Origin of the sequence: Streptomyces sp. NPDC046909 (genome assembly GCF_040644695.1) — a bacterium.
Classification (GTDB): domain Bacteria; phylum Actinomycetota; class Actinomycetes; order Streptomycetales; family Streptomycetaceae; genus Streptomyces.
In genome coordinates, this window is sequence record NZ_JBEYXC010000026.1 from 1 (window position 1) to 57,671 (window position 57,671).

At 72.0% G+C, this 57,671-nt stretch carries 29 protein-coding genes and 1 pseudogene (1 of these 30 running past the window's edge); 6 read left to right on the forward strand and 24 right to left on the reverse strand.

What is annotated here, in order from left to right:
- Both ABZ928_RS48950 and ABZ928_RS48955 read right to left on the reverse strand, forming a co-directional pair.
- Nucleotides 1-677 (reverse strand): 2-oxoacid:ferredoxin oxidoreductase subunit beta (locus tag ABZ928_RS48950; protein WP_361535266.1); only part of this gene is annotated, 677 nt, incomplete at its 3' end.
- Nucleotides 667-2,565 (reverse strand): 2-oxoacid:acceptor oxidoreductase subunit alpha, encoded by a 1,899-nt coding sequence (locus ABZ928_RS48955; RefSeq protein WP_361535269.1) that lies wholly within the window; start codon nucleotides 2,563-2,565, stop codon nucleotides 667-669. The genes ABZ928_RS48955 and ABZ928_RS48950, both read right to left, overlap by 11 nt.
- Nucleotides 2,566-3,087: 522 nt before the next feature.
- Between ABZ928_RS48955 and ABZ928_RS48960 the strand changes: the two genes are divergently transcribed.
- The 3 genes from ABZ928_RS48960 to ABZ928_RS48970 all read left to right on the forward strand — a co-directional run bounded on the left by ABZ928_RS48960 (nucleotide 3,088) and on the right by ABZ928_RS48970 (nucleotide 6,159).
- Nucleotides 3,088-3,495 (forward strand): hypothetical protein, encoded by a 408-nt coding sequence (locus ABZ928_RS48960; protein ID WP_361535272.1) that lies wholly within the window; start codon nucleotides 3,088-3,090, stop codon nucleotides 3,493-3,495.
- Nucleotides 3,496-3,827: 332 nt separating this feature from the next.
- Nucleotides 3,828-5,336 (forward strand): FAD-dependent monooxygenase, encoded by a 1,509-nt coding sequence (locus ABZ928_RS48965; protein WP_361535275.1) that lies wholly within the window; start codon nucleotides 3,828-3,830, stop codon nucleotides 5,334-5,336.
- Nucleotides 5,337-5,397: 61 nt separating this feature from the next.
- Complete coding sequence (locus tag ABZ928_RS48970) at nucleotides 5,398-6,159, forward strand: alpha/beta fold hydrolase (RefSeq protein ID WP_361535278.1); 762 nt, start codon at nucleotides 5,398-5,400, stop codon at nucleotides 6,157-6,159.
- A 74-nt stretch (nucleotides 6,160-6,233) separates the two neighbouring features.
- Here the strand turns inward: ABZ928_RS48970 and ABZ928_RS48975 are convergent, their stop codons facing one another.
- The 11 genes from ABZ928_RS48975 to ABZ928_RS49025 all read right to left on the reverse strand — a co-directional run bounded on the left by ABZ928_RS48975 (nucleotide 6,234) and on the right by ABZ928_RS49025 (nucleotide 33,924).
- Nucleotides 6,234-7,118 carry a 3-hydroxybutyryl-CoA dehydrogenase gene (locus tag ABZ928_RS48975; protein ID WP_361535281.1) on the reverse strand — a complete coding sequence of 295 codons (885 nt, stop codon included), beginning with the start codon at nucleotides 7,116-7,118 and terminating at the stop codon, nucleotides 6,234-6,236.
- On the reverse strand, nucleotides 7,115-8,104 hold the full coding sequence (locus ABZ928_RS48980) for a ketoacyl-ACP synthase III (protein WP_361535284.1): 990 nt from the start codon (nucleotides 8,102-8,104) through the stop codon (nucleotides 7,115-7,117). Before ABZ928_RS48980 ends, ABZ928_RS48975 begins: the two co-directional genes overlap by 4 nt.
- Nucleotide 8,105: 1 nt before the next feature.
- Nucleotides 8,106-9,464, reverse strand: a complete 1,359-nt coding sequence (ccrA, locus tag ABZ928_RS48985) for a crotonyl-CoA carboxylase/reductase (RefSeq protein WP_361535287.1) — start codon at nucleotides 9,462-9,464, stop codon at nucleotides 8,106-8,108.
- A 75-nt stretch (nucleotides 9,465-9,539) separates the two neighbouring features.
- The gene (locus tag ABZ928_RS48990) at nucleotides 9,540-12,854 is read right to left on the reverse strand and encodes an amino acid adenylation domain-containing protein (RefSeq protein WP_361535290.1); all 3,315 of its coding nucleotides are present in this window, start codon (nucleotides 12,852-12,854) and stop codon (nucleotides 9,540-9,542) included.
- 164 nt (nucleotides 12,855-13,018) lie between these two features.
- Entirely contained in the window at nucleotides 13,019-16,150 is a 3,132-nt protein-coding gene (locus tag ABZ928_RS48995) for an acyltransferase domain-containing protein (protein ID WP_361535293.1), read from the reverse strand.
- Between the two features lie 5 nt (nucleotides 16,151-16,155).
- Nucleotides 16,156-22,785 (reverse strand): type I polyketide synthase, encoded by a 6,630-nt coding sequence (locus ABZ928_RS49000; RefSeq protein ID WP_361535296.1) that lies wholly within the window; start codon nucleotides 22,783-22,785, stop codon nucleotides 16,156-16,158.
- A gap of 10 nt (nucleotides 22,786-22,795) precedes the next feature.
- Nucleotides 22,796-28,303 (reverse strand): SDR family NAD(P)-dependent oxidoreductase, encoded by a 5,508-nt coding sequence (locus ABZ928_RS49005; RefSeq protein ID WP_361535299.1) that lies wholly within the window; start codon nucleotides 28,301-28,303, stop codon nucleotides 22,796-22,798.
- 65 nt (nucleotides 28,304-28,368) lie between these two features.
- On the reverse strand, nucleotides 28,369-31,623 hold the full coding sequence (locus ABZ928_RS49010; protein ID WP_361535302.1) for a type I polyketide synthase: 3,255 nt from the start codon (nucleotides 31,621-31,623) through the stop codon (nucleotides 28,369-28,371).
- Between the two features lie 59 nt (nucleotides 31,624-31,682).
- Complete coding sequence (locus ABZ928_RS49015; RefSeq protein ID WP_361535305.1) at nucleotides 31,683-32,420, reverse strand: alpha/beta fold hydrolase; 738 nt, start codon at nucleotides 32,418-32,420, stop codon at nucleotides 31,683-31,685.
- A complete protein-coding gene (locus ABZ928_RS49020; RefSeq protein WP_361535308.1) occupies nucleotides 32,417-33,667 on the reverse strand; it encodes a cytochrome P450 in 1,251 nt (416 codons plus the stop codon). Before ABZ928_RS49020 ends, ABZ928_RS49015 begins: the two co-directional genes overlap by 4 nt.
- Nucleotides 33,664-33,924, reverse strand: coding sequence for a phosphopantetheine-binding protein (locus tag ABZ928_RS49025; RefSeq protein ID WP_361535311.1), 261 nt, complete (start codon nucleotides 33,922-33,924; stop codon nucleotides 33,664-33,666). The genes ABZ928_RS49020 and ABZ928_RS49025 overlap by 4 nt, the downstream gene beginning before the upstream one ends.
- A gap of 355 nt (nucleotides 33,925-34,279) precedes the next feature.
- Here ABZ928_RS49025 and ABZ928_RS49030 point away from each other — a divergent pair, with 355 nt between their 5' ends.
- Complete coding sequence (locus ABZ928_RS49030; protein ID WP_361535314.1) at nucleotides 34,280-35,116, forward strand: putative nonproteinogenic amino acid hydroxylase; 837 nt, start codon at nucleotides 34,280-34,282, stop codon at nucleotides 35,114-35,116.
- An 88-nt stretch (nucleotides 35,117-35,204) separates the two neighbouring features.
- On the opposite strand, the gene ABZ928_RS49035 is transcribed toward ABZ928_RS49030, so the two are convergent.
- The gene (locus ABZ928_RS49035) at nucleotides 35,205-36,128 is read right to left on the reverse strand and encodes a phytanoyl-CoA dioxygenase family protein (protein WP_361535317.1); all 924 of its coding nucleotides are present in this window, start codon (nucleotides 36,126-36,128) and stop codon (nucleotides 35,205-35,207) included.
- A 341-nt stretch (nucleotides 36,129-36,469) separates the two neighbouring features.
- Between ABZ928_RS49035 and ABZ928_RS49040 the strand changes: the two genes are divergently transcribed.
- On the forward strand, nucleotides 36,470-37,792 hold the full coding sequence (locus tag ABZ928_RS49040) for a PLP-dependent aminotransferase family protein (protein ID WP_361535320.1): 1,323 nt from the start codon (nucleotides 36,470-36,472) through the stop codon (nucleotides 37,790-37,792).
- A 60-nt stretch (nucleotides 37,793-37,852) separates the two neighbouring features.
- Here ABZ928_RS49040 and ABZ928_RS49045 read toward each other — a convergent pair whose 3' ends face one another.
- The 3 genes from ABZ928_RS49045 to ABZ928_RS49055 form a co-directional block, all read right to left on the reverse strand.
- The gene (locus ABZ928_RS49045) at nucleotides 37,853-39,085 is read right to left on the reverse strand and encodes a cytochrome P450 (protein WP_361535323.1); all 1,233 of its coding nucleotides are present in this window, start codon (nucleotides 39,083-39,085) and stop codon (nucleotides 37,853-37,855) included.
- 155 nt (nucleotides 39,086-39,240) lie between these two features.
- On the reverse strand, nucleotides 39,241-40,002 hold the full coding sequence (locus ABZ928_RS49050) for an ABC transporter permease (RefSeq protein ID WP_361535326.1): 762 nt from the start codon (nucleotides 40,000-40,002) through the stop codon (nucleotides 39,241-39,243).
- Nucleotides 39,999-40,973, reverse strand: coding sequence for an ATP-binding cassette domain-containing protein (locus tag ABZ928_RS49055; protein WP_361535329.1), 975 nt, complete (start codon nucleotides 40,971-40,973; stop codon nucleotides 39,999-40,001). The genes ABZ928_RS49050 and ABZ928_RS49055 overlap by 4 nt, the downstream gene beginning before the upstream one ends.
- 83 nt (nucleotides 40,974-41,056) lie before the next feature.
- Here ABZ928_RS49055 and cutA point away from each other — a divergent pair, with 83 nt between their 5' ends.
- Nucleotides 41,057-41,428: a divalent-cation tolerance protein CutA gene (gene cutA, locus ABZ928_RS49060; RefSeq protein WP_361535332.1), complete on the forward strand. Its 372-nt coding sequence runs from the start codon at nucleotides 41,057-41,059 to the stop codon at nucleotides 41,426-41,428.
- Between the two features lie 37 nt (nucleotides 41,429-41,465).
- Here the strand turns inward: cutA and ABZ928_RS49065 are convergent.
- The 7 genes and pseudogenes from ABZ928_RS49065 to ABZ928_RS49095 all read right to left on the reverse strand — a co-directional run.
- A pseudogene (locus ABZ928_RS49065) lies at nucleotides 41,466-41,889 on the reverse strand (hypothetical protein).
- 74 nt (nucleotides 41,890-41,963) lie between these two features.
- The gene (locus ABZ928_RS49070; protein ID WP_361535335.1) at nucleotides 41,964-42,104 is read right to left on the reverse strand and encodes a hypothetical protein; all 141 of its coding nucleotides are present in this window, start codon (nucleotides 42,102-42,104) and stop codon (nucleotides 41,964-41,966) included.
- Nucleotides 42,105-42,139: 35 nt separating this feature from the next.
- Complete coding sequence (locus ABZ928_RS49075) at nucleotides 42,140-43,378, reverse strand: FAD-dependent monooxygenase (protein WP_361535338.1); 1,239 nt, start codon at nucleotides 43,376-43,378, stop codon at nucleotides 42,140-42,142.
- Between the two features lie 175 nt (nucleotides 43,379-43,553).
- Nucleotides 43,554-44,282 (reverse strand): alpha/beta fold hydrolase, encoded by a 729-nt coding sequence (locus tag ABZ928_RS49080; RefSeq protein WP_361535341.1) that lies wholly within the window; start codon nucleotides 44,280-44,282, stop codon nucleotides 43,554-43,556.
- A 58-nt stretch (nucleotides 44,283-44,340) separates the two neighbouring features.
- A complete protein-coding gene (locus ABZ928_RS49085) occupies nucleotides 44,341-49,320 on the reverse strand; it encodes an amino acid adenylation domain-containing protein (protein WP_361535344.1) in 4,980 nt (1,659 codons plus the stop codon).
- Nucleotides 49,321-49,325: 5 nt separating this feature from the next.
- A complete protein-coding gene (locus tag ABZ928_RS49090; protein ID WP_361535347.1) occupies nucleotides 49,326-57,047 on the reverse strand; it encodes an amino acid adenylation domain-containing protein in 7,722 nt (2,573 codons plus the stop codon).
- 10 nt (nucleotides 57,048-57,057) lie between these two features.
- On the reverse strand, nucleotides 57,058-57,671 hold the 3' portion of the coding sequence (locus tag ABZ928_RS49095; protein WP_361535350.1) for an amino acid adenylation domain-containing protein. The gene runs 7,153 nt beyond the window's last position; only the last 614 of its 7,767 coding nucleotides appear in the window; its start codon lies off the right edge, out of view — the gene reads right to left on this strand; its stop codon occupies nucleotides 57,058-57,060.

Here is a 57,671-nt window from a genome sequence, read left to right on the forward strand (position 1 = left end):
ATCACCGCCTCCTCCGCCTGCTGCTTGTCCTTCAGGGCCTCGAAGGCGCCGTCGTTGAAGATGTTGCAGTTCTGGTAGATCTCCACCAGCGCCGTGCCCGGATGCGCGGCCGCCTGACGCAGCACCTCCGTCAGGTGCTTGCGGTCGGAGTCGACCGTGCGCGCTACGAAGGACGCCTCCGCGCCGATCGCCAGGGACACCGGGTTGAAGGGGGCGTCCAGGGAGCCCATCGGGGTCGACTTCGTGATCTTGCCGACCTCCGACGTGGGGCTGTACTGGCCCTTTGTCAGGCCGTAGATCCGGTTGTTGAAGAGGAGGATCTTCAGGTTGACGTTGCGGCGCAGGGCGTGGATCAGGTGGTTGCCGCCGATCGACAGCGCGTCGCCGTCGCCCGTCACCACCCACACGCTCAGGTCCCGGCGTGACGTGGCCAGGCCCGTCGCGATCGCCGGGGCGCGGCCGTGGATGGAGTGCATGCCGTACGTGTTCATGTAGTACGGGAAGCGGGAGGAGCAGCCGATGCCTGAGACGAAGACGATGTTCTCCCTCCTCACGCCCAGTTCCGGCATGAAGCCCTGCACCGCCGCCAGGATCGCGTAGTCACCGCAACCCGGGCACCAGCGGACCTCCTGGTCCGACTTGAAGTCCTTGACGGTGAGCTTGAGTTCAGTCGGCATGGAGTACTTCCTCCAGTACGTCGGCGAGCTGTTCGGCCTTGAACGGCATGCCGTTGACCTGGTTGTAGGAGTGGGCGTCCACCAGGTACTTCGCCCGGATCAGGGTGGCCAGCTGGCCTAGGTTCATCTCGGGGATCACCACGCGGTCGTAGCGGGACAGGACCTCGCCCAGGTTCTTCGGGAAGGGGTTGAGGTGGCGCAGGTGGGCCTGGGCTATTCGTTTTCCGGCCGACCGCAATCGCCGTACTGCCGCTGTGATCGGGCCGTATGTCGAGCCCCAGCCCAGTACCAGCGTGCCCGCGCCGTGCGGGTCGTCGACCTCCAGGTCGGGGACGTCGATGCCGTCGATCTTCGCCTGGCGGGTACGGACCATGAAGTCGTGGTTGGCGGGGTCGTAGGAGATGTTGCCCGTGCCGTCCTGCTTCTCGATGCCGCCGATACGGTGCTCCAGGCCCGGCGTGCCCGGGATCGCCCACGGGCGGGCCAGGGTCTGGGGGTCGCGCTTGTACGGCCAGAAGACCTCGCTGCCGTCCTCCAGGGTGTGGTTCGGGCCCTGGGCGAACTGCACGCGCAGATCCGGGAGTTCGGCCAGTTCCGGGATGCGCCAGGGCTCGCTGCCGTTGGCCAGGTAGCCGTCCGACAGCAAAAACACCGGGGTGCGGTACTTCAGGGCGATGCGGGCCGCCTCCAGCGCCGCGTCGAAGCAGTCCGCCGCCGTCTTCGGGGCCACCACCGGGACCGGGGCCTCGCCGTTGCGGCCGTACATCGCCTGGAGGAGGTCGGCCTGTTCGGTCTTGGTGGGCAGGCCTGTCGAGGGGCCGCCGCGCTGGATGTCCACGATCAGGAGGGGCAGTTCCATGGAGACCGCCAGGCCGATCGCCTCCGACTTCAGCGCCACGCCGGGGCCCGACGTCGTCGTCACCGCCAGGCTGCCGCCGAACGCCGCGCCCAGCGCCGCGCCGATGCCCGCGATCTCGTCCTCCGCCTGGAAGGTCCGCACACCGAAGTTCTTGTGCTTGCTCAGCTCGTGCAGGATGTCCGAGGCGGGGGTGATCGGGTACGAGCCCAGGTAGAGGGGCAGTTCCGCCTGGCGGGATGCGGCGATCAGGCCGTGGGACAGGGCCAGGTTGCCGGAGATGTTGCGGTAGGTGCCGGCCGGGAATGCCTGGGCGGCCGGCGCGACCTCGTACGAGACCGCGAAGTCCTCCGTCGTCTCGCCGAAGTTCCAACCCGCCCTGAAGGCGGCCAGGTTGGCCCTCATGATCTCGGGCTTCTTGGCGAACTTGGCCCTGAGGAACTTCTCCGTGCCCTCCGTCGGGCGGTGGTACATCCAGGAGAGCAGGCCGAGCGCGAACATGTTCTTGCTGCGCTCCGCCTCCTTGCGGCTGAGGTCGAAGTCCTTGAGGGCCTCGACGGTGAGGGTCGTCAGCGGGACCGGGTGCACGTGGTAGGCGTCGAGGGAGCCGTCCTCCAGGGGGCTGCCGTCGTAGCCGACTTTCTGCATGGCCCGTTTGGTGAACTCGTCGGTGTTGACGATGACTTCGGCGCCGCGCGGGACATCGGCGAGGTTCGCCTTCAGGGCCGCCGGGTTCATCGCCACCAGGACGTTCGGGGCGTCGCCGGGGGTCAGGATGTCGTGGTCGGCGAAGTGCAGCTGGAAGGAGGAGACGCCGGGGAGGGTGCCTGCGGGGGCGCGGATCTCGGCGGGGAAGTTGGGCAGCGTCGACAGGTCGTTGCCGAACGACGCCGTCTCGGAGGTGAAGCGGTCGCCCGTCAGCTGCATGCCGTCACCCGAGTCGCCGGCGAACCGGATGATCACCCGGTCCAGGCGGCGGACCTCTTTGTGACGCGCCCCTGTCACGGCAGGGGCAGTGGTTTCCACGGACATACGTGTGTCGGCTCCTGTCGATGCTGGTCCGCGCGTTCAGGCAGGGGTGCCGGCGGACGCGTGGTGCGGTGCGGTGCAGGGTCGTACATCGCTCAGGAGGCTATGTACGGCGAGTAGAGAAGTGCTTGTGCCGTCGCCCAGCGGCGGTCTTGCGCGGGGGTGGCTCCAGTGGCGCGCGAGCGGCTGTCGAGGCGGGCTGGGAAGGGTTGGGGGCGTGAGCTCCGATGCGGACAGCCATGAGCCTTCGCGGAGCGCCGCACTGCCCGCCGGGCGCCCCCAACATCCCCCGAGGGCACCGGCGGGCCTCATGTTTTCCCGCCGACGACAAGAAAATCTGGCCCGCTGGCGCCACCCCCACGCCATCTCTGACCTGCCAATATGTTGACTTACGTCCTCACGTGATGCCGCCTGGCACTCTTCTGGTGTCATTAGTGGCTCGACATGGCGCCATACGTGTGCCACAGTAGAGCCATCGAAACGGAGCGACGCCGGGTCAGGCGTACGAAACGAAGGAGCCCCCACATGTCCGTCACCCTCAGCGACCAGGACAAGAACACCCTCCGCACCGCCGCCTACGGCGCCATCTCGCTGCTGGCCGCCGCGGCCGGCAACGACTCGCCCGGCAAGATCGCCTCCCAGGGCAGCATCGCCCTGCACTCCGCGACCGGTCTGGTCGGTCACGTGCTGTCGGAGAAGTCCTCGGCCGGTGACCTGAGCGGCAAGACGACCGCCGAGCTCGCCGACCGTGTCCTGCCGGCCCTGACCGAGGCGGTCGAGGTGCTGAAGAAGCACGCCCCGGAGGAGGCGGCCAACTTCCGCGGCGCCGTCCTCGTCGCCGCCGAGACCGGTGCGCAGGCCCGCAAGGGCGGTGCCAGCCCGGCCGTGACCGAGATGATCCGGAAGATCACCGCGGCCCTCGACGCCGCGTGACCGAGCATTACGCAGGTTTGCCGCGCGGTGTCCGCGCCGGCCATCCTCGCTGACCTGCTTTTCTGCTGGGGGTCCGGGGGTTATCCCCCGGGAAGACGCAGTATCCCCAACCCCCGGACCCCGTCGGAGAGTTCTCCGGCGGGGTCACTGGTGTGCGGGCCCCGGCAACGGGGGTGGCCGCCGCTGTGCTGTCCCGCCGGCGGGACGGGCAAGCTCGGCCCGCCCGTGCCTCGTCCCGGCGCCGGGGTGTCTTGTACCGCTGATCCCCGTGCGTGACGGTGGAACGGATTGCTTGAACGATGTGACAGGCCGCGCCGACAGAGGGGAACGACGTGGGAGACACCGGCACGGACACGGATGTGGTGATCGCGGGCGCCGGGCCCACGGGCCTCATGCTCGCCTGCGAACTGCGGCTGGCGGGCGCCGAGGTGGTGGTCGTCGAGCGGCTCGCCGAGCGCTCGGGCGAGTCCCGGGCCGGCGGGATCCACTCCCGCACCCTGGAGGTGCTCGACCAGCGCGGCGTCCTGGAGCGCTTCCTCGACGAGGGCGAACTCCAGCCGGTGGGCCACTTCTCCGGCCTCTACCTCGACTTCGACGAGTCCGAGTCCCGCCACCCCTACCCGCTGATGATCCTTCAGTCCGCCATCGAGCGGATCCTGGAGGAGTGGGCCGGTGAACTCGGCGTGCGGATACGCCGGTCCGCGGAGGTCAGCGGGATCCGGCAGGACGACGGTGGAGTGACGGTCGAGCTGGGGGCCGGGCAGGAGGCGGTGCGCGGGCGTTACCTCGTGGGGTGTGACGGCGGGCGCAGTACCGTGCGCAAGCTCGCCGGGATCGACTTCCCCGGCACCGAGGCGACGATGACCGCGCTCATCGGGGACGTCGAACTGCCCGATCTGCCGGAGGACTATGTGTGGGTGCGGCGCACTCCGCACGGCGACTACTCCGCGATCGCCTTCGAACCGGGCTGGCATCGCGTCATCACCTCCGAGTTCGACCGGGTCGACGGGCGCGACGAACCCGTCACCTTCGAGCGGCTGAAGGAGTCGCTGATCAGGGTCGCGGGCACCGACTTCGGGATGCGCAACCCCCGCTGGGTGTCCCGCTTCAACGACGCCGCCCGGCAGGCCGCCCAGTACCGCAAGGGGCGGGTGCTGCTCGCCGGCGACGCCGCGCACATCCACTTCCCGGCCGGCGGGCAGGGGCTCAACATGGGCGTGCAGGACGCCGTCAACCTCGGCTGGAAGCTCGCCTCCGTGGTGCGCGGCCGGGCGCCGGAGAGCCTGCTGGACAGCTACCACGCCGAGCGCCACCCGGTCGCCGAACGCGTACTGCACAACACGCGCGCGCAGTCGGCCCTGGTGCGGCCCGGGCCGCAGACGGACGCGCTGCGCGAGGTGTTCAGCGCCCTCATGGTCTTCGACGACGTCAACCGCTACCTGCGGCATCTGCTGACCGCGCTGGACATCCGCTACCCCATCGACGGCGACCACCACCTGGTGGGCCGCCGGGTCCCGGACGCCGACCTGAAGTCGGACACCGGGGAGACGTACGTGTACGAGCTGCTGCACGGCGCCCGGCCCGTCCTGCTCGACCTGGGCGGCAGCGCCGAGGTGGCGGCGGTCGCCGAGGGCTGGTCGGACCGGGTCGACCTCGTCGTGGCGCGCAGCGAGGACGAGCGGTGGCCGGTGCCGGTCGTCGGGGAGATCGACGCTCCCGCCGCGCTGCTGATCCGGCCCGACGGGCATGTCGCCTGGGCGGCCGCCGGCGGATCCACACCTGACGCCGGCGAACTGCGCACCGCCCTCACCACCTGGTTCGGGCCCGCCGCGCGGAAGTGAAAGCCTCTACCGACCCGGCCTCCACCGACCCGGCCTCCGCCTACGAAGGGACAACACCACCGTGAACAGCACGTGGTTCCGACGCTTCACCACGGTCGTGGGGGGCGGGCCGCGGCTCGTGTGCTTCCCGCACGCGGGGGGCTCCGCGACGGCGTACAAGGAGCTGACGCAGGCGCTGCCGCCGCATTTCGACGTGTTGTGCGTGCAGTATCCGGGGCGCCAGGACCGGTTCCGGGAGGAGCCGTTCACCTCCATGGCCGCGCTCGTGGAGGCGGTGGCCGAGGAGCTGGCCCGGGACATCGCGGTGCCCGGCGGACGGCCGTACGCCCTGTTCGGGCACAGCATGGGCTCGCTCGTCGCGTTCGAGACGGCCCGGGTGCTCGCCCGGCGTCAACTGCCCGGCCCGCAGCGGCTGTTCCTGTCCGGGCGGGGCGGCCCGGAGACCGACAGCGCGCCCTACCACCTGTACGACGACGACGATGTGCTGGCCGATGTGCGCCGGCTGGGAGGCACCGAGCAGGGCATGCTCGACGACCCGGACATCCTGGAACTGGTGATGCCGGCGCTGCGCGGCGACTACTCGGCGCTCGGCACCTACAGCTGGAGCGGGGGCGCCCCGCTCGACGTGCCGGTGACCGCGCTGACCGGGGACAGCGACCCGATGATGACGGTCGGGGACGCGCACACCTGGGAGCCCTACACCACCGGGGAGTTCGCGGTGAAGGTGTTCTCCGGCGGGCACTTCTATCTCTTCGACCACCTCGACGGGGTGGCCGCGGCCGTCACCGAGGGGATGCTGCTCACCGAGGGCGCCGCTTCCTGAACGACGTAAGTAAAACGACGTGAGTAAGGGGCCCGGCGACCGTTCATGGTCGCCGGGCCCCTTCGCGCCGCGGCTCAGGCGTAGGTGTAGAAGCCGCGGCCGGTCTTCTTGCCGAGCAGGCCGCCCTCGACCATGCGAAGGAGCAGCGGCGGGGGCGCGTACAGGGGCTCCTTGAACTCCTCGTACATGGCCTCGGCGATGGAGACGGTGGTGTCCAGGCCGATGAGGTCGGCGAGCTTGAGCGGGCCCAGCGGGTGTGCGCAGCCCTGCGTCATGCCCTGGTCGATGACCTCGGCGGTGGCCAGGCCCGACTCGACCATGCGGACCGCGGAGAGCAGGTACGGGAAGAGCAGGGCGTTGACGATGAACCCGGCCCGGTCCGGGGAGGCGATGGGCTGCTTGCCGAGGACGTCGCGGACGAAGACCAGGGCGCGGGCGCTGACCGCCTCGTCGGTGAGGACGGAGGCGACGAGTTCGACGAGCGGCAGGGCCGGTACGGGGTTGAAGAAGTGCATGCCGAGCACCTGGCCGGGGCGGCGGGTGGCGGCGGCGAGCCGTACGACGGGGATCGAGGAGGTGTTGGTCGCGAGGATCGCGTCGGGGTCCTCGACGATCTTGTCGAGGGCGGCGAAGAGTTCCAGCTTGAGCTGCTCGTCCTCCTTGATCGCCTCGATGACCAGCCAGCGGTCGGCGAGTTCGCCGAGGTCGCGGGTGAAGGTCACCCGGGCGAGGGCCGCGTCGCGTTCCTCTGCCGTCAGCTTGCCCTTCGCCACGCCCCGGTCGAGGGAGGCGGCCAGCCGCTGGGGTGCCGTCGTCAGGGATGATTCGGAGAAGACGACGACCTTCACGTTCAGGCCGGCCTTGGCGCACAGTTCGGCGATGCCGGTGCCCATGATGCCGCTGCCGACGACACCCACCCGGTCGATGCTCGCTCCGGCCTGTTGCGCGGACGTGGTCATGCGCGGGACCCCCAGGTCAGTAGTGACGCTCCCATGGACATGCCGCCGCCGAACCCGGCGAGCAGCACCAGGTCGCCCGGTGCGAGGGCGCCGGTGCGGTGGGCCTCGTCGAGGGCGACCGGGACCGAGGCGCTGCCGACGTTGCCGTACCGGATGAGGGTGCGGTGGGTGCGGGCGGCGGTGAGGCCGGTGCGCTCGACGACGTCGCCGAGCATGACGCCGTTGGCCTGGTGCGGTACGAAGTGGTCGACGGCGCCGATGTCCACGCCGGCCTTGCGGGTGAGCGCGAGGAGCGCGGGCGGGACGTGTTCGGCGACGAAGTCGCGTACGCCGCGGCCGTCCATGCGGAAGAAGTGGTCGCCCGCGGCGAGGGTCGCCGCCGACGCGGGTTTGCGGCTGCCGCCCGCCTCGACCCGGATGAGGTGGTGGGCGTCGCCGCGGCTGGCGAGGTCGGTGGCGAGGATGCCGTACGGCTCGGGGACGGCGCCGACGATGGCGGCGCCGGCGCCGTCGGCGAACAGGATCGCCGTCCTGCGGTCGGTGAAGTCCAGGATCCGCGAGTAGACGTCGGCGCCGATGACGAGGACGCGGGCGTCGGGGCGGACGGTCACCAGGCTGTGGGCCAGCGCGAGGGCGTAGACGAAGCCGCTGCACACGACGTTGACGTCGAAGCAGGCCGCGCCGTAGGCGCCCAGGCCGTGCTGGACCAGGTAGGAGGTGGGGGGCTGCGGGGAGTCTCCGGTGGAGGTGGAGACGATGATGTAGTCGAGCTGCCGGGCGGTCAGTCCGGCCTGTTCCAGGGCCTTTTCGGCGGCCTTGATCGCCAGGTCGGAGGTCGCCTCGTGCTCGGCGGCGTAGCGCCTGGACTGGATCTGCGTCTTGCGCTCGATCCACTCGGCGGTGACGCCGGCGCGCTCGGCCACCTCTTCGTTGCCGACCTCGTTCTTGGGCAGGTACGCGCCGGTGGAGAGTATGCCGATCCCCATGTCAGGCCACCTCGGCTAGTGCGGGCGCGGTCGGTTCGCGCAGCGGGTTGAGGCGGGCGGCGCCGATCTTCTCGCGCAGGGCGGGGTCGGTGACGCCGAGGCCTTCTTCGGGGGCGAGGCAGAGCACGCCGACCTTGCCGGTGTGCCGGTTGAGCTGGACCAGGCGGGCGGCCTCGCCGATGTCGGCGAGGGGGTACACCTCGGAGAGGATCGGGGCGAGGTGTCCGAGCTGGAAGAGCCGGTTGCACTCGGCCTGTTCCTGGAGGTTGGCGGCGTGGCTGCCGACGATCCGCTTGAGGTTCATCCACAGGTAGCGGTTGTCGAAGTGGTGGTCGTAGCCGGTGCTGGAGCCGCAGGTGACGACCGTGCCGCCCTTGCGGACCACGAACACGGAGATGCCGAAGGTGGCGCGGCCGACGTAGTCGAAGACCACATGGGGGTCCTCGCCGACCTGGCGGCGGATCTCCCGGCCGAGCCGCTTGCCGAGCTCGATGGTGCGCTCGGGGGTGAGCGGGGCGTCGCCGCCCATGCCGATGTCGGCCCGGTTGATGACGACGTCGCAGCCGAGGCGGCGCAGCGCGGCGGCCTTGCGCTCGGAGCTGACCACGCCGATGGGGATGCCGCCGGCGTTCTTCACCATCTGCACGGCGAACGCGCCGAGACCGCCGGTGGCGCCCCACACGAGGACGATGTCGCCCTGCTTGATGCGGGCGCCGTTGTCGCCGACGAGCATCCGGTACGAGGTCGCCGCCGTCAGCAGGACGCCCGCGGCCTCCTCCCAGGTCAAGTGGGCGGGCTTGGGCAGGAGTTGGCTGGCGCGGACCACCGAGTAGTGGGCGAGGCCGCCGAAGTTGGTCTCGTAGCCCCAGATCCGCTGGCCGGTGCCGAGCATCGCGTCGGCGTGGGTCGCGGGCTCCTGGTCGTCGACCTGGACGCAGGAGGCGACGACATGGTCGCCGACCTTCCAGTGCCGTACGCCCGCCCCGACCCGTACGACGACGCCGGCCGCGTCGGAGCCGACCACCTGGTGGGGCAGGTCGTGGCGGGTGGCCCAGCCGCCCTGGCGGGCGTAGCGCTTGAGGAAGTCGAAGGTGGGGACCGGTTCGAAGGTCGCGGACCATACGGTGTTGTAGTTGATGGAGCTCGCCATGACGGCGACGACGACCTCGTCGGGGGCGATCTCCGGCATCGGGACCGGGCCGACGCGCAGCGACTTGCGGACGTCCTTGTCCTCGGCGCCGTCGAACATGCCGACGTCGGCGGCGAGGAGGTGGGCGGCCTCGTATTCCGAGGGGAGTTCGTGTCGCCCGATCTCGTCCGGGCCGGCCCCGGACAGCAGGGCTTCTGTCAAAGAATCCATGATTCCCTTTCTGCTTCGCGGTGCCACAGGGAAGAAGCCGCTGCTGGCCGGGGGCAGTGTCGAGGTGGCGGGCGCTTAGAGGACGGCGCCTTCCCGGGTCCGCCTGCGCAGGCTGGGCCTGCTGGACTGGCCGAGGTCCTTCCACATGTCCGACAGGCCGATGACGGTGCGCGCCGCGAAGAGGCGGCGGATGGACACCTCCTGCTTGAGCTCCGAGCGGATCAGGCCGACCAGCCGGATGGCGCGCAGGGAGTTGCCGCCGAGGTCGAAGAAGTCCTCGTCGATGCCGATCCGGTCCAGTTCGAGGACCTCGGCGAACACCCGGGCGAGGGTCTTCTCGGTGTCGTTGCGGGGGGCGCGGTACTTCTTGTCGTCGAAGGCGGGCTCGGGGAGCGCGGTCCGGTCGACCCGGCCCTCCGCGGTCACCGGGAGGCGTTCGAGGACCGTGTACACGGTCGGCACCATCGACTCGGGCAGCCATCCGGCGGCGAACCGGCGCAGTTCGTCGGCGGCGACGGTCTGTCCGCCCGCCGGGACGACGTACGCCACCAGGCGGGGCTGCCCGGAGGCGTCCTCGCGGACGACCACGACGGACTGCGCGAGCCCGGTGTGCTCGGACAGCACCTCCTCGACCTCGCCGAGTTCGACGCGGACGCCCCGGACATCGGCCTGGGCGTCGGCGCGGGCCACGTACTCCAGGCGGCCGTCGCTGCCCCAGCGCACGCGGTCGCCGGTGCGGTACATGAGGGTGCCGTCGGGGCCGAAGGGGCAGGGCACGAAGCGTTCGGCGGTCGTGGCGGGGCGGCCGGTGTAGCCGCGGGCCACGCCGGCGCCGGAGACGTACAGTTCGCCGGTCACGCCGACGGGGAGCAGGGCGAGGCCGGGGCCCAGGACGTACAGGGCGGTGTTGTCCAGGGGGCGGCCGACGGCGTCCGCGTGACGGACCGGCTGCCCGGCGGCCAGGCGGTGGCTCGCGGCGAACACCGTGGTCTCGGTGGGGCCGTGGCCGTGGACGATGGTCAGCTCGGGGCAGGCCTCGCGGACCCGGCGCAGCGCGGCCGCGGAGACACGGTCGCCGCCGGTCCACACCTCGCGCAGTCCGGCGAGCCGCTCGGGGCGGTCCGCGGCGACCGCCGAGAACTGGCCCGCGGGCAGCCAGAGTGTGGTGACGCCGTGCGCGGTACGGGTCTCGGCGAGGCCGTCGAGGTCGAGGTCCCCGGCGGGGGCGACGACGACCCGGCCGCCGTTGAGGAGCGGCGCCCACAGTTCGAGGGCGAGCGCGTCGGAGGTGTGCGGGGCGTGCCACAGGACGGTGCCGGGGTCCTGGTGGCCGCGGTCCAGGGCGAAGCGGAGCAGGTTGCGGTGGGTGAGGGCGACGCCGGCGGGGGTGGAGCCGTGGACGACGGCGAGCAGGTTGTCCGGGTGCGGGTGAGTGGCCGGGGTGGGGGCGGCGGTGTCCGCGGAGTTGGCGGTGTCAGCGGGGCGCTCGGCGGCGGCCTGCGCGGCAGCGGCCGAGGCGCCGGAAGCCTGCGCGGCCTGCGAAGCCTGCGTGGCGTCGGCTGCGTCCGATGCGTGGGCGGTGCCCTGCGCGAGGTCGGCGAGGACCAGTGCCGGGACGGTCAGGCCCGCTGCCAATGCCTGGGCCGTCGGCGCGTCCGTGAGCAGGGCCTTCGCCGACGCGTCGGCGAGCTGGGTGGCGATGCGGTTCGCCGGGGACGCGGGGTCGAGGGGCAGGTAGGCGCCGCCCGCCTTGACCACGCCCAGGAGGGCCGCGGCGAGGTCGGTGGAGCGGGGCAGGGCCACCGCCACGACCGTCTCGGGGCCGACGCCCTGGGCGCGCAGGGCCTGGGCCACGCGGTCGGCGCGGTCGTTCAGGTCGCCGTACGAGACCGTCGTGTCGCCGGAGACCAGTGCGACGGCGTCCGGGGTCTGGGCCGCCCGCTGGGCGAAGAGCTCACCGACCGTCGTCTCCGGCAGGGGCGCCTCGGTGGCGTTCGGCTCGCGCAGGACCGTGTGGCGTTCGGCGCCGGTCAGCAGGTCGAGGGCGCCGACCGGTTGGGCGCCGGCGGCGACCACGGCACGGATGTGGGCGATCAACTCCTCGCCAATGAAGCGGAGTTCGGCGCGGTGGTACAGGTTGGCGGGGGCGTCGAGGCGGATGAACAGGTCGCTGTCGGGGCTGCCGTCGGAGTAGACGCCGATGGACAGTTCCTCGAAGGTGCCGGTCGTGGCGCCGGAGTAGCGGGCCGGGCTGTCGGCGAAGTGGAGCTGCTCGGCGAACTCGACGACGTTGATGACGGCGCCGTAACTGCCGCGTCCGCTCAGGACGGTGCCGGCGGCGCGCTGGATGTCGGAGTAGTGCAGCGCGGAGTGGTCGAAGATCTCGTACGTCTCGTCGACGATCGTGTCGGCGATGTCGGTGAAGGTCGCGCCCAGCGGGACCTTCACCTTGACCGGGACGACGTTGACGGCGAGGCCGGGGGTGCGGCTGGCGACGCCGATGCGGTTGCCGACCGCGAGGGAGAGAAGGAACTCCGGGCGGTCGCAGCGGTGCCGGAAGTAGACGGCGGCGGCCGCGGTGAGCATCTGCGACATCCACAGGCCCATGGACTGCGCGGTCTCGGTCCACGCGTCGGCCTCGGCGCGCGGGACGGTCAGGGTGCGGCTGACCATGCCAATGGTCTCGGCCACCTCCGACCAGCGGTCGGCACTGCTGAGCGGCTCGGAGAGCCGGGCGCGCAGCGCGTCGGACAGGGCGACCCGGGGGACCTGGGCGGGCGCGGGCGGGGTGGCGAGGTACTCCCGCCAGTACGCCATGTCCTCGGTGAACTGCGGGGAGCCGAGGTAGTCGACGGCCTCGGCCGCGAACGACTCGGTGTCCCACGGGTGCGGCAGCTCGGGCACCGGCTCGCCGCGGACGAGGGCCGTGTAGACCTCGGCGAGCCGCTTGGAGAGCAGGCCGCCGGCGCCGAAGCCGTCGGAGATGAGGTGGTGGTAGGCGATCACCAGGAAGGAGCGGGTGTCGCCGAGCTTGACCACGCCGAGCCGGAACAGCAGGTCCCGCTCCAGGTCGAAGGGCTGCTTCACGATGTCGGACAGGGCGTCGCGGGCGGCCTGCTCGGGGTCGGCCTCGGCGCTCAGGTCGAGGAAGAAGGGCCGCCAGTCCCCCAGTTCGCGCGGGACGAGCCGCACCTCGCCGTCCTGGTCGACGAAGTTGACGCGCAGGACCTCCGCCTCGCCCATCACATGCAGGAACGCGGACTCCATGACGGCGGCGTCCAGCTCACCGTCCACGTCCCACATGGTCAGCGCGTGGTTGGGCGTGTCGGGGGCCATTTGCTGCGCCCGCCACATGCCCTTATGCGCAGATGACGCACCGAACGAACGCACACAGATCAACCCCTCGACAAACCGGCCCCGGACATCGGAGAAATTCGCGGATCCCTCCCACCTTCGGGGAGGTGAATCGGCTGCTTCAAGACAAGTTGGCGCCCGGCGGGACAGGCCGCTGACGTGCTTGCGGTGTCCCGCCGGCGGGACGTTCCCGTACTGCTTCAGGCGGCCATCGAGGACTTGATGTGTCCGGCGATGAGCCGTGGTGACGGGTAGCGCAGCACCACGTTCGGGCGCAGTTTCAGGCCGGTGGACGCGGCCAGGCGCTTGCTGAGCTCGACGGACAGCAGCGAGTCGAAGCCGAGGTCCTTGAACTCCTGGTCGGCGCCGATGGCCTCGCTGGAGGCGTGGCCGAGGACGACGGCGACCTTCTCTCGGACGTGGTCGAGGACGAGCGCCTCGGCCTCGGCGCCGGGGAGGGCGGCGACCCGCTCCGACAGGGGAAGGGCACGTTCCTCCGCCACGACCGGCTCCACCGCGGGCGCCTCCGCGACCGCCGCCGTGGCCACGGAGTTCAGCCAGTACCGCTGCCGCTGGAACGCGTACGTCGGCAGGTCCACCCGGCGGCGGGCGCCACCGAACAGCGCGTCGAAGTCGACGGTTCCGCCGCCGGTGTGCAGGGCGGCCAGCGAGGTCAGGACGGACTCCACCTCGCCGCGGCCGCGCCGGGACGAGGACAGGACGAGTACGTCGTCCAGGTCCTCGGTGATGTCCTGCACGGGGACGGTCAGCACGGGGTGCGGGCTCATCTCGACGAACACGCGGAAGCCGTCCTCGGCGAGCAGCCGGACGGACTCCTCGAAGCGGACCTTCTCGCGCAGGTTGTCGTACCAGTAGCCGGCGTCGAGGCGGGCGGTGTCGATGAGTTCGCCGTGCAGGGTCGAGTAGAACGGCAGCTTCGACGTGCGCGGGGTGATGTCGGTGATCGGGTCGATGACCTGGTCGCGGATCCGGGTCACGTAGTGGGAGTGCGAGGCGTACTCGACGGAGATCCGGCGGGCCTGGGAGCCCGCCTCCTTCATCTGCTCGACGAACGTGTCGATGGCGTCCGGTTCGCCGGAGACCACCACCGAGCGGGGCCCGTTGACGACGGAGACGCTGATGCGGTCGCCCCACGGGGCCAGCGCCTCCTCGACCACGTCCACGGGTTCGGCGACCGAGGCCATCGTGCCGTGCCCGATGAGGTCGACGATCGCCTTGCTGCGCAGCGCCACGACCTTGGTGGCGTCCCGCAGCGACAGCGCTCCGGCGACGTACGCGGCGGCTATCTCGCCCTGGCTGTGGCCGATCACGGCGGTCGGTTCGACGCCGAAGGACCGCCACAGGGCGGCCGTGGACACCATCACCGCGAACAGGGCGGGCTGGACGACGTCCACCTCGTCCAGGCCCGGGGCGCCCTCCACACCGCGAATGACGTCGGTGAGGGACCAGTCGACCCACTCCGACAGGGCGGCCGCGCACTCGTCGAGGCTCTGCGCGAACACCGGGAACGCCTCGTACAGTTCGCGGCCCATGCCGACCCACTGGGAGCCCTGGCCGGGGAAGACGAACGCGGTGGGGCCGAGTTTGGCGGCGGTGCCGCGGACCACGGCGGGCGACTCGGCGCCCTCGCTCAACGCGCCGAGCGCGGCGAGGAGTTCGTCGCGGTCGCGGCCGAGGGCGACGGCGCGGTGCTCGAACCGGGAGCGGCTCTTGACGAGGGACCAGGCCGCGTCGGCGAGATCCAACTCCGGGTTGGCGGTGAGGAGTTCGCGGAGTTTGGCCGCCTGGCCCTCCACGGCCTTCGCGGTCTTGCCGGACACGGTCCAGGGCACGAGGCCGCCGACGACACCCGCCTCCGGAGCGCTCGCCTCCGGCCGCTCCTGGGGGGCTTCCTGCCGTGCGTCCTGAGGGGCTTCCTCCAGGATGACGTGCGCGTTGGTGCCGCTGACGCCGAACGAGGAGACCCCGGCGCGGCGCGGGCCGTCCGTCGCGGGCCAGTCGCGGCCCTCGGCGAGGATCTCGACCCCGCCGGAGGACCAGTCCACGTGCGACGAAGGGGCGTCCACGTGCAGGGACTTGGGCAGGTGGCCGTGGCGCAGGGCCATCACGGTCTTGATGACACCGCCGACACCCGCGGCGGCCTGGGCGTGCCCCATGTTCGACTTCAGGGAGCCCAGCCACAGCGGCCGCCCGGCGGGCCGGTCCTTGCCATAGGTCGCGAGCAGGGCGCCGGCCTCGATGGGGTCGCCGAGCCGGGTACCGGTGCCGTGGGCCTCGACGAGGTCGACGTCGGCGGCCGTGACCCCGGCGTTGGCGAGGGCCTTGCGGATGACCTTCTCCTGGGCACGGCCGTTGGGGGCGGTCAGACCGTTGCTGGCGCCGTCCTGGTTGACGGCGGTGCCGCGGACGACGGCCAGCACGGGGTGGCCGTTGCGGCGGGCGTCGGAGAGCCGCTCCAGGAGGAGCACGCCGACGCCCTCGGCCCAGCCGGTGCCGTCGGCGGCGTCCGCGAAGGCCTTGCAGCGGCCGTCGGGGGACAGCGCGCGCTGCCGGGAGAACTCGACGAACATCGCGGGCGTCGCCATCACCAGCGCCCCGCCCGCCAGCGCGAGCGTGCACTCGCCGGAGCGCAGCGACTGCACCGCCTGGTGCAGGGCGACCAGCGACGACGAGCACGCCGTGTCCACGGACACCGCGGGCCCGGTCAGGCCCATCTCGTAGGCGACGCGCCCGGAGGCGACGCTGAGGGCGCTGCCGTACAGGAGGTAGCCCTCCAGGTCCTTCTGGCCGCCCTCCAGGAAGCGCCAGCCGTATTCGGAGGAGCTGATGCCGGAGAAGACGCCGACCTCGGCGCCGCGGACGTCGGCGGGGACGATGCCGGCCCGTTCGAAGACCTCCCAGGACGTCTCCAGGAGGAGGCGGTGGTGGGGGTCGACGGCGAGGGCCTCGCGGGGGCTGATGTTGAAGAAGCCCGCGTCGAAGCCGGCGACGTCGGCGAGGAAGCCGCCCTGCTGGGTGTAGGCGCTGCCGGCGGCGTCGGGGTCCGGGTCGTACACGTCGCGCCAGCCGCGGTCGGCGGGGAAGTCGCCGACGACGTCACGGCCTTCGCGGACGACGTCCCACAGTTCCTCGGGCGAGGTCACACCGCCCGGGTAGCGGCACGCCATGGACACCACGGCGATGGGTTCGCCGCGGCCGGCCTTCAGGTGGTCGTTCTCCTGCCGGAGGCGGTCGCGCTCCTCCAGGAGGGTGCGCAGCGCCCGCTGGACGCGGTTCTCGCCGTCGGCGGTGCGATCGGTGGAGTCGGTCATGTCGTTCACCTCTTCTCGTCCAGAGCCAGGTCGACGAGTGCGTCCAGGTCCAGGTCGGACAGTTCGTCCACGCTCAGCGCGTCTTGGAGGGCGGCCTCGGTGGCGGCCCCGGCGGTCTCGGCGGTCTCGGCGGGGCCGGTGTCCTGCTCCGGGCGCAGCAGCCCGTGCAGGTGCTCGGCCAGTTCGGTCGGGGTCGGGTAGCTGAAGACGAGCGTGGAGGCCAGGCGCAGTCCGGTCGCGGCGGCCAGGCGGTTGCAGAGTTCGACGGCGGTCAGCGAGTCGAAGCCGAGCTGGGTGAAGGCCTGGTCGACGTCGACGCGCGCACCGGAGGTGTGGCCGAGGACGACGGCGACCTGGTCGCGGACCCAGTCCTGGACGGTGACGGCCGCCTCGTCGGCGGGGAGCGCGGCGAGCCGTTCGGCGAAGCCGGCCGAACCGCCGGACTTGGCCGTGCTCTTGGTGCGGCGGGGGCGGCCGCCCTCGACGAGGCCGCGCAGCAGCGGCGGCAGTTCGTCGCCGGGCCGGCCGCGCAGGGCGGTGAGGTCGAGGCGGGCCGGGACGAGGACCGGCCGCTCGCTGGTGACGGCGGTGTCGAACAGGGCCAGGGCCTCGGCGGTCGGCATCGCGGCGATGCCGGTGCGCCGGAGCCGGTCGAGGCCGGCCTGGTCCAGGGTCCCGGCCATGCCGCCGCTCTCCTCCCACCAGCCCCAGCACAGCGAGGTGCCGGGCAGCCCGGACGCCCTGCGGTGGGCGGCGAGGCCGTCGAGGAAGGTGTTGGCGGCGGCGTAGTTGGCCTGCCCCGCGTTGCCGAGGACGCCCGCGAGAGCGGAGAACTCGATGAACGCCGACAGGGTGCGGTCCCGGGTCAGTTCATGCAGGTTGACCGCGCCGCCGGCCTTCGCCGCGAGCACCCGGTCGACGCTGTCGGCGGTGAGAGACTCGACGGTGCCGTCGGCGAGGACGCCCGCGGCGTGCACGACGGCGGTCAGCGGGTAGCGGCCGGGCAGGTCGGTGAGCAGCCCGGCGACGGCGGCCCGGTCGGCGACGTCGCACGCGGCGACCCGCACCTCGGCCCCGGCGGCCTCCAGCTCGGCGACCAGCTCGGGCACCCCGTCGGCCGCCGCTCCGCTGCGGCTCGCGAGCAGCAGGCTCCGTACGCCGTGTTCGGCGACGAGGTGCCGGGCCACGAGAGAGCCCACTCCCCCGGTGCCGCCGGTGACCAGGACGGTGCCGCCGCCGAGGCCGCCGCCGATCTCCAGGACGAGCTTGCCGATGTGGCGGCCCTGGCTCATCTCGCGGAAGGCGCCGCGGGCGTCGCGGATGTCGCTGAGGGAGACCGGGTTGAGCCGGATGCGGCCGTCGGCGAACAGGTCCATGACGGCCTGGAACATCTCGTGGAGCGCGTCCGGGCCCGCCTCGTAGAGGTCGAAGGCCTCGTACGCGACCCCGGCGTGATCCGCGGCCACCTGCCGCGGATCGCGGATGTCCGTCTTGCCCATCTCGACGAAGTGTCCGCCGCCCGGCAGCAGGGTCAGGGAGGCGTCGACGAACTTGTGGGCCAGGGAGTTCAGTACGACGTCCACGCCCCGCCCGCCGGACGCGTGCCGGAACGTCTCCGCGAACAGCAGGTCGCGCGAGGACGCCAGATGGGTCTCGGGCACGCCCAGGTCGCGCAGGACGGGCCACTTGGCGGGGCTGGCGGTGGCGTAGATCTCGGCGCCGATGTGCCGGGCGAGCTGGACGGCGGCCATGCCGACACCGCCGGCCGCCGCGTGGATGAGGACCCGCTGGCCCTTCTGGAGGTTCGCGATGCGCACGAGGCCGTAGTAGGCGGTGAGGAAGGTGCAGGGCACGGACGCCGCCTCGGCGTAGCTCCAGCCGTCGGGGACGGGCACGAGCATGCGGTGGTCGGCGACGGCGGTGCGTCCGAAGGCGCCGGTGAAGATGCCGGTGACGCGGTCGCCGGGGGCGAGACGGGTCACGTCGTCGGCGACCTCCAGGACGACTCCCGCGCCCTCGCTGCCGAGTCCGGCGTCGATGGCGGTCTTGTCGACCAGGCCCAACGCGATGGTGACGTCACGGAAGTTGAGCCCGGCGGCCTGGACGGCGATGCGGACCTGGCCGCTCGTCAAAGGCGCCTCGACCTCGGGGCAGGGCACCCAGGTGAGGTTCTCCAGCGTGCCCTTGCTCGGGATGCCGAGGCGGTGGGCGCCGGACGCCGGGGGCTCGATACGGTGCTCGGCGGGTGTGGCCGCGGTCAGGCGGGGGGCGAGGAACGCGCCGCCGCGCAGGGCCAGTTGGGGATCGGGGAGGGCGAGGGCGTCCGGGACGCGGTCCCAGGAGAGGTTCTCGTCGTCGATGTCCAGCAGCCGGAACCTGCCCGGGTGTTCGGTCTGCGCGGACCGGATGAGGCCCCACACGGACGCGCCCGGCAGGCTCTCGACGCGCTCGCCCGCGCCGGTGTCGAGGGCCAGCCGGGTCAGCACCAGCAGCGTGGACTCGGCGAGGGCCTCCTCGGTGAGGAAGCGCTGGACGCGGTCCAGGACGAGCTTGTCGGCGGCGGCGACCGAGTCGAGGAGGCCGTCGCCGGCCGGGACGAAGTCGTCCAGGCACAGCACGAGGTCGCGCGGCGGCTGCCCGGCGAGGGCCTGGTCGAGGGAGTCGTAACGGCGGACGGTGTCGCCGGTGAGGCGGGCGGCCAGGCCGTCCTCCGTGCCGAGCACGCCCCACGGCTCGCGGGCGGCGCCCTGCCCGGTGTCCCCGGTGGGCTCGCTCTCCTTGGCGGGCTGCCAGCGCACCTCGTACAGCGGCTGCTCCTGCCCGCCGCGCGCCGACCGCACCTGCTCGGCACTGGCCGGGCGGAAGGTCAGCGCCCCGACGGTGGCGATCTTGCGGCCGTGCTCGTCGGCGACGAGCAGGGACACGGCCTCGTCGCCGGCCGGGGTGAGCCGCACGCGTACGGTCGGGCCGCCCGCGTCGGCGAGTTCGACGCCGGACCAGGAGAACGGCATGCGGCCCTGGTCGCCGGTGACCTGGATGGCTCCGCCGACGATCGACGCGTGCAGGGCGGTGTCCATCAGCGCCGGGTGCAGGGCGAAGCCGGTGGCGGGCGGGGCGTCGGCGGTGTCGGGAAGGGTGGCGAGGGCGAACAGGTCGTCGCCGCGCCGCCAGACCTCGCGCAGGCCGCGGAAGGCGGGGCCGTAGTCGAAGCCGGCGTCCGCGAAGTCGTCGTAGAGCGTGTCGAAGGCGATCCGCTCGGCTCCGGCGGGCGGCCAGACGGCGAGCGCGCTGGTGTCCTCGGTCCACTCGGCGGCCGGGGCGAGGGTGCCCATGGCGTGCCGGGTCCAGGCGCCGCCCGCCTCGGTGTCGTCGTCGGCGAGGCGCGAGTACACGTCCAGGGCGCGGCGGCCCGACTCGTCCTCGGCGCCGACGACGATCCGGATCTGTACGTCGCCCTCGTCGGGGAGGATCAGCGGGACTTCGAGGGTGAGTTCCTCGACCGCGCCGGAGCCGACGTGTTCGCCGGCCGACAGGGCCAGGTCCAGGTAGGCGGTGGCCGGGACGACGGCCGCGCCGAACACGGTGTGGTCGGCGAGCCAGCCGTGGGTGGCGAGGGACCACAGGTCGGTGAAGACGGTGTCGCCGGTGCCGGGGTGGTCGAGGACGGCGCCGAGCAGCGGATGCCGCGAGGCCGACAGGCCCGCCGTGGTGACGTCCGTGGACCGCATCCCGGCGCGCAGGTCGAGCCAGAGGCGCTGGCGCTGGAAGGCGTACGTCGGCAGGTCGACCCGGCGGCGCGTGCCGAACAGGGCGTCGAAGTCGACGGGCCCGCCCTGGACGTGCAGCTGGGCGAGGGCGCCGAGCAGGGCCTGCGGGCCGGTGCGGTCGCGGCGGGACGCCGACAGGACGACCGTGTCGTGGACGCCCTCGGCGGCGAAGGCCTCCTTGGTGATGCCGCTGAGCGTCGCGCCGGGCCCGACCTCCAGGAAGAGGCTCGTGCCCGCCGTACGGGCGGTCTCGACCGCGTCGTGGAAGCGGACGGGTTCGCGGACGTGGTCGACCCAGTGGCGGACGGACGTCAGTTCCTGGAGGGTGGCCTCGCGGCCCAGCCGGGTGGAGACGATCGGGATCGACAGCTCGCCCGCCGGGAGGGTGCCGAGGCGCTCCGCTGGTAGTGCCGTGCTATGCCGTCGATCGTCTGCGGCGCCGTCGTGGCTGGTCGCGCCCCGCGGCGGAGCCGCATGTCGATACAGCCCCGCGCCCCTTTGGGGCGCTGCCGAACCGGATCGGACATCGCCGGACTCGCTCAGCGCGGCCGCGAACTCTTCGAGGATCGGGTCCATCAGCGGGGAGTGGAAGGCCTGGTCGACCGCGAGCAGCTTGGCGGAGGTGCCGTCGGCGACGAGGCGGTCGCGGAGCGCGTGGATCTGGTCGCGCAGGCCCGAGACCACCACGGACTCCGGGCCGTTGACGGCGGCGACGCCGACCCGGTCGTACGCGCCCAGGAGCGGGCTGATCGCGGCTTCCGAGGTGCGGACGGCGAGCATGGCGCCGGGCTCGGTGACCTTGCGCATGGTGCGGCCGCGCGCGGCGACGAGCCTGGTCGCGGTGTCGAGGTCGAGGACGCCGGAGACGTGGGCGGCGGCGATCTCGCCGACGGAGTGGCCGATCAGCCGGTCGGGGCGGGCGGTGTACCGGGTCAGGAGCCGGTAGAGGCTGACCTGGAGGGTGAACAGGGCGGGCTGGGCGATGTCCGTGCGCTCACGGTCGACGGACGCGTCGGACTCGTCGGCGAGGAGCACCGGCTTCAGCGGGAACGGCAGATGGGGCTCGAAGCGGGCGCAGATGTCGTCGACGCTCTCGGCGAAGACGGGGAACGCGTCGTACAACTGCCCTGCCACACCGGCCCATCGGGAGCCCTGGCCGGGGAACATGAAGACGGTGCCGCCGGGTTCGGCGGCGGTGCCGCGGACGACCGCCGGGGACTCCGTGCCCTCGCTCAACGCCTCCAGCGCGTCGAGGAGTTCGGCGCGGTCGGCGCCGAGGGCCACCGCGCGGTGCTCGAACGCGGTCCGGCTCGACACCAGGGACGCGGCGGCGTCGGCGAGGTCCAGGCCGGGGTCGGCGGTGGCGAAGGCGTGCAGTTTGCGGGCCTGGGCCCGCAGGGCGTCCTCCGTGCGGGCCGACAGCGCCCACGGGACGAGTCCGCCCGGGAGCTCCCCGGTCGTGACCTCGGGCTCGGTGTCGGCCTCGGGGGCCTGCTCCAGGATCACGTGGGCGTTGGTGCCGCTGACGCCGAAGGCGGAGACGCCCGCGCGCCGGGGCCGGTCGCCTTCCGTGGTCCAGTCGCGGGCCTCGGTGAGCAGTTCCACCGCGCCCGCCGACCAGTCGACGTGGGTGGAGGGCCGGTCCACGTGCAGGGTCTTGGGCAGGACGCCGTGCCGCATCGCCATGATCATCTTGATGATGCCGCCGACGCCCGCCGCGGCCTGCGTGTGGCCGGTGTTGGACTTCAGGGAGCCCAGCCACAGCGGGTCCCGGCCCTCGCGGTCCTGGCCGTAGGTGGCGAGCAGGGCGCCCGCCTCGATGGGGTCGCCGAGGGTCGTGCCGGTGCCGTGGGCCTCGACCGCGTCGACGTCGGCGGTCTGGAGGCGGGCGTTGGCGAGGGCGGCGCGGATGACGCGCTGCTGGGCGGGGCCGCTGGGCGCGGTCAGGCCGTTGGAGGCGCCGTCCTGGTTGATGGCCGAGCCGCGGATGACGGCCCAGACGTCGTGTCCGTTGCGGCGCGCGTCCGAGAGCCGCTCCAGGACCAGGACGCCGACGCCCTCGGCGAACCCGGTGCCGTCGGCGGCGTCCGCGAACGCCTTGCAGCGCCCGTCCGCCGCGAGGCCGCGCTGCCGGGACATCTCCCGGAACACCTGCGGCAGCCCCACGACGGTGACACCGCCGGCGAGGGCGAGCCCGGTCTCGCCCAGCCGCAGCGACTGCACCGCCTGGTGCACCGCCACCAGCGACGACGAGCACGCCGTCTCGGTCGAGATCGCCGGGCCCTCGAGACCCAGGGTGTACGCCACCCGTCCGGACGCCACGCTCAGCAGCGAGCCGACCTGCCCGTAGCCCGCGATGGACTCCGGGGTGTGGAAGTGGTTGCCGTAGCCGAAGTAGGTGATGCCCGCGAACACCCCGGTGTCGCTGCCGCGCAGGGTCTCGGGGTCGATGCCGGCCCGCTCCAGGGACTCCCAGGAGGCCTCCAGGAGCAGCCGGTGCTGCGGGTCGGAGGCGATCGCCTCGCGCGGGCTGATCCCGAAGAACTCGGCGTCGAAGTCGCCCGCGTCGTACAGGAATCCGCCCGAGCGGGTGTAGCAGGTGCCGGGCCGCGCGGGGTCGGGGTCGTACTCCAGGTCCCAGTCGCGGTCGTCGGGGAAGTCGGAGACGGCGTCGCCGCCGGTGCGCACCAGCTCCCACAGCTCCTCGGGGGAGGTCACCCCGCCGGGGAAGCGGCAGGCGACGCCCACGACGGCGATGGGTTCGGCGGCGGCGTCCGTCAGCTCCTTGAGACGTTTGCGGGTCTCCAGGAGCTCGATCGAGGTCCGCTTGAGGTAGTCGAGGACCTCGGCGTTGTTGTCGTTTGTCATCGCTCTTCCCTTAGCCGAGCTCTTTGTCCAGCAGCGCGAGGAGCTCTCCCGCTGAGGCGGAACCGATCTGGTCGACGAGGGCGGCCGGTGCGCCGTCGTCCGCCAGCGAACGGACCCGGCCCTGCAGTTCGCCGAGCAGCGTGGAGAGGGTGGCCCGCTCGTCCTGGGCGAGCGTGCGGAACGCGTCCTCCAGCCGGTCGCCCAGGGCCTCGATCTCCTGGGCCAGGAGGTCGGCCGGGGACTGCGGGGCGACCGGTTCGGGCGTGATGCGCGCGCCGAGGAACTGGGCGACGGCGGCCGGGTTGGGGTGGTCGAAGACGAGCGTGGCGGGCAGTTTCAGACCGGTCGCGGCCGCCAGCTTGTTGCGCACCTCCAGCGCGGTCAGCGAGTCGACGCCGAGCTTCTTGAACGCCTCCGTGGCACCGACCCGGCTCGCGTCCGCGTGCCCGAGGACGAGCGCCGTCTGGGTGCGTACGACGTCCAGGAGCGCGGCCTCCGCCTCGGCGGGCGGCAGCGACTTGAGGGTCTCGGCGAGGGAGACGTCGGCCGCCTCCTGGCCCGCCGTGCCGTCGGCCGGCCCGGCGAGGGCGCGCAGCAGCGGGGAGCCCATCTCGCCGAGGGCCGCGAAGTTCAGCCGGACCGGCGCCAGGACCGGCTCGTCGAGGGCGACGGCCGTGTCGAAGAGGGCGAGGCCCTCCCGCGAGGACAGCGGCTGGACTCCCTGGCGCTGCATGCGCTCGACGTCGGTGGCGCTGATGTCGGCGCTCATCTCGCTGCGTTCGGCCCAGAAGCCCCAGCACAGCGCCTCGGCCGGGAGTCCCTCGGCGCGGCGGGCCTGGGCGAGGCCGTTGAGGAAGCCGTTGGCGGCCGCGTAGTTGGACTGTCCGGCGAAGCCGAGGACGCTCGCGATCGAGGAGAACAGCACGAACGCGGAGAGGTCCAGGTCCCGGGTCAGTTCGTGCAGATGCCAGGCGCCGCGGACCTTGGGTGCGAGGACCGCGTCGAGGCGCTCCTCGGTGAGGGCCTGGGCGAGGCCGTCGTCGAGGACGCCCGCGCAGTGGACGACCGCGGTCAGCGGCCGGTCGGCGGGTACGGCGGCGAGCAGGGCGGCGACCGAGTCGCGGCTGGTGACGTCGCAGGCCACGATCTCGACGCGGACGCCGGCCGCCGTCAACTCCTCGGTCAGCGCCGCCGCTTCGGGGGCCGCCGGGCCGCGCCGGCTGGACAGCACGAGGCTGCGCACGTCGTGGTGGGCGACGAGGTGCCGGGCGAGCATGGCGCCCAGGCCGCTGGTGCCGCCCGTGATCAGCACCGAGCCGGAGCCGAGGGCCGGGGTCTCCCGCCGCGCGTCGGACGCGCCGGTGGCGTGGGCGAGCCGGGGGACGGTCGCCTGGCCGGCCCGGATCTTGACCTGGGCCTCGCCGGTGGCCGCGGCGGCCGCGACGAGATCCCGGGAGGCGGCGTGGCCGTCGGTGTCGACGAGCGTGAACCGGCCGGGGTTCTCGGTCTGGACGGACCGGACGAAGCCCCACACGGCCGCCGCGGCGGGGTCGGGGTGGGGCACCTGCTCGTCGTGGAAGGCGTTGCGGGTGACGAGGACCAGGCGGGAGTCGGCGAACCGGTCACCGGCGAGCCAGGCCTGAGTCCAGCGCAGCACCTGATGAAGGGTGCGCTCGGTGTCGGCGGGGGTGTCGGTGCCCGAGCCGTCGATCGCGGCGATGACGAGCGGGGGGATGTCCCCGTCGGAGGCGGCGAGTTCGTCGAGACCGGCGTGGACCGTGCCGCCCTGTCCCAGGGGTGCGCCGAGGACCGCGTACGCGTCCGCGGTGGCCGCGACGGTGAGGGGGTTCCAGTCGATCCGGAACAGGGAGTTGTCCTGGTCGAAGCTCAGGGCCGTCAGCTTCTCGACGTCCACGGGTGCGAAGGCCAGCGAGGCGACGCCGCCGACCGGGGCTCCGGTGCGGTCCGCGAAGGTCACGGAGACGGTGTTCTCCCCGGCGGGGGCGAGCCGGACGCGCAGGGCGGTCGGCGGCCGGTCGGTGTGCACGCGCAGGTCCGTGAAGCGGGACGGCAGCAGGCCGCCCGGCCGGGAGGCGTCGGCGAGCGAGCCCGGGCCGGCCGGGAGCAGCGCGGTGTGCAGGAGCGCCGGGTGGATGCCGAAGCCGCTGCGGTCGGCGCCGTCGGACGCGGGCAGCTCGACCTCCGCGAACAGGGTGTCGCCGGTGCGCCACACCTCCTTCAGGCCGCGCAGCAGCGGGCCGTGGCCGAATCCGAGGGCGGCCAGGCGGGCGTACTCCTCGTCGAAGGGGACGGCGACGGCGCTTGGGGGCGGCCACGCGGTGAGGCTCTCGGTGGCGGGGGCTCCCCCGCTCGCGACGGTGCCGACGGCGTTGCGGGTCCACTCGGACTCGCCCTCGGCGCGCGAGTGCACGGCGATCGCGCGCTCGGCGTCGACGACGACGCGGAACTCGCGCTCGCCGGTCCGCGGCAGCACCAGCGGTGTCTCCAGGGTGAGTTCGCCGACCCGGTCGCCGCCCGCCTTGCGCGCCGCCCACACCGCGAGCTCCGCGAGCACGGCGGGCGGGACGAGGACCGCGCCGTGGACGACGTGCTCGGCCAGCCACGGGTGGCGCTCCAGGGACAGCCGCCCGCCGCCGACGACTCCGGCGCCCTCACCGTCGTACGGGAGGTCGATGACCGCGTCGAGGAGCGGGTGGTCGGAGGTGGTCGTGGTGGTGGACTCGCTGGGGGTGTTGAGCCAGAAGCGGCGCTTCTGGAAGGCGTAGGTGGGGAGTTCGACCCAGGGGCCGTAGGGGCTGTGGTGGCCGTCCCAGCCGTCGAACGCGGTCTTCCAGTTGACCTCGACGCCGGCCACGAAGGCCTCGGCGACCGACCGGTAGAGCCGGGGCAGGCCGCCTTCGTCGCGGCGCAGGGAGCCGACCGCGAAGCCGGTGGCGCCGGGGGTGGTGTCGAACATCTCCTGGATGTTCATCACGAGGAGGGGGTGCGGGCTGAGTTCGACGACCGCGCTGTCGCGTTCGGCTTCGACGAGACGTCCCATGGCGCCCGCGAACTGGACGGGCTCGCGCAGGTTGCGGAACCAGTAGCCGGTGGTGAGTTCGGCGGGGTCGATGAGGGCGCCGGTGACCGTGGAGTAGATCGTCACGGGCGTCGGCAGCGGGGTGATCCGGCCGAGGCCCTCCTGGAGGGTGCCGTCGAAGCGGTCCATCAGCGGGGAGTGGCCGGGCACGCTGGACTTGATCAGGCGGGCGCGGCCGCCGTCGGCCTGGACGGCGGCGACGACCGCCTCGACGGCCGCGGTCTCGCCGGAGACCGTCGTGGAGTTGGCGCCGTTGACGGCGGCGATCCCGATACGGGACTCCTGGCCCGCGATGAGTGCGCGGACCCGGTCCTCGGGCAGCAGGACGCCGGCCATGGCGCCCTCTCCGGCGGCCGTGGCAAGGAGCCGGGAGCGCAGGGCCACGATCTTGGCCGCGTCGTCCAGGGTGAGGGCGCCCGCGACGTAGGCGGCGGCGATCTCGCCCTGGGAGTGGCCGATGACCACGTCCGGGGTGACACCGAGGGAGCGCCACACGCGCGCCAGGGACACCATCACCGCGAACAGCACGGGCTGGACGACGTCGATGTCCTCCAGGTCCGCCGAGTCGGGTCCGCCGATGACCGTGTCGATCAGCGGCCAGGACACATACGGTTCGAGGGCCGTCGCGCAGGCGCGCAGTTCCTCGGCGAAGACCGGGGAGGTCTCCCACAGTTCGCGGCCCATGGCGGTCCACTGGGCGCCCTGGCCGGGGAAGACGAACACGGTCTTGCCGACGGGCCGGGCGGTTCCCGCGACCGCGTCGGCGCCTTCGTCGCCCGCGGCCACGGCGGTGAGGGCGGCGAGCAGTTCGTCGCGGTCGGCGCCGATGACGACCTGGCGGTGCTCGAACAGGGAGCGGGTCGTCAGCAGGGCGTGGCCCACGCCCGCGAGCGGCAGCGCGGGGTCGGCGGCGAGGGTGTCCCGCAGCCGTGCCGCCTGCTCCTTGAGGGCCTGCTCGGAGCGCGCGGACAGCACCAACGGCACGGCACGGTCGGGTACTTGGGCGGGAGCGGGCTCGGTCTCCGCCTCGGGGGCCTGCTCCAGGATCAGGTGGGCGTTGGTGCCGCTGATGCCGAACGCGGACACGGCGGCGCGCCGGGGACGGTCGTCCGGCGTGGTCCACTCCCGGGCCTCGGTGAGCAGCTCCACGCCGCCCGCCGACCAGTCGACGTGCGTGGTGGGCCGGTCCACGTGCAGGGTCTTCGGCAGGACGCCGTGCCGCATCGCCATGATCATCTTGATGACGCCGCCGACGCCCGCCGCGGCCTGCGTGTGGCCGATGTTCGACTTCAGCGAGCCCAGCCACAGCGGGCTGCCGTCCTCGCGGTCCTGACCGTAGGTGGCCAGCAGCGCCTCCGCCTCCAGCGGGTCGCCCAGCCTGGTGCCGGTGCCGTGCGCCTCGACGGCGTCCACCTCGCCGGTGGCGAGCCCGGCGTCCGCGAGGGCGGACCGGATGACGCGCCGCTGCGCGAGTTCGTTCGGCGCGGTCAGGCCGTTGGAGGCGCCGTCCTGGTTGATGGCCGAGCCGCGGATGACCGCCCAGACACGGCGTCCGTTGCGCCGCGCGTCGGAGAGCCGCTCCAGGACCAGCACACCCGCGCCCTCGGAGAAGCCGGTGCCGTCGGCGGCGTCCGCGAACGCCTTGCACCGCCCGTCCTCCGACACCCCCCGCTGCCGGGCGAGTTCCACGAACATGCCCGGCGTCGGCAGCGTCGAGACACCCCCGGCCAGGGCCAGCCCGCACTCCCCGGACCGCAGCGACCGCACCGCCTGGTGCACGGCGACGAGGGAGGCCGAGCAGGCGGTGTCGGTGGAGACCGCCGGGCCGTGCAGACCGAGGACGTACGCCACCCGGCCCGAGGCCACGCTGAGGAGATTGCCGGTGAGGGAGAAGCCCTCGATCTCGGCCGCCGCCCCGCCGCCCATCCGGGGGCCGTAGTCGGTGCCGTAGAGGCCGGTGAACACGCCCGTCGCGGAACCCCGCAGCGCGGCCGGGTCGATGCCCGCGCGCTCCAGGGCCTCCCACGACGTCTCCAGCATCAGCCGCTGCTGCGGGTCCATCGCCAGCGCCTCGCGCGGGCTGATGCCGAAGAAGTCCGCGTCGAAGTCCGGAAGGTCGGGCAGGAATCCGCCGATGCGGGTGTACGTCTTTCCGGGCGCCTCGGGGTCCGGGTCGTACAGCCCCTCCAGGTCCCAGCCACGGTCCGCGGGGAAGTCGCTCATCGCGTCCACTCCCTCGGACACGAGCGACCACAGCCCCTCGGGGGTCGCCACTCCGCCCGGGAAGCGACAGGCCACGCCCACGACGGCGATGGGCTCGCGCGCGGACTCCTCCAGCTCGCGCACGCGCTCGCGCAGCTCCTGCGCGTCGCCGACGGCACGCCGCAAGTAGGACCGGAGCTTGTCGACTTCCTCCACCAGGAGCCTCCCTGAACGAGAACGGAACGGTTGCTTGGGTGCGGGTGTGGCGAGCGGGGCTCCGCTCAGGCGTATCCGCGGTCGATCAAGGCGTAGAGATCGTCGTCACTGCGGTCTTCCAGAAGCGTCGCCCCCACCGGTTCCGGGGCGTCGGCATCGGCGTCGGGCGTCTCGGGCGCCAGAAGGGAGAACAGGTGGGACGCGAGCTGCTGCGGGGTGGGGTAGGTGAAGGCGACGGTGGCCGGGAGCCGTACGGAGGCGACCGTGTTGAGCCGGTTGCGCAGCTCCACCGCCATCGAGGAGTCGAAGCCGAGGGCCTTGAAGGTCTCGCCGGCCCGCGCCTGGAGGTCCGCTCCCGTCAGCGCCGCGCCCTTGGTGCGCAGCAGGGTCGCCGTCTCGGCGCAGACGAGGCCGAGGGCCGCGGCCGGTGAGTCCGGTCCGGCCGGGCGCGCCGCCGGCTCCGGTCCGTCCGCCGGTACGACGGGACCGTCGGCGGACGCCTTCAGCCAGTACCGCTGCCGCTGGAACGGGTAGGTCGGCAGGGCGATCCGGCGGCCGCCGGCGAGGGCTGCCCGCCAGGTCACCGGCACACCGCGGACGTACAGTTCGGCGAGGGACGTCAGAACCTTGCCGAGGCTCCCGTCGTGCTTGCTCAGGGTGGACACGACCGGGGGCGGGGCGGCCAGCAGGTCGGCGGCCTCCTCCATCGCGACCTGGAGCACGGGGTGCGGGCTGATCTCGACGAAGACGCCGCCGCGCTCGCGCATCAGGTTGCCGACGACCTCGCCGAAGCGGACCGTCGAGCGCAGGTTGTCGTACCAGTACGAGGCGTCGAGGGCGCGGGTGTCCAGCTGGCCGCCGACGACCGTGGAGTGGAACTCGACCGCCGTCTCCCTCGGTACGACGTCCGCGGCGGCCTCGAGGACCCGCTCGCGGATGCGTTCGACCTGGTGCGAGTGGGAGGCGTACTCGATCCTGACCCGGCGCACCCGTACGCCCTCGCCGGCGGCGAGCTCGGCGAACTCCTCCAGTGCCGCGAGGTCGCCGGAGACCACCACGGAGGCGGGCCCGTTGGCCGCGCCCACGGACAGCCGTCCTGACCAGCGGTCCAGCCGCTCCTCGACCCAGCTCAGGGGTGCGGCGACGGCGTTCATGCCGCCCTGTCCGGCGAGTGCGGTCAGGGCCTGGCTGCGCAGGGCGACGATCCGTGCCGCGTCCTGGAGGGAGAGCGCGCCGGCGGCGCAGGCGGCGGCGATCTCGCCCTGGGAGTGCCCGACGACCACGTCGGGGACGACTCCGAACGACCGCCACAGCCGGGCCAGCGACACCATCATCGCGAACAGCGCGGGCTGGACTACGGCGTCGCCCTGCTCCAGCGAGGGCGCCGACTCGGCACCGGTGACGAGGTCCAGCAGGGACCAGTCCTGCCACGGCTCAAGGGCTCGCGCGCACTCGTCGACGGCCTGGGCGAAAACCTCCGACTCGGCGTAGAGCCGCTTGCCCATGCCGAGCCACTGCGAGCCCTGGCCGGGGAAGACGAAGACGACGGGGCCCGTCGTCCCGGTGGTGGCGGAGAGGGGGGTGGTGGCGGAAGCGGAGGTGGTGGCGGTGCCGCGTATCGCGCGTGCGGAGCCCTCGCCCGCCGCGAGCAGGTCGAGACCGGTCAGCGCCTCCTCACGGCCGTCGGCGAGGACGACCGCGCGGTGCTCGAACGCCGAGCGGGTGGAGACGAGCGAGTGCGCCACGTCGGTCACGTCCAGCGAGGCGTCAGCGGCCACGAACTCCCGCAGCCGCGCGGCCTGTTCACGCAGGGCCTGCTCGGAGCGGGCGGACAGGACCCAGGGGACGGTGGCGGGGGCGGGGATGGGCTGCGCCGCGGGGGCCTGGGGTGCGGCGGGGGCGGGCTCCGTCGCGGGGGCTCGACGACCGACTTCCCGGGCGGCGGCAGGCTCGGGCTGCGCCGCGGGGGCCTGCGCAAGGACGTCGAGCTGCTCGCCAGGGACCTGCCCGAGGACCGACGGCTGCTCCGCCGGGGCCTGTTCGAGGAGGATGTGGGCGTTGGTGCCGCCCATGCCGACCGAGGAGACGCCGGCGCGGCGGGGGTGGTCCGGGGTGCCGGGCCAGGGGCGGGTGGTGGTCAGGACCTCGAAGTCGTCGTGGAAGTCGTCGACGGCCGGGTTCGGGGACCGGAAGCCGGGGGTCGGGACGAGGTGGCCGTGGCTGACGCAGAGGGCGGTCTTGACGAAGCCGACGAGGCCCGCGGCCGGTTCCAGGTGGCCGACGTTGGCCTTCACCGAGCCGACCGTGAGGGGGCGGCCGCGGCCGGTGGCCCTGAACACCTCGCGCAGGCCGGTCAGTTCGGCCGGGTCACCGAGCCGGGTGCCGGTGCCGTGCGCCTCGACGTAGTCGACGCCGTCGAAGTCGAGGCCGGCGTGCTCCAGGGCGGTCAGCACCGCGGCGGCCTGCCCGGTGGGGCTGGGGTCGGGCATCCGGGAGGAGGAGCCGCCGTTGCCGGCGCCCCAGCCGCGCACCACGGCGTAGATGTGGTCGCCGTCGGCGACGGCGAGGTCGAGCCGCTTGAGCAGCACGAACGCGCCGCCCTCGCCGCGGATGAAACCGTTGGCGCGGGCGTCGAAGGGGTAGCAGCGGCCGTCGGGCGACAGGGCGCCGAGGTTGGCGAGGCCCGCGCCCGCCTCCGGGTCGACGATGAGGTGCACGCCGCCCGCCAGCGCCATGTCGACGGCGCCGGAGCGGATGCGCTCGCAGCTCAGGGCGAGCGACACCAGGGAGGAGGACTGGCCTGAGTCGGCGCAGAAGCTCATGCCCCGGGCGTCGAGGAGGTTGGAGATGCGGTTGGCGATGAGGGCGCCGCTGGAGCCGAGGACGGCGTAGTGGTCGTCCTGGTCGCTGCCGGTCAGCTTGCGCAGCAGGTCGTATCCGGAGGGTCCGGCGCCGACGACGACGTCGATCTCCTGCCCGGCGAGCGCGGACGCCGGGATGCGGGCGTCCTCGACGGCCTCCCAGGCGAGTTCGAGGCCGAGGCGCTGCACGGGGTCCATGGCGGCGGCCTCCGCCGCGGGCGTGCCGAAGAACTCCGCGTCGAAGGCGTCGACGGCGTCGAAGAACGACCCCGACTTCAGGGTGGCGGCGTCCGGGTGGGAGGCGTAGCGGGAGTTCGCGTCGGCGGCCCGCCGCTCGGGGAAGGCCGCGACGGTCGACCCGCCCTCGGTCAGCAGGCGCCAGAACCCGGCCAGGTCGTCCACACCGGGAAAGCGGCACGACATTCCTATGACGGCAACATCGGTGGCTGCGCCACTCATACCTGTTCCTTCCGGTTCCCTCGGTGTACGGCTCTTGGTACGGCTGTCGTGGGAGACGGTCACAGCCAGCGGGTCAGCAGGGCGCGCAGCTCGTCGGGTGCGTCCATGAACCGGTAGTGGCCTCCGTCGACCACCCGGAACTCGACCGAGTCGGTGTAGTGGCGCCAGCCCTGGAGGGCGGTGAGGCTCACGTCCGGGTCGTCGCGCCATTTCACGACGGTGACGGGGCAGTCCACGGCGACGGGCCGCTCGCGGCGGTAGGCGCCGGCCGCGGCGTGGTCGCGCAGCAGCACCATGAGGCCGAGGTCGACCATGTCGGGGCGGGGCTCGATGCCCCGGCCGCGGATGAACGCCTCGATCTCGGCGCGCAGTTCGTCCTCGGTCATGGCGAGCATGGGGTCGAGGGCGGCGTCGTGCGGGGCGGGCTGGCGGGAGACGAACAGCCGGTCCGGGGTGGGCAGGCCGCGCTCGGCGAGCCGGAGGACCGTCTCGTAGGCGGGCAGGGCTCCCGCGCAGTGCGCGAAGAACGCGAACGGCCGGTCCAGGTACGGCTCCAGGGCCTCGACGAGGGCGTCGGCGAGGTTCTCGTAGCTGCCGTAGTGGGGGTGGGCGAGACGGTTCTCGCGGCCGGGGAACTGCACCGGGCAGACCTCGACGTCGTCGATGGCGGCCGGCCAGGCGCTGAACGCGGAGGCCCCGGACCCGGAGAAGGGGAAGCAGAAGATCCGGGCGGGGTGGCCGTCGGCCGGCGGCCGCACGAACCACGGCGACGCGGTGGCGGTGGAGGCGGTGGTCATGACGTCCGCCGTTTCTGGGCGACGATGGGGAGGTGGGTCATCCCGGCGATGAAGTACGAGCGCAGGTGCTCGGGTTCACCGGCGAGCTCGATCGACCCGAAGCGCTCCAGGACCTCCTCGAAGAAGATCCGCAGGGTCAGCCGGGCCAGCGGGGCGCCGATGCAGAAGTGCGCGCCGAAGCCGAACGCGGCCTGACGCTTGGCGTTGGCGCGGGTGATGTCGAAGGTGTGCGGGTCGGGGAAGAGGGTCTCGTCCCGGTTGGCGGAGCCGATCCAGGCGACGACGGCCGCGCGGGCCGGGATGACACCGCCGCCGATCTCGATGTCGTCGACGGCGTACCGCATGAAGTTGCAGGCGGCCGAGGTCCAGCGCAGCCCCTCCTCGACGAGGTTGGGGATGAGCGAGGGGTCGGCCTGGGCCTTCGCGAACTGCTCGGGGCGTTCGATGAGGGCCTGCACGGTGCCCGAGACGGTGTGCGGGGTGGTCACGTTGGCGCCGAGGAGGATGCTGTAGCCGTCGAGGGCGATCTCCTCGTCGGTCAGTTCCCGGTCGCCGGCGCGGACGCTCATCAGGTGGTCGAGGAGGCTGTCGTCGCGCTCCCCTGAGGCCCGGCGGTCCTTGACCCAGGCGGTGACGTAGTTGATGAGCTCGTGGTGGGAGATGGCCAGGGTCGCGGCCTCGCTGCTCACCAGGAAGTGCGGGTCGGAGGGGGCCGTGACCATCGCGGTCAGCTGGACGAGTTCCGCCCAGTCCTTCTCGGGGATGCCGAGGAGGGGGCCGGTGACCATCGCCGGGAGCAGCAGCGCCTTCTCGGCCAGGTCGAAGACCTCGCCGTCGAGCGCCGGCTCCAGGAACCGGACGATCGTGCTCCGGATGGAGTCCTCCCAGGACTTCACCGCGCGCGCGGTCAGCTTGGAGCCGAGCGGGCGGCGGACCTCGGTGTGCCGGGGCGGGTCGGTGGAGGTCATCAGCACCCCGGCGGCGGCGTCGTCCTCACCGAGGTGGGTGGGGACGGTGCCGCGCTCGGAGGTGAACTCCTTGTGGTCGCTGAGCACCCGGCGGACGTCCTCGTAGCGGGTGACCGACCAGAACTCCCGCCCGTCCGGCAGGACTTGGTGGTGCACGGGCGCCTTGGCCCGCATCACGTCCCAGATCGGGTGCGGATCGCCGTGGGAGTAGAGGTCGAGGTCGAACAGGTCGACGGCCCCGAGGTCGATGTCGCCCGCGGGACCGGGCGTCAGCCTCACGTCCCGGCCCTCCCCTGCTCGATCAGCGCGGCTACCTTGGTCGGGGTCCCCGCGAGGTAGAAGTCGCGTACGGAGAGCTGGACGCCGTAGTCCTTCAGCACCCGCTCGATGATCTTGATGCCGGCCAGCGAGTTGCCGCCGAGCGCGAAGAACTCGTCCTCCGCGCCGACCTCACGGCCACCGCCGAGGCACTCCTCCCACAGCGCCGAGACCTCCCGTACCAGCGACACCGCGACCTGTCCTTCCGACGATTCCATGGCCAGCCTTTTCCTTCCTCCGAAGAACGGGAATGCCCGCCCACGCCGTCACGGCCACTGGGGCCCATTACCGCTGTCCCGCCGGCGGGACAAATGCGCGTGCTGACGGAATCGCGTGATCGCGTATTCGATACGTGCGCCCGGGGCCATCGCCTCGCCAACGTAGACGGCCGGGAAATCTCCGTGCAAGAGAAGTCCGTACGGCCCCGCGCCGGGCACCCGTTGTCCCGCCGACAGGACAACCGACCCCGCTGGACCGGCGGTCGAACGGGCCAGGACCGGCTAGCCATCCGTCTCCGCGACGAATTACGGTGACGAACGGGATCAACCAATCATCTGTGGGAGGGGATTTCCCTTGCTTAAGTCGCAACGGCTTGCGGTGCTGCCGATCGACTCATACGACCTGGACTCCGAGTTGTCCATCCTGGACAGCCACGAATACGACGGCAAATACGATGCCTTTACCTTCGGCGCGTGGCAGTCGCATGTCCTGGCCAACGGCAGCGGCGCCGATTCCGACACCGCGTTCCGACCGCACGAGGGCAGCCTGACGCTCACCGAACTGGGCAAGCAGTTGCCGAACATCATGTCCCTGGTCTCCGCGCACTTCCCGCTGGACCGGCTCCAGTGGGTGCGCGCCTTCAGCCTCCGGGACGGCATCATCGCCCCGCACGTGGACTTCCTGGAGTGGGCCACGCCGGGCCTGAGGGTCCAGGTGCCGCTGCGCACCAGCGACGAGGCGCTGCACTCCGAGAACGACACCGTCTACGGCATCCGGCGCGGTGAGGTGTGGGAGATCCACTCGACCGACCCGCACTCGGCGCGGAGCACCTCGCAGACCGCCCGGCTCACCCTGTGCCTGGACTTCTCGGACGCCGACGCGCCGCTCGACATCCGCGGCACGGTTCCCGCGACCGAGCCGATCCGCGTGGTCGAGCGGCCCGAGCCGACCGCGGCGGAGCTGGAGGAACTCATCGACTCCGGGCGGAACTTCACGCCGGAGACCATGCGGGCGAGCTTCCGTCCGTTCGCCGCGCTGCACTTCGACCGGCGTGCGCACGCGACGGCGGCGTTCGACTGGTACATCGAGGCGGCCCGGCGTTCCGGGGACACGGACATCGTCGCCAAGGCCGAGGCCTTTCGGACGTACTGCGTCGAGAAGCGCGGTGACGGCGAGGCCTTCGACTGGTGACGGACGCGAGCGCTCCGCGGGGGCGCGCACCGACGGCCGATGGCGCACCGCTCGGGTGCGGCGCCATCGGCCGGTCGTGTGTCTGCGGTCAGACCTTCGTGGTGCCCTCGCGCAAGCGGTCGATCATGTGGCGGGTGGTCTCGATGGGGGTCTCCGAGAGGTCCTGGGAGCGGACCGGGAGGGCCGCGTTGAGGGCGGTGGCCTTCTCGTCCCACGCGTCCTGGCCGGCGAACGGGATCGTCTCGCCCTCCTGGTAGGTGGGGAACGGCCGGTAGCTGTTGAGGCCGTTGCTGTCGGTGCCGCGCACCAGCAGCGGGTCGAGGTAGACGCCCTTGCCGTGGGTCCGCGTCCTCGTCGATATGTAGCCCATGTCGAGGCCGCAGCGCCGCTTGGCGGAGGTGTTGGGGTCCGAGCAGTGCAGCAGGTTGGGATGGTGGATGGAGACATCGCCCGGCTGGAGCTCGATGTGCACGATGCCGCGCTCCTCGACCCACTCGCGCACCAGGTTCTCGTCCGAGGAGGAGAACAGCATGTTGTCGGTGTCGGTGCGGGACGACGGCTGGTGCAGCGGCAGGACGTGGCTGCCGGGGATCATCTGGAGGCAGCCGTTCTCGACGGTGCTCTCGTCGACGGCCAGCCACACCGTCAGCGCCTCCATGGGCGTCAGCGGCCAGTACGCGCCGTCCTGGTGCCACAGCACCGCCTGGCCGTCGTAGGGCGGCTTGCAGATGTAGTGGGCGGTGAAGGAGGCCACGTCCGGGCCGAGGAAGTACTCCGCGATGTCCACCAGGCGGGAGTCCGAGACCAGCCGGGCCCAGAAGGCGTCGTTGCGGATCAGCGGGTGGTGGAAGTGCTCGGGACGAAGGTCCGGGTACTTGGCGGTGAGCCAGTCGACGTGCGCGGACACCTCCTCCAGAAGATCCCGCGGCACGACGTTGCGGATGATGGAGAAACCCTGCTCGGCGTATTCCGCCGCAGCCTTCTCCAGAACGCCATCGCCGAGTGTGGTCATGCGTCAACTCCTTCTACGAGTTCGTGGAGACGCCCGGCAGATACGGCTCCAAAAGCTCTCCTGCCTTCGAAGCCACGGGATTTCCCGTCATTGCCCAGCAATTCAATACTCTTCTCCGCCGAAGAGGAGGGTGTCAACGTTCCAAGCCCTCAAGGCTATTTCGAGGAGTTCGGAGCTGTCCGGCCGACGGGACAGCCATAGTCGCCGACCTGCGCGGAAACAATCGGAATCGACTCCTCCGGCAGTAGCGCTCCGGCGCGCCTCAAGCGAAGGCTCATAAGTTCTTGAGAAGCCCCCGAGAGGCGGCATTCAAACGCCGGTACCGTGCGCTGGAGGATGACGTGACTCTGAGTATCACCGACCTGCACGAGTCGGTCGACGATCCCGCACTCACTTCCATGACGCTGCTCAACGAGCTCGCCGGAAGGTTCCCGGAAGCCATCTCTTTCTCGGCGGGACGACCCTTCGAGGGTTTCTACGACGTCGACGACCTCTCCCGTCATCTCGCCACGTTCCGGAGTTATCTGGAGGACGAGAAAGGCCTTTCCGGCGAGCAGGTGCGGCGCACGCTTTTCCAGTACGGCCGCACGAAGGGGTTCATTCACGAACTCATCGCCCGTCAGCTGGAGACCGACGAGGGTCTGCGGGTGGACCCGGAGTCCATCGTGGTGACCACCGGCTGCCAGGAGGCGATGGTGCTCCTGCTGCGCGCCCTCGTCCGCGACGCGCGTGACGTCGTCCTCGCCGCGACCCCCAACTACGTAGGGTTCATCGGCGCGGCACGGGTGGCCGGCGCCCCCCTGCGGGACGTACGGGAGCACGACGGCGGCATCGATCTGGAGGACCTGGAGCGGCAGATCCGGGCGGCCCGCCGCGAGGGACTGCGGCCGCGCGCCTGTTACGTCGTCCCGGACTTCGCCAACCCCAGCGGTGCGCGGATGTCGCTGACGGACCGGATCGCGCTGCTGGACCTCGCCTGGCGGGAGGGCATCCTCGTCATCGAGGACAACCCGTACTCCCTCTTCCCGGCCGGCGGCGCCGCCCAACTGCCCACGCTCAAGTCCCTGGACGAGCGGCACCAGGTGATCCACCTGGGGTCGTTCGCGAAGTCCGCGTTCGCCGGCGCCCGGGTCGGCTACATCATCGCCGACCAGCCGGTGACCTCGCCGGGGGCCGCGGAGAGCGTGCTGCTCGCCGACCATCTCGCCAAGCTGAAGAGCATGGTGACGCTGAACACCTCGACCGTCGCGCAGGCGGTGATCGGCGGGTACCTCCTGGAGAACGGGTGCAGCCTCAGGCGCGCCACCGCCCGCGAGGCCGCGGTCTACCGCCGGAACCTGACGACCATCCTGGACCGCCTGGACTCCGTCTTCGAGCCGGGCCTCGGCCAGGACGTCTCGTGGAACACCCCGCAGGGCGGGATGTTCGTCGTCCTGACACTGCCGTTCCTCGCGGACGACGCGATGCTGGAGCTGTCGGCCTCGAAGTTCGGTGTCCTGTGGACGCCCATGCACCACTTCTACGGCGGCACGGACGGCTTCCGTCAGGCGCGGCTGTCCTTCAGCGTGCTGACCCCCGAGCAGATCTCGGTGGGCGTGGACCGGCTGGGCAAGCTCGTCCAGGACCAGCGGGCGCGGCGCCCCGCGGTGCTCACGGCCGCGTGAGGAGACGGCACGGGCACGGGCCCCCGGACACGTCATCGCGTCCGGGGGCCCGTCGCACGTTCACAGCCGTACGGGGAGGGCGTCCAGGAGCCGGGCGCCGCCGGGCGTGGCCTCGGTGTAGCGCAACTGCTCGCGCCCGATGGTGACTTCGAGGGTGTCGCGCTTCAGCAGCAGGTGGTCGAGGGCGACCTCGCCCTCGATGCCGGCGAGCGCGGCGCCGGGGCAGAAGTGCGAGCCGGCCCCGTAGGCGAGGTGGGTCTGGCCGCGCTCCAGGACCCGCTCCACGTCGCAGGTCTCGGGGTCGGCGAAGACCCGCGGGTCGTAGTTGGCGGACAGGTAGGAGCCGGTGAGGGCGTCGCCCTTGCGGATCGGGCAGCCGGCGAACTCCATGTCCTCGGTGGCGTAGCGGGGGCCCGCGGTCGGGACGACGTTCGCGATCCGCATCAGCTCGTTGATGGCGTGCGGCAGGGCCTCGGGCTTGGCGCGCAGCAGGGCCAGCTGGTCGGGGTTGTCGAAGAGGGTGAGGACCGCGGTCGGGATGAAGTGGGACGTGGAGTGGTGGCCGTTGTTCACGGTGGTGAGCGCCACCGAGACGATCTCGGTCTCGTTGAGCCGGTCGCCGTTCTCGTCGCGCGCCGCCACCAGGGCGGAGACCATGTCCTCGCGGGGTTCGGCCCGGCGGCGTTCGATGAGGTCCTTGATGTAGTCGACCATGGCCTGGCCACTGGCGGCGAGGTCGGCGTCAGGGGCGGTGTACTCGTTCATCCACTTGCGGACCTGCGGCTGGTCGGCCTCGTCGATGCCGATGAGGTCGCAGATGACGGTGCCGGTCAGCGGCGAGGAGTAGTCCTCGATGAGGTCGCCGGAGCCCTTCTCGGCGAGGGCGTCGAGGAGCCGGGCGGATATCTGCTCGACGCGGGGTCTGAGCGCCTTCATCCGGCGCACGGTGAACGCCGGGGTGATGAGGCGGCGCTGGCGGGCGTGCTCCTTGCCGTCCTTGAGCATCATGTTGGCCGCGACGTAGGGCACGAACTCGTCCGGCAGGTCGAGGGCGGCGGCCATCTGGTCGGCGACGCTGGGCCCTTGGTGACCGGGCACATTGCTGTAGTCGACGACGAGCCGCGGGTCGCTCAGCGCCGCCTTGACGTCCTCGTTCCGCGTGACCAGCCAGACCCGGGGCCCGCCCGGGAACCCGATGCGGACGAGGGGGGCCTCCTCCCGCAGTTTCGCGTAGGCGCGGATGGGGTCGTCCGTGAATTCGGGATTGGTCAGGCTGACGATCGGGTCGGACACTTTTACCGTCTCCTTGACTCGTTTTTGGAGGCTTGTGACATGCCTGGAAAACCGGGCGCCGCCCCGGCGACGTGTGGTCGCCGGGGCGGCGCGGGCCGGGGCCCGGAAGAGCTGGTTCGGGTGGGTGGGGGGTGGAGGGTGGAGGGTTGGGGGGGTCAGGCGCGCTTCTTGAAGGTGGAGACGGCCCACACGTATCCGAGGACGGTGAACCCGACGCACCAGGCGACCGCCGCGGCCGCGTCGCCACCGTCGACGCTGCCCGCGAGCAGCCCGCGCAGGGTCTCGATGATCGGGGTGAAGGGCTGGTACTCGGCGAACTGCTTCACACCGGCACCCATGCTGTCCGCCGGGACGAACGCGCTGCTCAGGAAGGGCAGCATGATCAGCGGTACGGTGCCCAGGCCCGCGGTCTCCACGGACTTCGCGGACAGGCCCATGGCGACGGTGAGCCAGCCGGCCCCGAAGCTGAGGAGCACGAGGATGCCGATCGCGCCGAGCCAGTCGAGGGCGCTCGCGCCCGGGTCGAAGCCCAGCAGGAAGGCCACCCCGATGAGGGCCGCCTCGGCCACCAGGCAGCGCACCGTGGTGACGATGACATGGCCGGTGAGCACCGAACCGCGCGAGACGTCCATGGTCTTGAAGCGGTTGATGATGCCCTTGGTCATGTCGTCGTTGACGGACGTGGCGGTGGCCCCGAGGCCGTAGCTCACGGCCATCACCAGCAGGCCGGGGGTCGCGTAGTCGATGTAGTCCTCGCCGACGGCGAACGCGCCGCCGAAGACCTTGACGAACATCAGCATGATCACGATGGGGAACAGGACCGCGTTGAAGACCGTGGTCGGGTTCCGCAGGGTGTGCTTCAGATTGCGACGCAGCATGATCGCCGAGTCGGCCAGGGGCAGGGCGACGCTGCTCATCGTGCGACCGCCTCCTTCTTCGCGTGCTCGGTGTTCTCGGCGCTGGTGGCGGGGGCCGGGCGCTCGGTCAGGGCGAGGAACACGTCGTCCAGGTCCGGCGTGTGCACGGAGAACTCCTGGGCGTTGAGCGTGTGCTCGTCGAGCCGGTCGAGCAGGGCCCGCAGCGACCGGGACTGGCCGTCGCTGGGCACCCGCAGGGCCAGCTCCTCCTCGTCCTTGGCGGCGCCGGGCAGGACCCGGGCCGCGGTGTCGAGTTCGTGGACGTCGGCGAAGCGGAGCCGGACGTGGGTGCCGGGGATCTGGCGCTTGAGCTCCTCGGCGGTGCCCTGGGCGACCAGGTGGCCCTGGTTGAGGACCACGATCTGGTCGGCGAGCTGGTCGGCCTCTTCCAGGTACTGCGTGGTGAGGAAGATGGTCGTGCCGTCGGCGACCAGTTCGCGAACGATGGTCCACATGGTGCGCCGGCTGCGCGGGTCGAGACCCGTGGTCGGCTCGTCCAGGAAGATGATCTTCGGGCTGCCGACCAGGGTCATCGCCAGGTCCAGCTTGCGGCGCATACCGCCGGAGTAGGTGGACGCCAACTTGTCCGCCGACTCGGCCAGTTCGAAGCGCTCCAGAAGCCCGTTGACCAGCTGGTCGCCGGAGCGCACGCGCTTGAGGTCCGCCATCAGCTGCAGGTTCTCGCGGCCGGAGAGCAGATCGTCGACCGCGGCGAACTGACCGGTGACGCCGATGGCCGAGCGGACCTGCTTGGTCTCGGTCGCCACATCGTGCCCGGCGACGCGCACAGTCCCGGCGTCCGCTGTCAGCAGCGTCGTGAGGATGTTGACCGTCGTCGTCTTGCCCGCCCCGTTCGGGCCGAGCATGGAGAAGATCGTTCCCGCGGCAACCTCGAAGTCGATGCCGGCGAGTACGGCTTTCTCGCCATATGCCTTGCGCAGCCCTGAAACTGCGATCGCGGAACTCGTCATGCCGCCACTGTTCCTGCCACCCCTGACACGCACCTGTCATGGGTCTTGCGTGGTGCTGGAGATCCGCTCGATGAGGGTGGGCGGTGGGCGGGGCATCCGCCGGAGGGGGTGCCCCGCTCGACTGTCTCTGTGGTGGCCCTCCGTCGCTCCGGGGCTCTTTCACACGCTCACGGCTGCCGCATACGCTCGCCCGCTCCGCCGTCGCAGAACACCTCGCCGCCGGCGCCCAGATCATCGACCCCATCACCTCCGCGTTCTGGCACGACGGGGAGTTCGGTACTGGCGAGGAATGGCAGCTGCTGCTGAAGACGACCCGGGCCCGCTGCGCGGAGCTGGAGGCCCACCTGTTGAAGAACCACCCGTGGCGGAACCCGGAGATCGCCGCCGTGGCGATCGAGACCGGTTCGAAGGGGTGCCTCGACGGGATCACCGCGAACACCGCCTGCGTCGACTAGTTCAGCCGCGGGACTGCTCCGGGACGTCAACATGCTGTCAGGCCCTTGAAGCCCCTTCTGGCCATACGACGTCGACAGGGAGCCCGGCGGCGCGGGCTTCGAGAACCGTGTCCGCGGTGCCGCCGCCTTTGCCGCTCGGCGGCGCTCCGTTCCATACGGCCACGAGGCGGTCAGCGCGCTTCAGCAGCGTGCCATTGGCGTCCGTGTACGCCGACCGGTTCGCCGTCTCGTGGTCCAGAACCACAACCTCATCAGCGGCTTCGAGGAGGCGGTCGAAGGTCTCCTCGTGATCCGGCTTGACCTTCTTCTGCCGGTAGTCCTTCGACGGAAGGATCACGACGAGACGGCCGCCGAGTTCGAGCACGACTTCCGCGAAGAGGGAATCGGAGCCCTTGGCGACGCACAAGGGACACACTGGCGTCCGTCAGGTCCATGTGGCCGGTCACGGCGATCGCGGCCACAGCGCTCCTTCAGCTCGACAGCAGCTCGCGGATCCTTGCCCGCGCCTCGCCGACCGTACGCGATGACGACTGTCCTACGTGTACGGGTACAGCTGCCCAAGCTGCGCACGGACGCGGCTCGACTGCGTCTCGAGCCACCCGGCTTCCACGACCTGACGGCGGGTGCGGGAGAACACGGTCGGGGACATGCCGACGAGTTCGGCGAGCTTGGGCATGGCGCGCCGTGGTACGAGCGGACCTCCGAAGCCCCTCACGCCCCGCCGGAGTTGAGAAGCACCGCCCGGTAGTCCTTGAGGCGGAAGGCGCCGAGCTTCGTGACGAGTTGTGCGGTCGCTTCGTCCTCGGGGTGGGTGGGCGGGGTGGGGTGGTCTGTTGCCGGGTCGCGTTGGGCGCGCATGGCGGCCTGGTTGAGGAGGGCGAAGGCCTGGGTGTCCGACACGAAGTCGCGCAGCACCCTCTCGTAGGCGGTGAAGGCGGTGCCGTGGTCGTCGGGGGTGGTGGCGAGTTCGCCCGCCAGGGTGTAGGCGGCGGCCATGGCCATGGTGGTGCCGAGGCCTGAGGCGGGTGAGCCGCAGTAGCCCGCGTCGCCGAGGAGGGTGACCCGGCCGTGGGACCAGGTGTCCATGTGGATCTGGGCGAGGGCGTCGAGGTGGAAGTCGGGGGCGTTCCACATCTCCTTGAGGAGCCTCGGCAGCTCCCAGCCGGCGTGGGCGTACGCGCGGGCCACCAGGTGCTTCTGCTCGGCGGGGTCCTTCGGGAGGAATCGCGCGGGCGGCTCGTCGGAGTCGATGCCGATGAAGGCGCGGGCCTCCGCGTTGTCGCGGACGCTCATCACCATCGCGCCCCAGACGGGGCTCCCCGGCATCAGGTGGATCACTTCCCAGCGGTCCAGGCCGAGATGGTTGGGCACCGTCCAGACACCCAGGTAACCGCCCAGGTGGCGCAGGTAGTTCTCCTCGGGGCCGAAGACGAGTCCGCGCGTGTGGGAGTGCACGCCGTCGGCGCCGACGACCAGGTCGAAGACGCGGGACGCGCCGCTGTCGAAGGTCACCCGCACCTCGTCGTCGTCCTGTTCGAGGGTGGCGATCGAGTCGCCGAAGAGGTACTCGATGCCGCTGCCGCCCGCGTCGTACAGGATCTGTGCGAGGTCGTCGCGCAGGATCTCCACGTCCGGGCTGTCGATCTGGCCGCCGCTCATGGTGTGTTCGGTGGTCCGGGACAGCTCGTTGCCGTCGGCGTCGACGACCGACATGCCGCGCAGGGCGGTGCTGTTGCGCCGGATCTCCTTCAGTACGCCCATGCGTTCGGCCACTTCGAGGGCCGGGCCGCGGACGTCGATCGCCTGTCCGCCCGGCCGCAGGCCCGCGGCCCGTTCGACGACGGTGACCTGGAATCCGTACCGGTTCAGCCAGTAGGCGAGGGTGGGGCCGGCGATGCTGGCCCCAGAGATCAGGACACTGGTGTTCTTCGGTTCCCTTTGGGTGGACACTGCTTGCTCCTCGGCGGTCTGCGGACTGGTCGCCTACGACACTCGCCGACCGTTCCGACAGGGCACCGACACCGCGCATACAGCCACCTACAGGGCGCCGACATGAAGTGTCCGGGCGGCGTCGGCCGAGAGCCGAAGCCGCCCGGACACCCGGGGACGTACAAGGTTCACCGTGTCAGCTAACCCCCGCTGTCTCCTTCTCGATCACGTCGAGGATCTCCCGGCCCTGGTCGACCAGGTACATGTGGTCGCCGGGGAACTCCACGTAGGTGAAGGCCGCCGTCGTGGCGTTCTGCCACTGGCGGCCCTCCTCCGCGGTGACGAGGCCGTCGACGTCGCCGCGCAGTGAGGTGATCGGTACCGACACCGGGCCCTCGAAGCTCGGGACGTAGGCCTCGTGCATCGTGCAGTCGGCGTGCAGGGTAGGGAGGATCAGTTCGCGCATCTCCGGGTGGTCGAGGGCCTCGTGGCGGAAGCCCGCGAACTCCTCGACGCGGGCGAGGAATTCGTCGCCGTCGAGGCCGGCCGCGCGGCGTTCGCGCTGGGTCCAGGGGCCCGGTGAGCCGCTGACGATCAGGTGCTCGACCTGCACGTCGCGTTCGCCTAGCAGGTGTACCAGTTCGTACGCCAGGACCGCGCCCAGGCTGTGGCCGAACAGTACGACCCTGGCCCCCTCGCCGAGGTCGGCGGCGACGGCGTCGATCTCGCCGCGGGCCGCCTCGGGGACGTCCCAGTACGGCTCCTCCAGGAGCCGCTTCTCCCTGCCCGGCAGTTCGACCGCCGTCACCCGCCACCGGTCGGCGGCCAGTTCCCGCCAGGGGTGGAAGAACGACGGTCCTGCTCCGGCGAACGGCACGCACAGCAGCGTGGGCCGCTCCGATTTCGCGACCGAGTTCGCGGTCATCGTGACCTGCCTCCGTCCATGCGCTGCTCCATGTACTGCTCCATGTACTGCTTCCCCGTCACCGCTGTGCCAGCTTCCGGGCGATGACCTTCATGATCTGACCCGCGGGCTTGGGCATGTGCAGGTCGTGGTGGGTGGCGTCGATGTCGTACTCCTCGATGGTGCCGAGGACGTGCGGCCGCCAGTCGGGCCCGTAGGAGGTGACGCCGTCGACCTTGTCGAGCTTCGCGTTGAAGTACAGCAGGTCGCCGTTGTAGACCGGCGAGTCGAAGGTGCCCATCTTCTGGAGGTTGTTGGCGCCGACGTCCGACATGGTGTCGAGGAAGGCGTCCATGTTCTTGGTGTTCATGAACTTGCCGAAGACTTCCTCGACGTCGGCCCGGTAGAGCTCCTTCGTGCGTTCGGCGACCTCGCGGAAGCCGTTGTCCGGGTCGTTGTTGGCGGGCTGGGAGTCCAGGACGGCCACGAAGCCGACCTCGTGTCCGCGCCGCTCCAGTTCCACCGCGGCGGCGTGTGCGATGGGGCCGCCGAAGGACCAGCCGATGAGGAAGTAGGGGCCCTCGGGCTGGGTGGCGAGGATCTGGGTGAGGTAGTCCTCGACCATCTCCTCCACCGAGTTCGCCATCGGGTCGACGCCGTTGGAGCCACGGGACTGAAGCGAGTACGCCGGGCGGTCGGGCACATAGGGCGCGAAGGTGAAGAACGCCCAGCCGAGGCCGCCGCCGCCGTGGAAGAACCACACCGGTTCCTTGCCGGTGCCCGGGTCCCGGTTCAGCGGCAGGACGACGTTGAACGAGTCGGAGTGGTCGCCGGGGATGCCGCCGATGAGCAGCAGCGCCGCCAGTTCGGCCACCGTCGGGTACTGGATGATCGTGCGCAGCGGCATGTCGACGCCGAACCGCTTGCGGATCCGGGCGCTGAGCCGGGTCGCGAGCAGGGAGTGGCCGCCGAAGGTGAAGAAGTCGTCGTCGATGCCGACCTTGTCGAGGCCGAGCAGTTCGGCGAAGAAGCCGCACAGCTCTTCCTCGTGGGTGTTGCGCGGGGCGCCGTTGCTGACGGTGGTGGTGTGCTCGGCGGGCAGCGCGCCCCGGTCGATCTTGCCGGCCGGGTTGAGCGGCAGCTGCGAGAGCGGCACCACGGCGGCCGGGACCATGTAGTCGGGGAGGCGGCCGCGCAGGTAGTCGGGGAGCTCGGCGACCAGCGGGCCGATCGCCTTGGCGAGGGCGGGGGCGTTGGTGCGGATCCCGCCGGCGACGCCGCTGGGCACGAAGGTGCCGGTGACGGCGCGCTGTTCGGGCAGCAGCACCGCGTCGAAGGCGTTGACGACGTCCCCGGACCAGGTCACGATCGCTTCGCGGCCCTGGCGGCGGGCCCAGGCGGTGATGTCCTGCGGGTCGACCGGCTTGCCGGTGAGGGCGTCGACGTCGACGACCCCGACGTAGGTCGCCGAGGCGGCCTCCTCGGCCAGCCGTGCGTTGGGGATGCCGGTCACGCGCACCGGGCCGTTCGCCCGCTCCACGACTCCGCCGAGGCCGACGAGGTCGGTGACGTCCTTGCCCCACGCCACCGTGGGTACGCCGCTGAGGTCGAGGGTGTCGCCCTTGTGCAGGACGACCTCGTAGCGGTGGCGGGTCAGGGCGTTGCGGGCCGCGCCCGCCTTGAGCCGGATGTCGACGCCGACGGACCGGGCCGCCGCCCAGTCGGTGAACCACTCGGGGGCGACCACGAGTTCCCGCTGGTCGAGCAGTGCCTGCTCCACGGCGGAGCGGATCTCCTCGTGCGAGGCGTAGGGCTGCGCGGCCTGCTTCTCCGCGGTCGTCAGGATCCGCAGGGTGGCGGCGTTGCGGACGTCACCGACGATCAGCCGGCCGCCGGGGGCGAGGAGTTCGAGGGCCTGGGTCAGGACCTGGTCGAGGTATTCGGCGCTCGGGAAGTACTGCACGACCGAGTTGAGGACGACGGTGTCGAAGCCGCCCGCGGGCAGCCCGGTCACATCGTCGGCGGCCTGGACGCTGAGCTTGACCTTGGCGCCGTACCCGGCCTGTTCGGCCTGGGCCGTCACGCGCTCCACGACGCCGGCGGAGAGGTCGGTGCCCCAGTACTCGTCGACCTCGCCGACGATCCTCGCGAGCAGCAGGCCCGAGCCGGCGCCGATCTCCAGCACCCGGCGCGGCGCGAACCGCAGCACCTGGGCGACGGCGGCGTCCTGCCACTCCCGCAGCTGCTCGGCGGGGACGGGCTCACCGTCGTACACGGACTTCCAGTGGTGGAAGTCCTCGTCCAGGGCCTCTTCCGCGGAGTCGGCGTAGCTGTCGTCGAAGGCCTGGCGCCACTCCTCGACCTGGGCGGTGACGTCGGCGACGGCGGCGTCCGGGTCGGGCTCGATGTAGGCGACGAGGCGCTGGTCGCCCTTCTGGTCCTCGCGGACCACGACCGCCGCCTGCTTCACCGACGGGTGGCCGCTGAGCACGTGGTCGATCTCGCCGAGCTCGATGCGGAAGCCGCGGACCTTGACCTGGGAGTCGGTGCGGCCCAGGTACTCGACCTGGCCGTCCTTGTTCCACTTGACCAGGTCGCCGGAGCGGTACATGCGGGCGCCCGGCGCCCCGAACGGGTCGGCGACGAAGCGCTCGGAGGTCAGTCCGGTCTGGCCGAGGTAGCCGCGGGCCAGGCAGACGCCCGCCAGGTACAGCTCGCCGGCGACGCCGGGGGCGACCGGGCGGAGCGCGGAGTCGAGGACGTAGACCTGGTTGTTCCAGATCGGGCGGCCGATCGGGACGCGGTCGGCGCCGGGGATGTGCTCCCAGCCGGTGATCTCGACGGTGGCCTCGGTGGGTCCGTAGAGGTTGTTGGCGGAGCAGTGCGGCAGGAGGTCGACGAAGCGGTTGGCCAGCGCGGCCGGGAAGGCTTCCGCCGCCACCTCGATCCAGCGCAGGGTGGAGCAGTTGGCGGCCGTCGGCTCGGTGACGAACGCGGACAGCAGGGACGGTACGAAGAACGCGCCGGTGACCTTCTCGCGCTGGATCAGGTCGGCGAGGTAGGCGGGGTCGCGGCGGCCCTCGGCGCTCGCCACCACGACGGAGGCGCCCATCTGGAGGTGCGAGAACATCTCCGGCACCGAGGCGTCGAAGCTGGCCGAGGTGCTGACCAGCATCCGGTCCTCGACGGTGACGTTGAAGTGCTCCAGGCCCCACGCCAGCCGGTTCATGATCGAACGGTGCTGGACCGGCACACCCTTCGGGCCGCCTGTCGAGCCGGAGGTGAAGATGACGTAGGCGACGTTGTCCGGGGTGATGGTCCGCTCCGGGTCGGTGTCCGCGTAGCCGGAGACGTCCGGGAGGGTGTCCTCCAGGAGCAGCAGCGGCTTGGCGCCGGCCAGGACGTGCTTGACGCGGTCCTCGGGCAGTTCGACGTCCAAGGGCACATACGCGGCACCTGCCTTGACCACGCCGTACACGGCGACCAGCAGGTCCACCGAGCGCGGGATCTTCACCGCGACCAGCTTCTCAGGCCCTGCGCCCTGCTCGATCAGCCAGTGCGCGAGCCGGTTGGCCCGCCGGTTGAACTCGGCGTACGTCAGCGTCTCGTGCTCGCCGACCACCGCGACCGCGTCCGGGGTGCGGGCCACCTGGGCCTCGAAGGCGCCCGGCAGGGTGCCCTCGGCGACCGGGTGGGCGGTGTCGTTGAGTTCGCGGACCAGCCAGTCGCGCTCCTGCTCGGCCAGCACCTCGATGGCGCTGATCGGGGCCGTCGGGGCGGCGGCGACCTGCTCCAGGACGCGGATGAAGCGGGCGGCGATGGCCTCGGCGGTGTCGCGGTCGAAGAGCTGGGTGGCGTACATGAGGTCGCCGCGCAGCGCGCCGGTGCCGTCGTAGGCGAGGCTGAAGAACAGGTCGGCGAGCGAGGTGTTGGTGAGGTACTGCTCGAACTCGACCTTGAGGCCGGGGAGTTCGAAGTCCGCCTTCTCGAAGCTCTGCCAGGCGAACATCACCTGGAACAGCGGCTGGTACGAGGTGGAGCGGTCGGGGTTGATCAGCTCGACGAGCGTCTCGAACGGCACGTCCTGGTTCTCGTAGGCGGCCAGCGCCTTGTCGCGGACCTGCGGGAGCAGATCGGCGAAGGACGGGTTGCCGGAGAGGTCGACGCGCAGGACCTGGGTGTTGACGAAGAGGCCGACCAGGTCGGCGAGGCCCTCGTCGGTACGGCCCGCGATCGGGTTGCCGATGGTGACGTCGTCCCCGCCGCCGATCGTGGACAGCAGGACGCCGAGCGCGGCCTGCACCACCATCGACATGGTCATGCCGCGCTCGTCGGCGAGCCGCTGGAGCCCCGCCGCGACCTCCGCCGGCACTTCCAGGCCGAGGGAGTCGCCCTGGGAGTTGCGGGTCGCGGGGCGCGGGCGGTCCAGGGGCAGGCTGAGCGGCTGCGGTACGCCGGACAGTTCCTTGCGCCAGTAGTCGGCCTGGGCGGCGGCGAGGCTGCCCGGGTCGGAGACGTCGCCGAGGAGTTCGCGCTGCCACAGCGCGTAGTCCTTGTAGTGCACGGGCAGCGGCTCGTACTCGGGGGCCCGGCCTTCCAGCCGTGCGGTGTAGGCGGTGGTCAGGTCGCGGGCCAGCGGGCCGCCGGAGACACCGTCGGAGGCGATGTGGTGGATGAGCAGCACGAGGACGTGCTCCTCGGGCGCGCAGCGGAACAGGCGCACGTGGAAGGGGATCTCGGCGGTCAGGTCGAAGCGGTGCGCGATGAACGCGTCGACCGCCGCCTGGAGTCCGTCGGGCGTCACCTCGACGACGGGGACCTCCACGGGCGCGTCCGCGACCGGCAGGATCCGCTGGAAGGGCTCATCGTCGTCGTCCAGGACGTAAGTGGTGCGCAGGGTCTCGTGACGGGCGACCACGTCCTGGACCGCGGCGATCATGGCGTCCTGGTCGAGCGGGCCCTTCAGGCGGAACGCAGGGGAGATGTTGTAGGTCTCGGCCCCGCCCTCCAGCTGGTGCGTGAGCCACATGCGGCGCTGTGCGAACGAAAGCGGAATCACTGCTCTTACTCCTCTACGATCATCCTGCGGAGAGCGGGGCGAAGGGGAACTGCCGATTCCTCCGACCACGCGGCGAGCGCCGCCACCGTCGGAAGGTCGAAGATCTTTCGGATGGGGATCTCCATCCCGATCTCCGCGCGAGCGCGCGTGATCAGCCGGGTGGCGAGCAGCGAGTGCCCGCCGAGTTCGAAGAATCCGTCGTCGACACCGACCCGCTCCAGGCCGAGCACATCGGCGAAGAGCCTGGCCAGGGACTCCTCGCGGGGGGTGCTGGGCGCCCGGTAGGGGGTGCCGGAGGTGAGGTCGGGGGCGGGCAGGGCCTTGAGGTCGAGCTTGCCGTTGGGCGACAGCGGCAGCCGCTCCAGCGGTACGTAGACCGCGGGGACCATGTACTCGGGCAGCCGGTCGGCCAGGTGCTCGCGCAGGGCGTCGGCGTCCGGGACGCTCGCGCCCTCGCCGGGCACGAGGTAGGCGGCCAGGTAGGGGGCCTTGTCGTCGGGGTGCTGGGTGACGACGGCGACCTGGGCGATGTGCGGATGGGTCGTCAGGGCGGCCTCGACCTCGGCCGGTTCGACGCGGTAGCCGCGGATCTTGACCTGGGTGTCGATGCGGCCCAGGTGCTGGATCTGCCCGTCGGGGGTGAGGCTGGCGAGGTCGCCGGTGCGGTACATGCGCGAGCCGGGCGCCCCGAACGGGTCGGGGAGGAACCGGTCGGCGGTCAGCGCGGCCTGCTGGTGGTAGCCGCGGCCCGCCCCGGCCAGGTAGAGCTCACCGGGCGTGCCCGCCGGCAGCAGGGTCAGCGAGGGGCTGAGGACGTAGGCGCGGACCCCGGGGAAGGGGCGGCCGATGGGCACGCCGTCGGCGTAGCCCTGTTCCGGGTCCAGGAGGTAGCCGGTGGCGTAGAACGTCTCGCTGGGGCCGTAGCTGTTGATGACGCGGGCCTGGGGCCAGCGGGTGCGGACCCGTTCCGCGAGGACCGGGGTGAGCACCTCCCCGGAGATGTTCAGCGCGGTGGGCTTGATGCGGTCGGCGAGCTGGTCGACGAGCTCGGCGAAGGCCGAGGGCACCGAGCAGATGACGTCGACGTCCCAGGAGTCGCGTTCGGCCAGTTCCAGTACGTCGCGGACGATCTCGGCGGTGCCGCCGGTGGTGAGCGCGGCGAACGTCTCGAAGGTGCCGACGTCGAAGCCGAAGGAGGCGGCGACGAGGATCCGCCGCCCGTCCTCGGCCCCGGCGTGCGCGACGAGCGCGTCGACGGCGTTGACGACGGTGGTCTGGGTGACCCCGACGCCCTTGGGGACACCGGTGGAGCCGGAGGTGTAGATGACGTAGGCGAGGTTCTCCGGCCCGGCCTTCGCCCGCACCGGGGCGTCCGCCGCACTGGCGGTCAGGTCGATGTCGTCGAGGACGGCGACCGGGATGTCCGTCTCCGGTATCAGCGCGCGCGTCCCGGCGTCGGCGAGGATCAGGTGCGGCCGGGCCGTGGGCAGCACGTGCGGCAGGCGGGCGGCCGCGTAGGCGGGGTCGACGGGCAGATACGCGCCGCCCGCCTTCAGGACGCCGAGCAGCGCCGCGACCACGTTCACGGTGCGCGGCAGCACCACGCTGACCACGGTCTCCGGACCCACCCCGCGTGCGGCGAGCGCGATCGCGATCGCCTCGGCGCGGGCGTCGAGTTCGGCGTACGTCAGGGACGTGCCGTCGGCGATCACGGCGACCTTGTCCGGGGTGCGCGCCACCTGGGCCTCGACGAGGTCGGTGAGCGTGACGTACCGGGCCGGGTCGACCTCGTCGAACCCGGTGAGCAGCTGCTCGCGCTCGTCCGGCTCCAGGCTCTCGATCTGCGCGATCCGCAGCTCGGGGTCGGTGGCCAGCTGCCGCAGGAACCGCACCAGGCGGGCCGCGTACGTCTCGACGGTCGCCCGGTCGAGGATGTCGGGCGCGAACTGGATGACGAGCTGGAGGTGCGGGTCGGCGGCGGCCGTCAGGCACAGCGGGTAGTGGTTGCCGGCGAACGGGCGCAGTCCGGTGAAGGTGATGCCGTCGGCGGCGTCGCTGGCCTCGCCGATGGCCTCCCGGTCGACCGGGTACGACTCGAAGACGACCAGCGTGTCGAACAGGGACCGCACACCGGCGGACTTCTGGATCTCCGCGAGCCCGTAGTAGTGGTGGTCGGCGAGGGCCGCCTGCCGGCTCTGGAGCCCGCCGAGAACGTCGGCGACGGTGTCGCCGGGCGCGTACTTCACGCGCACCGGCAGGGTGTTGATGAACATGCCGACCATCGACTCGACGTCGGTGACGGCGGGCGGGCGGCCGGAGACGGTCGCACCGAACACGACGTCCTGGCGGCCGGTGATCTGCCCGAGCAGCAGCGCCCACGCCCCCTGCACGAGGGTGTTGACGGTGATGCCCAGCTCCGAGGCGCGGCGTACGAGTTCGTGCGCCTCCTCGATGGGCAGCTCGGCCTCGACCTGGTCCCGGCCGCCCTCGTCGGAGCTTCCGGAGTCGGGCGCGAGCAGCGCGGGCTCGGCGATGCCCTCCAGTTCCTCCGCCCAGGCCCGAGCGGACTCCTCCTCGTCCTGCCGGGTGAGCCAGGCGAGGAACTCCCCGTAGTCACGGGGATTCGGCAGTCCGGCCGGGTCGCCGTCGGAGGCGTACAGCAGGAGCAGGTCCTGCATGAGGATGGGTGTGGACCAGCCGTCGTAGAGGGCGTGGTGGGCGGTGAGGACGAGTTCGGGCCGGTCGGGGTCGAGGACGGCGAGGGCGAGCCGGATCAGCGGCGGCCTCTCGGCGTCGAAGTAGTCGGTCTGGTCCTCCTTGAGGAACCGCTCGAACCGCTCGGTGCGCTCCGGCTCCTCGACCCCGGTCAGGTCGAGGTGCTGCCAGGGCAGGGTGACCGACTCGGGGATGACCTGGACGAGGTCGCCGTCCTCGCGGTCGACGAACGCGGCGCGCAGCGCCGGGTAGCGGTCGAGGAGGGCCTGTCCGGCGCGGTGCATGCGCTCGGCGTCGACGCGGCCGGACAGATGGAAGACCAGCTGGATGTGGTACGGGTCGAAGTCAGCCCCGGCGAGCTTGGCCTGGAAAAGGATGCCGGACTGGGCGGGGGTGGCCGGCCAGATCCTGCCGAGCCTGCCGAAGCGGGACTCCCAGGCGTCGATCTGGTCCTGGCCGACCTTCACCAGCAGCGCGTCGCTCGGGGTGAGCCCGCCGGCCTCCGGGGTGGTGGCGTGCCGGGCCAGCGCGGTGAGCGCCTCGACCCACAGCGCGGCGAGTTCGGTGACCTCGTCGCGGGTCAGGACGCCGGTGGGGAAGCCGAAGTAGGCGGTCAGCTCCTCGCCGACGGCGACCGCGTTGATCTCCAGGGCGGAGAGCGCGGGCATGTCGGCGTCCGGGGCGGCGATCAGGTCCTGGTGGGTGGTGTCCGGGGCCCAGCCGAGACCGCGCAGTTCCTCGGGGATGTCGGCGGCGGAGGCCTTGCCGAGGTAGTTGAACCCGATCTGCGGCCGGTTCAGGCCGGACAGCGCGCCCGCGGTCTTCGCGTTGAGGTGGCGCAGCAGGCCGTAGCCGAGGCCGTTGTCGGGGATCGCCCGCAGCTGCTCCTTGACCGCCTTGACGGCCTTCCCGGCCGCCTTGCCACCGCGGAAGGCGTCCGCGAGGTCGACACCGGACACGTCCAGGCGGACCGGGTACATGGCGGTGAACCAGCCGATGGTCTCCGACAGGTCCGCGCCGGGGATGAGGTGCTCCTCGCGGCCGTGCCCCTCCAGCCGGATCAGCGCCGAGGAGGCCGAGGTGCCGCGCGACTGGCGCCAGCGCGCCAGGGCGAGGGCGAGTCCGGCGAGCAGCCCGTCGTCGACGCCGCCGCGGAACACCGTCGGCAGCGTGTTGAGCAGGGTGTCGGTGACGTCGGCCGGGACCTGGACGCGGACGGTGTCCACGGTGGAGGTGACATCGCGGGCCGGGTCCAGCCGCCGTGCGCCGAGGACCGGTTCGTCGCCGGTGAGGATCTCCTGCCACACGGGCAGTTCCGCGACCCGCGTCTCGGAGGCAGCCTCGTCGGCGAGGGCATGCGCCCAGCGCCGCAGCGAGGTGCCCTCGGCGACCAGCTCGGGGACACCGCCGCCGCGGACCTTCTTCCAGGCGGCGACGAGGTCGGGCAGCAGGACGCGCCACGAGACGCCGTCCACGACGAGGTGGTGCAGCACGATGAGCAGCCGGTGCGCGTCGCTCTCCCCGCTCGGGGTGAACCACACGAACTGCGCCATCACGCCCGCGTCGGGGTCGAGGCGGTCGGCGGCGGCATCCAGCTCGGCCTGCACCTCGGCGGCGGCGTAGGGCACTTCGCGGACCAGGGAGGCGGCGTTGATGCTGCCCTTCGCCGCCATGCGCAGACCGGGGTTGGTGCGCTCCAGCTTGGCGCGCAGCACGTCGTGCCGGTCCAGGACCGCCTGCAAGGTCGCGACCAGGCCGGGGCGTTCGATGTCCTGGGGCAGGGTGAGCAGCGCCGACATGCAGAACCGGCCGATGCCGCCGCCGAGGGCGAGGACGTGCGCGGCGGTCGGGGGCAGCGGGGCCCAGCCCTCGCCGCCGCCCGGCAGTTCGGCCAGGACGACCCGCTCCTCCTCGCCACGGGCCTCGACGAGTTCGGCGAGCCGTCCCACGGTCCGCTGCTCGAAGATCTCCCGCGTACTGACCACGACACCGCGCGCCTTGGCCCGCGCGACGACCTGGATGGAGCGGATGCTGTCGCCGCCGCTGGCGAAGAAGTCGTCGTCGACACCGATCTGCCCGGCGCCCAGGACATCGGCGTACACCTCGGCGAGGATCCGCTCGGCCTCGGTGCGCGGCGCCCGGTACTCGGCGCCCGCGAACTCCGGTTCGGGGAGCGCGGCGCGGTCCAGCTTGCCGTTGGCGTTCAGGGGCAGTTCGTCGAGGACGATGAGCTGGGTGGGCACCATGTAGTCGGGCAGCCGCTTGGCGGCGAAGCGCCGCAGGTCGGCCGGTGACACCGTGCCGTTGATGTCGTCGGTGCCCGCCTGGGCGACATAGCCGACGAGCCGCTTGGTGCCGCTGTGGTCCTCGCGCACGGTGACCACGGCCCCGGTGACCGCCGGGTGCCGGCCGAGGACCGCCTCGATCTCGGTGGGCTCGACGCGGATGCCGTTGACCTTGACCTGGTTGTCGGCGCGTCCGGCGTACCTGAGCTGTCCGTCGGCGTCCCACTGGGCGAGGTCTCCGGTGCGGTACATGCGCGCACCGGCCGGACCGAAGGGCGAGGCGACGAACCGCTCGGCGGTGGCGCCGGGGTTGCGGTAGTAGCCGCGCCCGACCAGCCCGCCGACGTACAGCTCGCCGACGACGCCCCGCGGGACCGGGGTCAGCTCCGGGCCGAGGACGTAGGCGCGCATGTTGGCGAGAGGGGAGCCGATCGGCACCGCGCCGGTCTCGGTCCACTCCTCGGGGGCGGTGAAGGTGGAGGCGTAGAAGCTCTCGGTCTGCCCGTAGGCGTTCATGACGCGGGTGCCGGGCAGGGTGGCGTGCACCTTGCGGACCAGGTCGGAGGAGAGCGCCTCACCGGCGAGGATGACGCTCTTCACGTCGAGTTCGAGGGCGCCGGGCTGGTCGAGGAGGGCGGAGAACACGGCGGGTACGGCGCTGATGGTGGCGCCCGACCAGCTGTCGCGCTCGGCGAGTTCGAGGACGTCCCGGACGATCTCGACGCTCGCCCCGGTGGTCAGCGCGGTGAAGATCTCGAAGACGGAGACGTCGAAGTTGACCGAGGTCGCCGCCAGCATCCGGGACCCGGCCTCGACCTGGGTGCGCTCGCGCAGGTCCTGGACGCCGTTGACGACGCCGGCGTGGGTGATGGCGACGCCCTTGGGGGTGCCGGTGGAGCCGGAGGTGAACATCACGTAGGCGAGGTGGTCCGGCCTGGTCCCGGTGTCCGGGAGGTCGGCGGCGGGGCCGTCCAGGTCGAGGTCGTCGAGGTGGACGACCGGCGCCCCGCCCTTCGCGACGAGGTCCGCCGTCGTCCGGTCGGTCAGCACCAGCGCCGGGTCGGCGGTGGAGAGCAGCAGGTCGACGCGCGCCGACGGGTAGTTGGGGTCGATCGGCAGATAGGCGCCCCCGGCCTTGAGGACACCCAGCAGCGCGACCGCCAGCCGCTCGGAGCGCGGCAGGGCGACGGCCACCAGGACGTCGGGGCCGACCCCGCGCTCGCGCAGGGCGGCGGCCAGCCGGCTCGCGCGGGCCTCCAACTCGGCGTACGACAAAGCCGTCTGCCCGGACACGACGGCGGTCGCGTCCGGGGTGCGGGCGGCCTGTTCCGCGACCAGCTGCGGCACGGTCGCTTCCGGCACCGGCGCCGTCGTCCCGTTCAGCCCCGCCAGCCACTCCTGTTCGGCGCCGCTGAGGACGTCGACGCCGCCGAGCCGGGTGCCGGGGGCGGCGACGACCTGCCGCAGCACCCGCACATACCGCTCGACGAGGCTCTCGGCGGTGGCCGCGTCGAAGAGTTCCGTCGCGTACTCCAGGCGCCCGTACGCGCGCCCGGCCGGGCCGGGGACGATGTTGAAGAACAGGTCGAACTTCGCGGTGTCGGTGCCCAGCGGGACCGGGGTGACCTGGAGGCCCGGCACGTCGATCTGGGACCACGCGAACTGCCAGGCCAGCATGACCTGGAAGAGCGGCTGGTAGGCGGTGGTGCGGTCCGGGTTGAGCAGCTCGACCAGGTGCTCGAAGGGCACGTCCTGGTTGTCGTAGGCGAGCAGCGCCCGGTCCCTCACCTGGTCGAGGAGGTCGTCGAAGGTCGGGTTCCCGGCCAGGTCGACGCGCAGCACCCAGGTGTTGGCGAAGAACCCGATGAGGTCCTCCAACTGCTCGTCGGCGCGGCCCTCGATGGGGCTGCCGATCGTCAGGTCGTTGCCCGCGCCGAGGTGGTGCAGGAGGACCGCGAGGACGCCCTGGGCGACCATCGGCGCGGTGGCCCCGTGCTCGGCGGCGAGCTTGGCGATCCCGGCGACCAGTTCGGGCTCCAGCTGGAAGTCGACGTGGCCGCCCTCGTGGCTGGCGAGGGTGGGGCGCGGCCGGTCCAGGGGCAGCTGCACCGGCTGCGGTACGCCGTCCAGCGCCTCGCGCCAGTACTCCAGCTGCTCGGCGGCGACGCTGTCCGGGTCGTCCTCGTCGCCCAGCATCTGCCGCTGCCAGACCGTGTAGTCCTTGTACTGCACGGGCAGCGGCTCCCAGTCGGGGGCACTCCCCCGCTGCCGGGCCGCGTACGCCGACAGCAGGTCCCGCATGAACGGCCCCATCGACGCGCCGTCCGCGGCGACGTGGTGGAACACGAAGACCAGCACATGCTCCTCGGGCGAGACCCGGAACACGGCGGTGCGCAGCGGCAGGTCGGTGTCCAGCTCGAATCCCGCGCCCACGAACTCACGCGTCGCCGCGTCCACCGCGTCCGCCGCCAGGTCGACCACCCGGAACGGCACGACCGCTTCCTCGACGGGCAGGATGCGCTGCTCCGGGGTGCCGTCCGCGTTCTCGACGAGCAGGGTGCGCAGGCTCTCGTGCCGGGTGACGACGTCCGTGACCGCCGCGGCCACGGCCATCGTGTCCAGCGGCCCGTCCAGGCGCAGCACGAACGGGATGTTGTACGTCGCGGACGGCCCTTCCAGACGGTGGAGGAACCACAGCCGGCGCTGGGCGAAGGACAACGGGATCATCGAGCTACTCCTAAACGTTCATCTGCCGCAGCTGGAGGCGGTTCGACTTGCCTGACTTCTCGATCCGGCCCGCCAGTTCGGCGACCGTCGGACTGCGGAACACCGTCGTGACCTTCACGTCGACGCCGAGTTCGTTGCGGATACGGCCGACCAGGCGGGTGGCGAGCAGCGAATGCCCGCCGTTGTCGAAGAAGTCGACGTCGATGCCGACCCCCTCCACCCCGAGCAGCTCGGCGAACAGCCGGCAGAGCACCTCTTCGTTGTGGTTGCGCGGCTCGCGCCCGGCGAGGGCCTCGGTACGGTCCGGTGCGGGGAGCGCGTTGCGGTCGAGCTTCCCGCTGGGCGTCTTCGGGAGCTCGGCGAGCGGCACGATCGCGGACGGCACCATGTACTCGGGCAGGCTCTCCCGGGCCAGGTCGGTGAGGGCGTCGAGGTTCAGCGCGGCCGGGTCCTTGCCGCCCGCCGGGACCACGTAGGCGACGAGGCGCTGGTCGTCGGCGCGGTCCTCACGGACCAGGGCGACCGCGCTGTCGACGTCCGCGTGGCCGGCCAACGCCTGCTCGATCTCGCCGAGTTCGATACGGAACCCGCGGATCTTGACCTGGAAGTCGGCGCGCCCGATGT

Excerpts from the sequence above, each read along its gene's own strand:
- ABZ928_RS48995 (WP_361535293.1), bottom strand. The coding sequence starts at position 16,150 with ATGACCGACTCCACCGATCGCACCGCCGACGGCGAGAACCGCGTCCAG.
- ABZ928_RS49090 (WP_361535347.1), bottom strand. The coding sequence starts at position 57,047 with ATGATCCCGTTGTCCTTCGCCCAGCGCCGGCTGTGGTTCCTCCACCGT.
- ABZ928_RS48975 (WP_361535281.1), bottom strand. The coding sequence starts at position 7,118 with ATGACCACGTCCGCGCAACAGGCCGGAGCGAGCATCGACCGGGTGGGT.
- ABZ928_RS49015 (WP_361535305.1), bottom strand. The coding sequence starts at position 32,420 with ATGACCACCGCCTCCACCGCCACCGCGTCGCCGTGGTTCGTGCGGCCG.
- ABZ928_RS49055 (WP_361535329.1), bottom strand. The coding sequence starts at position 40,973 with ATGACGAGTTCCGCGATCGCAGTTTCAGGGCTGCGCAAGGCATATGGC.
- ABZ928_RS48960 (WP_361535272.1), top strand. The coding sequence starts at position 3,088 with ATGTCCGTCACCCTCAGCGACCAGGACAAGAACACCCTCCGCACCGCC.
- ABZ928_RS49035 (WP_361535317.1), bottom strand. The coding sequence starts at position 36,128 with ATGACCACACTCGGCGATGGCGTTCTGGAGAAGGCTGCGGCGGAATAC.
- ABZ928_RS49050 (WP_361535326.1), bottom strand. The coding sequence starts at position 40,002 with ATGAGCAGCGTCGCCCTGCCCCTGGCCGACTCGGCGATCATGCTGCGT.
- ABZ928_RS49000 (WP_361535296.1), bottom strand. The coding sequence starts at position 22,785 with ATGACAAACGACAACAACGCCGAGGTCCTCGACTACCTCAAGCGGACC.
- ABZ928_RS49080 (WP_361535341.1), bottom strand. The coding sequence starts at position 44,282 with ATGACCGCGAACTCGGTCGCGAAATCGGAGCGGCCCACGCTGCTGTGC.
- ABZ928_RS49010 (WP_361535302.1), bottom strand. The coding sequence starts at position 31,623 with ATGAGTGGCGCAGCCACCGATGTTGCCGTCATAGGAATGTCGTGCCGC.
- ABZ928_RS48955 (WP_361535269.1), bottom strand. The coding sequence starts at position 2,565 with ATGTCCGTGGAAACCACTGCCCCTGCCGTGACAGGGGCGCGTCACAAA.
- ccrA (WP_361535287.1), bottom strand. The coding sequence starts at position 9,464 with ATGGATTCTTTGACAGAAGCCCTGCTGTCCGGGGCCGGCCCGGACGAG.
- ABZ928_RS49070 (WP_361535335.1), bottom strand. The coding sequence starts at position 42,104 with ATGCCCAAGCTCGCCGAACTCGTCGGCATGTCCCCGACCGTGTTCTCC.
- ABZ928_RS48980 (WP_361535284.1), bottom strand. The coding sequence starts at position 8,104 with ATGGGGATCGGCATACTCTCCACCGGCGCGTACCTGCCCAAGAACGAG.
- ABZ928_RS49025 (WP_361535311.1), bottom strand. The coding sequence starts at position 33,924 with ATGGAATCGTCGGAAGGACAGGTCGCGGTGTCGCTGGTACGGGAGGTC.